This window comes from Anoxybacillus sp. ST70 (assembly GCF_019553625.1).
In the GTDB taxonomy this organism is placed as follows: Bacteria; Bacillota; Bacilli; order Bacillales; family Anoxybacillaceae; genus Anoxybacillus; species Anoxybacillus gonensis.
The window spans coordinates 1-57,671 of sequence record NZ_JAHZOF010000005.1 but is presented as its reverse complement, the minus strand read 5'-3'; the positions used below and the strand labels follow the sequence as shown (position 1 = coordinate 57,671).

The following is a 57,671-nucleotide window of genomic DNA, read 5'->3' as shown; positions in this document are numbered from 1 at the left end:
TTGTGAGGAAAAATCAGTAAATCAATGATTTTTGCACATCTTTGTACAGGAAAATTACATATTGTGGTGATGAACTAATAAAATAGAAAATCCAAAAAACTGATGTTTTATCCCGGTTTGTAGAGTATAAATTTCACCAAATCAAAAAGCAACACACTCACATTGAATGCGTTGCTTCTATCCAGCCTTGCGCTTATATCCTATTCCTCAATTATGCTGTTTAGCTTCTTATCAAAAGTATATACTTGGTACCCCTTCACTTTATTATAGGCGTATAAAAGAGCATCAACAAAGTCCATCCGTCTTTTTACAAACAAAATGAGCGCTTCTTCTAGTATGTCGATATCATCGACATCAATATTATCGTATTTAAACAGTTCTAAAAGAGTATCACATATCTCGTCGTTTTTTACTTTGTACACTTTTTCCAGAACATAAACGACTTCAACTACTACCTCATTCAGCAATAATACCTTGTTATTTTCGATAATCGTTGCAGCTTTCGCTGACAAATCATCATGATCATTAAGCAAATATCTTAGGATAATGTTTGTATCAACGATTTTCATATTTATCCACCACGGCTTTAGACCAAGCATCGCTTTCTCGAGCTCGCAAAAACTCATTTTTATATTTTGACAACGCCCCCCTCAAGCTTTTTTTTCCCACTTGTTCTACCTCTTCTTTATCTGTATAGGGAAGGACAATGACTTCTACTTTCCTGTTTCTTAATTTCTCAGGTATATCTATAATTTTTTCTAAATCATTGCTGTTTTTTATGACTCTCACGAAATCCATGACTTTCGCTCCTTTCAACGAAAATGGAACTTCTTAAACATATTATACCATTTAACTGTACACGATAGCACGAAAATTCCTTTTGACATATTATATGTTTCATCAATGTTTGATTGCCGAGTTCACTTCTCGCTACATATAGGAACGGTTCCAACAACAGCGGATTCTTCAGCTTCTTGATGTGCTCGGAGAAATAAGCAACGCATCGACCTTCTTGTAGTCAAATGACGCTTCATACCCAACATCCTCCTGCCTGACTTCCACACCAAATTAGCGTTTCATTTTCACAATAAACCAGTCGAGCATCGTCTTCTCCTCTTACACATACCCTTTTTCCTTCAACGACACGAATCTCTCCACGACAAACAATGACATGATCCAACAATTCAATTCCGACAATTCTCCCTGCCTCAAAAAGCCTTCTCGTCACGTCAATGTCTTCCCTTGACAGCGTCGGGTCGGTCGAAAGACGCGAAACGTTGAAAAAACAAATCAAAAAGATTCACACCGAGTCCAGAGAAACGTATGGCAGTCCAAGAATCACAAAAATCCTTCAGAAACAAGGAGTGAAGGTCTCTCAGAAAACCGTCGCAAGAATCATGAAAGACGATGACATTCGTTCCAAAACGAAGAAAAAATATAAGGCCAACACGAATTCGAAGCATCATTTGCCTGTGTATCCCAACTTATTACATCAGCAGTTTGAAGTGGATAAGCCGAACAAAGTATGGGTGGCGGATATCACCTATATTTGGACGAAAGAAGGCTGGCTGTATTTCGCTTCGGTCATGAATTTGTTTTCTCGTAAAATCGTTGGCTAGTAGCGAATGACAAAAGAGTTAGTGATCAAAGCATTAAACCGAGCCATCAACCAGAGAAAGCCTCAACCAGGTCTGATTCACCATTCGGATCAAGGGAGCCAATATGCATCGAACGAGTATCAAGCTATTTTACGACAGCATGGAATGCAAACCAGCATGAGTCGAAAAGGAAACGGTTATGATAACGCATGTGCGGAATCGTTTCACAGCATCATCAAAAAGGAACTGATTTTCCACGAGACCTTTACAACAAGGGAAGAGGCCAAACATCGGATTTTTGAATATATTGAGTGTTTTTATAACTCTCAGCGAATTCATTCCGCTAACAAGTACATGTCTCCGATAGCATATGAGAAGCTGCATCAACACGGCAAAAAACAATCCTTCTCTGAATGAAGTCGCGATATGGCGGTTTCTTAATCCTCTTGATAAGGGGAAGGGTTTACCAACCATTCTCCTTATCAAGAGGCCACCAAACGAAGTGCGGTAGTAGGAGTTAAAATGTTTCTCCATTCTATGTGTCTATTTTCTTGACATAATACCATTCGCTATTATAACCATCAACATATACAAGGTGTTCTTCATTATCAAATACCGACTCAATATGCAAAGGCTAGTTAAAAACGAGCGCAGGTGGGCTGCATTTCCTCCTTCTCGTCTTACCTACCTCTCCTCAGAACTCCGTGGATCTGTCAAGTGCTTTCCTTGACAGTTTCACAGGGTTCTGAGACACTGAAAAAAGACGAGAAAAGGAAAGGAACCAGAGTTCTATCACTCTGATTCCTTCACATTAACTGAATTTATATCGCAGTGCACTAGCACCGTTCCTTTAACTCCTCAATCTCCTCTACAGGAAGTTCCGTTAATTCGTGAATGGTGTGCACATCATATCCTTTGTCTAACATTCTTTTCGCAATATTTCGTTTCTCTTTCTTCTCATACGAAATCATTAATTCCAACACTTGTTCTTTTTCTTTTGTTTCCATTTCATTCACCTCGTTTCGCAACTGTTGTTCTTCCGCATCCGACAGCTTCACATATGTTTCAAAAAAGCCGATTAATAATCGCTGCTTTGCTTCGTCTAATTCCATGCGCACAATCATTCGTAAAAACTGCTTTTTTAACTCTACCCGTTCATTTTCAGTATACCCCATTTTGCTTAACAACGCAGCGGCGATTGGGTTGTCATGGCGAATGTAATCACGCCAGTTTTGGTTGCGCAACTCCACCGTTAAAAATCGAAAATGAAGCACATCGAAAAAAGGAAATTGGAGCGTAAACGATGAAGGTTCATGTCGGAGAGAATCATAGCTAAATACGGCAATTGGCAACATTCGCTTTCGGTATTTCTCAAACAAGCGGCTAAAGTAAATAAACATCCGATCAGGAAACGATGGCTGCACATAGCTTTGATTTTCGATATGGACGATAATGAGGCTATCCTCCCCTTTCAACTTCGTCTCAACAAGCAAATCCACGCGATACTTTTCCCCTGCCGTCACATCGGTAAACAGTTCCTCCGATAAAAACGCCACATGCTGAAAGTCGATATACTCATGCACATCCGGGAAAAAGAGAAGAAGAAACTCTTCAAAAAACGTCATAATCAACTCTTTAAACAACCGATCATGATCAATGGCCATATATGCACCTCGCTTTCAGTTTTGTTGTGTATTTTCGATAAAAACGAGGAGATTCCTGCTTTAGGAATGAAAAACAGAGAGCCAATCAACGACTCTCTGTATCTGTCAACCTTCGGGATGTGACTGGCACGTATCCCATTTTGTTTTTCTAATGTGATGTCAATCAAACGAGCCATTTCTTCTCTTTTCTCCGCTCGATATAAGTCGTCCAATAAATGATGTAACAAATATAGATCCGTAATAAGGTCTATTTTATTTTGCATCGGTTTACTTTCCAAACCTAATCGTGCGCCTAAGTATTTTTTTATCGCCTGCTGGCTTTCGCTAATTCTTGCGCGTTCTTCCGCCATTCGAATGACTCTCGCCATACTTAGACCTCCATCAATTTTTCCACATACTCCTTATCAATGAACTTGTCGGACACCGCAATAATCGTCGCCAGTAAGCGTACTTGTTTTTCCTCGTCTTTTATTCGTTTAGCGAGTTCGACTGTCTCGATGGCTCGTTCTGAACGATTCACCGAGCTCTGCATTAATGGGAGGAAAATAAGATGCAACTCATCTAGATCTGTAAGCTCTTCTTCGTTCTCTATTTTTGTCCATAAATCTTGAATGATGGCATCACCGTCATAGTTTCTCATCAATGCTGCTTGTATATTATATTGGACAGAGCCATAGCTTTTTTGCTCTAACACCTTTTCGACATTAGAACCATAAATGACTACTGTTTTAATCGGCTTTTTGTACCTTTCATAAGCGCTCACATCGTATTGAAGGAACCGATCCAAATCCTTCTCATCAAACGTTGTCTGAAACTCAAGATGTAAGTACGTATCGTCCGCTAGCAAAAACAGAAAGTCCATTCTTCTGTCATTTACTGCAATAGTCGGCAAATCCACCGCTTCTACACGAACAATTGGAGCAGTCTGAATACCATAAAAGTCAAGAACCTTTTCTTTAAATTGAGCGGTCATATTGTGGAATATGATGTCATAATTATTATACGCAATATCGGTTTGCCCGCTCATCATCACACTTCCTTTCTTTTTATTTTACTACAATAAACAAAACGAAACTGAGGAGTTTGAAGGTGTGATTACTTTTGAAATGGATTCATGCTGTGAGCGAAGTTGGAGATGGAAATGATTCGTCATAAGACAATACGAAGCGAGCTCAAATGGTATTTTTTCATGAAGCTGTTCGAGGATATGCAAAAACGCACGAAAATCATTCGTTTCTTTAAACAACGAATCACGCCGATTTCCACGGCACACAATTTCACCTCACATGAACTTCCTTGCACATCCTTTCGACAAAAACGGGAAAAATCCTGCGAAAAATTTTTTGATACTCTGCACGCAAAACTAGTGACAGGCACGCTACCAACGGGTAACACTCATCCCACTTGTCAAACTAGCTATATCATTTGTATAATATAAGCAGATACTTCATAAAATAAAAAAGCTGAGTGCGGTGAACACTCAGCAGGCAACTACATGCCGCAAGAAGAGCGGCTGACCTTTAGATGTGTAACAGATAAAAAAGAAATAACCGTTTCACACCTTTGGTCGAGGGGGGGACGGTTATTTCTTTTTGTTTATATAGACGACGATGGTAACAGTCAATGTTAGCATTCCGATGAACACTAAGCTGAATTGCGCAATAAGACTCAATGCTTCATACGTCGTCATATTCCCACCTCCCTTCATCGGGGAAGTGGTCAACCGCCCACCCTGCTTATGTAGTTGCTACGGAGATTGTAACATTTTTCTATTCCTCTCGCAATTTCAACAACAGCTGCCGCAAAAAATGCCACAGCACATCAACAAAAATACAGAAAAAGAAACAGAGAGCCACTCAATGGCTCTCTGTTTCTATCAATCTTCGGGGCGTGATAGACATGCTCCCCAATTTATTTTACTTCAACAGTCACCGCAGTAGCAGCAATTGAAGTAGTTTCATCAGAACCTGTTACATCAGTCAATACTTTAAATAACAATGTTCCTTTCTTACCTTTATCACCATTAACTGTTGTGTAACCAACTACTGCATCTGTAGGAACTGTACCCACTAATGTTGAGTCAGCAGTTAATTTAAGTTTCAACATACCTAAACCAATGTCTGTACCCGATGTATAAGATGCATCACCATCCACATCTAGGTAAAGTAATCCTTCAGTTCCTGTATCTTCAGAAATACGCACTTTATGAAGTGTACTCTTAGATAGAGTAATGCCGTTCACGATATCATCTTCGTTACTGTAAGTCACATCAAGTACGTCTTCATAGTTGATTTTCGCGCCAACATAATCAACAGTAGGTACTGTTTTGAAATTAACCGTATTGATTTTAATTGGGTTATTAACAACTGTGATTGTAATTTTTTCAACTTTTCCACTTGCCGTATCTTTTAGTAAAACATCTGTCGTACCAGCTTTTAGCCCTGTGATTACGAAACCATAATCTCCTGACGTACCAACAATTTTAGCATTAAGAGTTGCACTTGTTGAACTACCAGTAGTGCTGCCATTAACATCTACAAATTGTGCCTTGGCAACAGTACCATCTACAACTTCAATTTCATAATTTTGCAACTCAATCGGATCCATATAAATTCCTTCAGTATTGTAACGGGACAGCTGGTATGTCACAGTTTTATCAGATTGTAAATCTAAAGTATTATCAGTCGACGCAGGTGCCTTAGAAATAACCTCTAATTTCTTACTACCTGTATTATCCACTGCAGAAACATTAACATAGAACGAACCAATCACATTACCATCTTTGTCTTTGAAGTAGAACGTACCACTTCCTGCTGCGTTACCTGTTAAGCTTACGGATACCTTTCCAATAGAGTTTGGTGTATCAGTTGTAAAGTCAGTAAATGTGACAATATCGTTTGATCCTGCAATTGGTACTACTTCAACGAGATCAGCAACTTGATTAACTCGGTACGGATCGCCATACTGATCTAAAGTCTTTACTGTAACAGTTTTTTGATAACCTTTGACAATACTTACACTTGCTGGATCTACGGTCACCTTCGAAAGCTTACGGGCAACATTCGTTACTGTAAAGTTAAACGTTTTTGTTACTTCACCGACTTTGATAGTAATTGTTGCAGTACCTGCCGATTCAGCAGTTAAAACACCGTTAGACACAGATACAACAGCTGGATTAGAAGTTTTCACTTCAAAAGCATTCGAAGAAACAACAACTTTCTCCCCAGCTACAGTTGCTTCCACTTTATATACTTTTGCTTTCTCGCCAGCAACTAATGTTGTGCTGTTCATGACATAGTCGTCATCTGATAATGAAACATTATATGCACTAGAAGAGTCATCAGTTTTGTCAATTCCAAAGTTATAGAATGTTACTGAATTAACTTCCGTAGCTTCAGTATCAAGGTTAACAACTTTAATGTTTGCAGTGTCAGTCACTAACGCTTCTCCAGCTCTCGTCACTTGAACTTCAACAGTATAGTCCCCTTTAGTAACAGGATGAGCGACTACACCAGTTGAAGAAGTATTGGTAGAAGATCCATCAAAGAAACCATTTGCAGCCGTACCATCAGCTTTTTTAGCGACGAAAGCCACTGAATAACCCGCCAACTTGAGATAATCCACATCTGCATCTTCGCCATTCACTTTAAACTTAACTCTTTGACCCGCACGATCGTCATCAAATGTTTGCGGTTCGATAGACACAGAAGTTACTTTGTACTCAAACTTAGTCGTAAAGTCTTTCTTTTCACCTTTAATTTTCACAGAAACTGTAGTATTAGCGTTAGGAGCAAGTTTATTTTCTAAAGATACCGTTGCCGCCTTTCCATCAGTATCTGGAACAACAGATAGAACTTTGTTACCTGCCACAGTTACATCTTCAGACTTCAAGAACTGTAAACCTGTACCTGTAATTTTTAAAGTTTTGGCACTAGGAGCACTTACAGCTTCAACTTTTAGTACAGGCACATCAACTTTTGTTTTGTCAGTTGTTTGACCTTTGTAAGATACGCTGTAAGATTTGCCTTCTTCTAACGCTGTTTTTGTTTTGATAACAACAACTGTTGTTTTTGCTTCAGCTGCTGCAGCGGCTTTGATTGATACAGATTCGATTTCAACGCCTTGGATAGCGAAGTCTTCTTTTTTCACTTCTTTCAATTCGCCGTTGAATGTTACTTCTAATGTGTTGAGGTCAACAACAGTTACACCAGTGATGTGTGCTGCTGTTACACCAACGTTCATCGCACGAACGACGAATGAAGCGAATTGACCGCGTGTTACGCTTTGTTTTGGCATGAATTCTGTGTTTTTCGTTACGCCGTTTGCTTCTAATGTTTGGATGTATTCACGCGCCCATGCGCCTGCTTTGTCAAGGTCAGTTACTTTTGTTGTGTGGTTTGCAGGTTTTGTTAATTTGAACGCTTCAACAACAACTTTCGCCATTTGTTCGCGAGTGATTGTTGCGTTCGGGTTGAAGTTACCCTTCTCGTCTCCGCTCATCACACCTGCTGCTTTCACGATCGCAACAGCTTCTGCTAATTCAGCGTTGCTTGCAGGAACGTCTGGGAAGCCCGCACCTTGCTCAGGAGCTTTTACGCCCGCATCTTTTAAAATGCGTGAGAAGATGATTGCAGCTTCACCGCGTGTTAATGATTTGTTTGGTTTGAATGTGTTGTCACCGTATCCTTTAATGTACCCTTTTGCTACTAATGTAGCGATGTCATCTGCATGCACGCTTCCTGCTACGTCTGTGAAAGAAGCTGCGCTTGCTACTGGTGCGATCGCTGAAGCAACAACTGCTGCAGAGACTGTACCAGCTAAAAATTTGCGATAAGACTTTGGTTGGTAAGCCATCGACATATTTCCTCCTTTTGTTTCTCTTTCTATTTAAGTTTAGCTAAATTTAAGAGATATGTATGTTTTCTCTATAAAACTCTTAAACTTAGCGAGTGAATGACTACAAACTACATTATAATTTTTTCCATGCATCGTGTCAACCATTTTTTGAACAGTTTTTCTTTGTTGGAATAACAAAACTTTTTCACATGTAGTCTTCCACCTATTCACCATTTTACCGAATGTTCGACTTTTTTCAATACCTATAAGCGTAAATTTTGTCAAAAACTTTTGTTACATAACTGTAAAATTACCATTCTCCTATTTATGATACACTTGGAATAGTGTGAAAATGTCGAAATTGCAAGAACAATAGCGAAGTGAGGTGTATCATGTGAGGCGGTTTGTTTCAGCATTGCTTTTGTTTTTTCTCTTCCCTTCCTTCGCTTATGCAAGCGATAGTTATGATCGGCTCGTTCCACTTGCGAAAAAATACGTCGGGGTGCCGTATCAATTCGGGGGAAGTTCAGAAAAAGGATTTGACTGTTCCGGGTTTACACGCCATGTGATGAGTGGGCTAGGGGTCACATTAGCGCGGACGACAGCGGAGCAGTATAAGCAAGGAAACGCAGTGAAGAAAGAAGATTTACGCGTTGGGGATCTCGTCTTTTTTGAAACGTATAAAAAAGGGCCGTCGCATGCAGGGATTTATATCGGCGACAATCGGTTTATTCATGCGAGTTCATCCAAAGGAATTATCGTCACGTCGTTAGATGATTCCTACTATAAAAAACGATACATAGGAGCAAGACGCGTGCTTGCGTATGCACAGGACGCGGGAAAATTTCAAGACGTTGAAAAAGATTTTTGGGCAAATCAAGAAATTGAAACGTTAGGTAAAAAAGAAATTGTGCTCGGATATGCAAAAAGCTACTTTAAGCCAGATGCAATGATGACGCGAGCAGAAGCGGCAGGACTAATTGCCACGTATTTCAATTTCGATATGAACAATCGAAAAGAAACGTTTACAGACGTGTCGAGCGATCATTGGGCCGTTGGTGCGATTAACGCGCTTGTCAAAGAAAATATCATCAGTAAAAACGATAAGCCATTCCAACCGGATGAACCGTTGACGCGTGAACAGCTTGCCATGTGGTTTGCAGAGGCATGGAAGTTAAAGCGTGGGGCGGATGTGCCGTTTACTGACGTCAAAGAAACGGATGCGGCGTACGATGCGATTGAAAAACTCGTTGCAACAGGTATTGCGAACGGATATGAAGACGGAACATTTCGTCCGAAAGAAACGGTCACACGTGCGGAGTTTGCGGTGTTTTTCTACCGTGCGATCAACGCAAAATAGCGAGGAAGGACAAGCCTTCCTCGCTATTTTTTATCGAGCGTCCGTTTTAAAAAGAGGGCAAACTGTCCGCGTGTCACGAAATCGTTCGGGCGATACGGATTGTTGATCGTAATGCCGTTGTAAAAAAGCGTATCGATCGCCTGATACGCCCAATGAGAAGCGGGCACATCAAAAAACGATGCATTTGTCGTCGGCTGTTCGTACACATCGGCATACACCCTCGTTAAAATGGTTGCCATTTGGGCACGGGTAATGTAGTCGTTCGGATATAGCTTCCCGTTATATCCGGTAAGCAATCCATACGCCTCAGCAATCGCCATCTCTTTATACCACGGATCCGTCGGTTTTACATCTTGCGCCTTGACGACATATCCTTCAGGGAGCGTCAACTGTAAATCACGAATAAGCATAAGGGCGGCATGACGGCGAAGGAGCCGTTCGTTCGGACGATACGTTCCGTCTGGGAATCCTGAGATCATCCCTCGTTCATACAACAGCCGCGCAGCTTCCTGCAGCTCCTCTCGGACGACGTCTGGAAAAAGCGGAGGAGTAGAAACAAGCGTATCGATCGCTCCATACGAGACACGCAACGTCGCTGAACCGCGATTAAATCCTTTCGTTGTTGGCTGAACGACACGAAATAATGCCGTATCGACAATCGTTGAGCGAAATAGCCAAGAAACTTGACTATTCAGCTTCGTCCCATCATATGCCGTTTCGTTTACCCCTTTTGGCACACTTCCGATATACACGGAAGCATAGCGCCCTTGTCCATCTTGCGCGTTTAAATATGCGGTTGTATCGGCATATGTGTAAAGCTTTAGCGAATACACGTTATTTTTTACCGTATAGTTTGTCAGCAGTAATGAAAGCGGAGGCATCGGTTCATACGTAGCGCCAAGTTGATTTTTCCAATACGTTTGTAGCGCTTGAAGCTCAAACGGCGTCGGAAGATGGGCGTTCATTTGCATATGCCCTTTTAGCGCATGCGGCGACCCGAATAGTTGCACATAGTCTTCAGCTAATATTTCCGGCATATACCATTCATATTCTCCACTCCCATCCGCATGGACGGTCGGGTAGCGAAACAACTCGCGCGCAGCGGCATACTGCGACTGCAGCCATTCGTTCGGACGGCGCTGTTCTTTATTTAATAAATAATAATAAGTGAAATGATGCCCGTACTCGTGCGCTAACGTCGTCGCCATCTCTTCCACCGTCGTCCATTCATTTCCTCCATACAAATGAATATATCGATTTGGAAGAAGAGACAGCTTCGGACTGACTTGATATTGCGCAAAATATTGTCCAAGCACGTTTTGTCCTGCGGGGTAATCAGGAAAAATTTTTACACTTCCTAACAAGGAAAGTTCGGCACCGTGTTTGTTTTTTAATAACTCTTGCTCAAGTTGGGCAAGCTTCGTTTCGTTCCAATATGTGCTGTAACTTTCAAACGTCACCCCACTCGTTCCTTTATAGCGCGCAATAAGCGGATAGTAATCTTCGTACGCTTGCGCTTTTGCTTTATTTGTTAAATCAACGACATGAGCATGAGCTGGATGTTGAAACAACAATAAAAAAAAGAACGTAAGCCATATGAATCGCATATGATTCACCTCGTTGTCTATGAATCTTATATTTATTTTAACACGATCGGCGACACGATGCGTCTGGAAAAAGAGAAAGGCTGCCTACATGTGCAGGCAACCTTCGTTTCATCTATTTCTTTGTTATAGAGAGCGTGTATGGCTTAGCATTTGGACGAGCGAGCGATTCCTCTACGACGACATAGTACGTTCCTTTTTTCAACGAAAGCGTACCGATTTCTGCGTCGCCGTCACCGTAATGGTCATACGTTTGCACGAGGCGTCCTTTCGCATCGAAAATGGACATGACGCCGTCCATCGTGCCCGGTACATCGAGCTTGAATGTAAATGTGCCGTCTTTTTCAACGACAAATTTGTACGCGTCTTTATCTCCGTAGTCAACGATGTTCATATACCCCGTTGCTTCATACGTATTTCCTTTTTTATAAAGAGAAAGCGGCTTCGATGGTACGTTGTTTTTCAAGACAGACGATGCGTCTTCATCTTTTTTGTTGAACGATTGAATGCCAAAGTTGTACGACTGAAGCGATAGTCCATCAAACATAAACGAGTTGACGACGAAGAAATACCCAACGTTTTTCTTCGCTCGGAACGATCCGTGCACGTCGTATAATGGGCTCCAGCCATTCGGGAAAAACGTAACAGCTTTGCCGTATTCGTCTTCGTCAATCGTCATATTGCCGTTCGTATCTTCGACAACCGAGATGATTGGAACTAATGTGCCGCGCAATGATTTTGGCAGCGATGCATTCGGTTTGCTTGGCTGTGCAAAAAGCGTCAACAGCTCGTTCGCTTGACGATGTTTATAGTAGTAGTAATCGACATCGTTCGGAAGCACGAAGTTTCCTGTTTTCGTTTCATTGACGTTTACAACTGTTGCTTGCATTGGTTCGTTATTTTTCTCATTTTTATCTTTTGGTGCATCGATTAATTTTTTCGACGTCATGCTGTACGGTTCAGCGACCGGTTGATAATTGTCGTTTTGTACTAACATGTAGTACGTTTTTCCTTCTTCCAAAATGAGCGTCCAGTCTGTTTGTTTTTTGCCTGTCATCCAATCAAATGGCCAAAAGTTGTTTACTGGTACGAGATCGTCTTTTTTCTCATCATATTCGAATAATGTAGCTGACGGCATCATATCGTCAGGTGTCGCAAACGAAAACTCGTACACAGCCGTTGTTGGGACAGTGAAGCGATAAAAATCTTGGTCGCCACTAAACTGGATAAATGCTTCTGTTTTTTCTCCAATGTTGTAAGGTCGAGCATTTGCTTTAATTTGTTGCACTTGTTCTTGATCGAAACTGTTCCAACTTCCATCGTCAATAATGACAACAACATCGTTTGGTTTACGCATTTGTTGTTGTGTTTTTTCAGTTTGTTCCACAGCCCCTTCTTCCGACGGCATCGGCTCGCGTGCTGGGAAGTTGTCTTCGTCAGCTGGAAGCGTGACGACTTCTGCGCGAAGTTGATATGGGATTGCTGAACCGGTTAACTGTTTTACTTGATTGCTTGACATCGCCAGCTCAAACATCATTGGATAAAATCCGCCCATCGGTTCGCTAGAAGCTTCAACGACATATGGCACGCCCGGTTGCGCTTCAAACGTGAGCGTCTCTCCTTTGCTTATGCCGTTATTGTTTCCAGATGCAATCGGGAATGTGATTTCTTTATATTTCGCATCTGGATCCACAGGACGATATAGCTCATCAGCCAAATAAATGTTTAACGATGAATCAATCCCTGGAACAGGAGACAATTGAAACTTCACTGTCGTCGGTTCTGTTACAGTAAATTGAAAATAGTCACGGTCGCTTTCCGTTGCATCTTTTTCTGGGACAAACGTTAAGTTCTCTGCAACAAACGGCAATTGTTCAATGACAGCTGGATTTTCTTTTGTCAAACCATCGTCTGCAAGCTCTGTAAACGATTGTACAGCTAACGTATATGTTGACTTTCCTTGCAAGCTGTAGTTGCCGTTCGCATCTGTGACGCCGATTGCAAGCACACCTGATTGTTTTGCCGTAAATAGTTTCGCTTCCATTTCGCCTGCGCGACCATTATTGACTTGAATCGGTTTTTCAGACGCCGTTTTTCCTTCCGGGTAGAAACGGAATACGAGCTTATAGTCGTATGATTGTGCTCCTTCGAGCAACACTTGGACGCTTTCGCCTTGTTGAACGTTCACTTTCACCCAATGCATTTCCTCTGGTTTTGTGAACGAACCTGTTTTCACGTACGGTTCTTTCGCATCAATGACTGGCGCTTTCGCTAAAATCGTTTCATCGTTCCATTTTTCTTTTTGCGGCACATTTTTGATGTTATATTGCAGCGCTGCCACTGGATTGACTAAACCATTGCCGTACGTTAAATCGTATCCTTTTTCCCCTAAATCCGTTGCCGTACGTTCTAAAATCCATTCAACTTGATAAGGTTTTAAATTCGGGTACTTCGATAAAAGAAGCGACGCCACACCCGCCACAACTGGCGACGCCATCGACGTTCCACTTAACTCGGCAAACGAAGAGCCTTTCGTGTAGTCATAAATCGGGCTGTACACGTCCACACCCGGTGCCACAATGTCTACAGACGGACCGTAGTTTGAAAACTCAGCAAGTTTATTTTTGCTGTCGGTCGCTCCGACGCTAATGACGCCTTCGTACGAAGCTGGGATAGAGTACATATCTGTCGCTTCGTTTCCTGCTGCCGCAACGACTGTAATCCCTGCGTCGATCGCTTTTTGAACAGCTTCTTCTAAAATCGGCGAGCTAAAATAGCCGCCAAGGCTCATATTAATGACTTTTGCTCCTTTTTCAATCGCATACAAAATGCCTTGGGCGATCGTATAATCGCTTGCTCCTAACCCGCCCCCGAATACGTCAATCGGCAAAATTTTGACGTTCGGGTTGACACCATGCGCCCCAACACCGTTGTTGGCGTTCGCACCGATAATGCCGGCAACGTGCGTTCCGTGCACATCTTTGATCGGCGCCCCCGCCGGATTGATCGCGTTGTAGGCTGGGAGGAGACGCCCTTTCAACTCAGGATGTTTCGTATCCATTCCTGTGTCGATGACGGCAACTGTGACATTAGACTTTCCAGCCAGTTTTAACGCCTTTTCCATATTTAAAAGCGATAATAAATACATATGATCTGCTTTCGGATCAGCCGAACCGAGCCGTTTGTATGTAAAACTTGGTGTCACACGTTTGACGGCTTTTAATTTTGCGTAATTTTTTACCACTTGCTGCATATCTTTCCCTTTTTGCACGGTGACGACGTCATATCCTAGTTGCGGAAAGGATTGCTTCAATGTCGCTCCGAAACTGCGATGAACGGCAGCTGGAATTTTCTCGCTGTACTTCACAATCAGCGTGTCGGCGCTCACTTGATCTTGCGCCTCTTCAAACCGTTTGTAAGCAAGAGACGTTTGCCCTTTTGTCACTTGTTTTTTCCATTGGGCAATTGGCAGTTCTGTCGACGCTTGAGCGACCGTCGGCACGATGAGTGCGGAAGCTAAACTAACGGATAATGCGGCCTTCTTCCATTTTTTCATAAAAGTCCTCCTTCAAAAAAATGTAACATATGTATTCGCCTAAAAAAGCAAATACACCTACTAAAACGAAAAAAAAGAAAAAAAGTTTCATATTTTGATAATTTTTTCTAATAATCTTACAATATCACCCAAGCACAAAAAAGTAAAGAAATATTTTCCGGGTCGTGAAACATTTTGGGAACAATGGTATACTGTACGTTGAAACGATTCGATTTACAACGAAGGAGAAGGTTCCGATGCTATCTTACATAAAAAAGTTAGTCAACAGCGATGAACGGAAATTAAAAAACTATTATAAAACGGTTTCGCGTATCAATGAGCTGGAGTTAGAGTTTGAAAAAATGACGGATGAACAATTGAAAGCAAAAACAGAGGAGTTCAAACGTCGTTTACAAAATGGCGAAACGGTATTTGATATACAAGTCGAAGCGTTTGCGACTGTTCGCGAAGCGTCGAAACGCGTGCTTGGCATGCGTCATTTTGACGTGCAACTCATCGGCGGGCTTGTGCTTGCGGAAGGAAATATTGCAGAGATGGCAACAGGGGAAGGGAAAACACTTGTCGCTTCCGCCCCAAGTTATTTGCGCGCCCTTGAAGGAAAAGGGGTGCATGTCATTACAGTAAACGACTACTTAGCTCGCCGCGACCGTGAACTAATCGGAAAAATTCACGAGTTTTTAGGGCTCACGGTCGGTCTAAACTTGCCACACATGTCGCCAGAAGAAAAACAAGCCGCATATCAAGCCGATATTACATACGGTGTCGGCAATGAGTTTGGCTTCGACTATTTACGCGATCATATGGCATACAGTGTCGCTGATCGTGTCCAACGCCCATTTCATTATGCGATTATCGATGAAGTCGATAGCGTATTAATTGATGAAGCGAAAACCCCTCTCATTATCGCAGGGAAAACAGGGGTCAGCTCGGAGTTAAGCTATTTATGCGCACGCATCGTGAAACATTTCGTCCGCGATGAAGATTACGAATACGACGAAGAAACGAAAACAGTGAATTTAACAGAACGAGGCATTGAAAAAATTGAAAAAGGATTCGGCATCGACAACTTATATGATCTTGAACATCAAGTGTTGTACCATTACGTCATTCAAGCGTTGCGCGCATATGTGATGTTTACGCGCGATGTCGACTATATCGTGAAAGACGGGAAAGTGTTGTTAATCGACATGTTCACTGGTCGTCCAATGGAAGGGCGCAGTTTAAGTAACGGGCTTCATCAAGCGATTGAAGCAAAAGAAGGATTGGAGTTAACGGAAGAAAATAAAATTCAAGCATCCATTACGATTCAAAACTATTTCCGCCTTTATCCGATTTTATCAGGGATGACAGGAACAGCGAAAACAGAAGAAAAAGAGTTTCAAACGTTGTATGGAATGGATGTCATCCAAATTCCAACAAACCGCCCTGTCATTCGTCAAGACTTTCCAGATCGTGTCTTTGCGACAGTCGAAGCGAAATATAAAGCGGTCGCCAAAGAAGCGAAACGCGTTCATGCAACAGGACAACCGATGCTGATCGGAACGACATCCATTTTACAGTCGGAAAAAGTGGCGCAATATTTAGCAGAAGAAGGGTTGCCGTTTCAATTGTTAAACGCCAAAAGCGTCGAACAAGAAGTTGAACTCATTTCTCGCGCCGGTCAAAAAGGACAAATTACAATTGCGACAAATATGGCGGGACGCGGAACAGATATTATGCTCGGCGAAGGAGTGGCAGAGCTTGGCGGATTGTACGTCCTCGGTACCGAACGCCATGAAAGCCGACGCATTGATAATCAATTAAAAGGACGCGCAGGCCGCCAAGGTGATCCGGGACGCTCGCAATTTTTCATTTCGCTTGAAGACGACATGTTCCGTCGCTTCGCAAAAGAAGAGCTAGAAAAAATGAAAAAATCATTGCAAGTCAACGAAGACGGCGAAGTATTAAACAAAGACGTGCATGAATTTGTCAACCGTGTTCAGCGCATTTGTGAAGGAAGCAATTTCTCTGTGCGAGAATATAACTTAAAGCTGGACGATGTACTAAACGAGCAACGTCGAACGATTTATGCCCTCCGCAATCGCGTGCTCGAACAAGAGGATATCGTCGCTATTGTCGCAAGTATGGTTCCTGCATTTCTTGAAAGAGAAATCGCTTATACTTGCCCAGAAGATACAATTCCAGAACAATGGGATCTCGCTCGTCTCGCTGAAACGATTCACCTTGTGACAAATGAACAAGTGACGTTCACAGGAATAGTGGAACGAAAAGAAGTAGAAGTGATCGTACAACAAGCGATTTCGGCATGGAAAAGACGCCTCGAAACGTTACAATATACAGAAGAACATCAACAGGCGTTAAAACGTGCCATGCTTTCACTCATCGATTTCCACTGGACAAAACATTTAGAAGCAATGGAGTTATTAAAAGAAGGAATTGGGTTGCGCTATTACGGACAAGAAGATCCGATGCGCCAATATGCAAAAGAAGGGTTGGAGCTCTTTACAGCTATGTATCACCGATTAGAAAAAGATGTTTCCCAACAACTTGCCCAGCTCATCTCACAATAAGAAAGGAGATGGAACAATGTTTCCATTTTTCAAAAAGAAAAAACAAGGGGAAGATAGTACCGTTCAAGCTGGTCAGTTATTTGACGGAGCAGATGAACAACAAGATGAAGACGTGCATACGACATTATCCATTCACCCAATGATGTCGTTAACGACCGAACAAAAATATTATTTCCAATACATCAATAACGAATTGCCGCCGTTGAAAAAAAATCAAGTGTCGTTATCCGGTGTAGAATGGAAAAAGGAAGACGACCATTACGTTGTTACGGCGTTTGTCCGCAACAGTTTAGATCAACCTATTCGTTTTGACCATATGCCGTTATTGCTCATTGGGCCAGACGGAAAAGTGCTTGGAAAAAAAGTATTTCCAATGAATGAGCTCGGCGATATTCCACCAAAAAGTAGCCGTCCGTGGCGATTTGTATTTACAACAAGTGACTTATATACAGAAAACATTCCTGAAACGGGATGGAAATTAGCGTTTGAGTTAAAGAAGCCACACCAATTAGATTTAGAAGAAAGTTGGCAGCAGCATTTAAAAGAAGAAGACAAGCAAAAACTTGAGCAACTCGTGCGCTCCCTTACTCCACCAAAGCAAGGAGAGGTAAACGTCATGGGGTTACAAGCACTTATCAACAACGAAGGGAATTTAGTCGTAACCCTACTCATTCGTAACGGTAGTGATAAAAACATTACGTTTGAGCAAATACCTTTAATCGTCGAAGATGCATCGGGCGATGTGGTCGCACGCGGAGCGTTTACGTTACAGTTAGAAGTAAAAGCAAACACAGGTAAGCCATGGACATTTATCTTTCCAAAATCACTTTTACAAAAAGACGAATTTGACTTTTCCACATGGCGTGCCTACATTCCACAGTAAAAGAAAAAGAGCTGATGTTGTTCATCAGCTCTTTTTCTTTGCCTCTGGCCACCAACCGCTCTCTATCGTAAACAGAAGGAAATAGTACTACAGTTATATTTTAGCATCATTTTTTATGTTTCACAAATATATTTTTCGTTTTTTTGGTATAAATTTTTCCCCCTCTTTCATTTTTTACATGAAATTAAAATAAACAATAGCGAATTTTCTGCCCAGAACGAATGGAAACTGAGCGGACTGTACATAAGATCGCTCGTTCTTCAGCAGCTGTGAGGTCATTCATCGATGCGGGGATGTAACGCTTCTCGAGGTCATTCCAACGTTTGACGCATATTTGCAGTTTCCCTTTTCCAAACAAAAACGTCATGACAATCATTAATTGATCATCTATCGTTTTAAAAAACAAAAACAAGTCGTCTTTTGTTGTACATGTAATCATGCGGTAACGAATCGGTTCAAGCGGCAACTTTTCAATCGGTGAAATAAACTGAAGTGAATCAGAAAAGTGAATGGGTTCAATTGTTCGCGACTCGTGAAAAGGAGGATACGGTTTCTCTTTAATGAGTACCTCACACATTTTCCCTCCTCTTTTTGTTTGATGAACAATGAAATTTGAAAAATAAATATTCACAATTCATCCTCTCCTTCAAGTTTTTCCAATGTATATTTTTACATTTTATGAATATTCAATCAACTTTTTTCGACAAAGATCCTGTCGATTTTTGTTCTATTTTAGAACATTTTGTTATTTTGTTCATAAAAAGAACAAAACATCCCCTATTCTTCTTCTATTGTAAAAAGAAAAAGGGAATTTGGTGGAAGATGATGCTACAACATATGAGCGAACAAATTAAACGTTTGCGTAAAGCGAACCATTGGACGCAAGAGCAACTGGCGCAACGGTTAAACGTATCTCGTTCAAAAGTGAGCAAATGGGAAAACGGTGAAGTGCTTCCTGATTTGAAATCGATCATTGACATGAGCGATTTGTTTCGTGTGAGCGTCGATTTTTTACTTGGCAAACATCCGACAGATGAACAACGATTGCAAGAAGTCAAACTCGCATACGGAACGAATGAGATGGATGAAGAACGACTTGCGCTTATTCGTTATATGAATGAACAGCGTGAGCTCGCAAAGCGGCTATATGCATTGCAGTCATTGCCTTCCCATAAGCGAAAACGAGTAGAAGAAGTAGTCATAAAAATCATTGATGAAATGATTGAAGCATTGAAATAAAAAAAGGGGCGTTTTTTGCCCTTTATTCAATGCCAATTAATTTTTTTAACCGATACACGTCAGCTTCTGTTTGCCATTGTTTTTGCGCATGCAATTCAAATTTATCGTGCAGCTTGTCCACTTTTGTTTCTAACTTTCCGATGCGCACATGCAGCTCTTTTATTTCTTCTCGTATTTCTTGTTTGAAACTTTCCATTTCTGCACGCATTTCTTGTTTGAAGCTCTCCATCTCTGCGCGCATCTCTTGTTTCAAACTTTCCATTTCTGTTCGCATTTCACGCACTTCATGCAGCAATTCTTTTACAGCTTGTAAAATTTGGCCCTCCACTTTTTATTCACCCCTTTCTGTTCGTTTCACCCTCTAGCATATCACTCCCCTCATAGACGGTCAATTGAAAAAAAGAGGCTAGCAAGGGGGCTAGCCAAACTGTGAGGGAGCAGATAGAGGATGCATTTTGGAAGGAAATGAGAGGAATCTTTCTATCACCTCCTCGATTCATATCATACGAGATGACAAAAAAGATGTAAAATTTCGATTTTTTAATTTTCAACCTGTTTTTTTCGTTTTTTGCCACTTTTTTCGGCTTTTTTCGCGAAAAAAGTGCTTGAAAATTCAATTTTCACTTTTTCTTTTCTTTTTTTGTTGTCTGTTGTTCATATGATATAATGGAAATAACTACTGTTGCGAGGTGGTTTTGTGAAAACATTTAAGCTCGTTTCCCTCACATTATTACATGAGCAAAAACAAAACATTCCGCTCATTGACGGTTTAATGATTAATAAAGAAGATGAAAATAAAAGGTGGCTTGTCGAAGCATATATGGATCAAACATATCGTGAGCTATTTACATCGTTAAAAGAAAGCGGAACGACGTTTGATGCACTCGTCACCATTTCGAGAACAACAAACGATCCCGCCCATATTCACGCCACCGTTCGTTCGGTGACGATGATGGGAGAGCGAATGAGCGTATTAATGGATGCGACGATTGTCAAACGATCCAATTTAGCTGAAGTCGTGTTAGAAGATTTAGTCCAACGCGGCTTGCACGGTGAAACGCTTCTGCAACAATTTAAACAACAAATGCATACAAAAAGAGGCTAGCGCTTTTGTTTTGCCACGACGACATATCGGTTCGGAGCATCCCCGATCCAGCGAAACGGGTAACATGTAATTAACGTCAACGTCGGATGCGCTTTTGGAACGAGCACCGTTTGATCGTCAGGACGAACGATGCGAATATGTTGCACGACATATGTCCACGTTTTGTCGTTCGTCCGTACGATCAGTTCATCACCTAATTGAATGTCACCGAGCTGACGAAATACCGTATCCCGATGCCCTGCCAAAATGGTATGATTCCCCTCTCCCGGAAGCGCGCTTCGCTCATCGTATGCGACGCCCTTGTCCAATTGTTTCATGCCTTCATAAATCGGCATATATATGTTTAGTTTCGGAATGAAAAGCGTTCCAATCGCACCTTCTTGTTGGACGGGCGGTTGCTCGCTTTGTTGCACCGCTTCATACGCCTGATGCCAACCGAGCGCATTGGCCCAAATGAAAGATGCCCCAAAAAGAAAAAAGGCAATGGCAATAACCCGCATCACAATCCTTTCCTCCATAGTACGAAACTTGCTAACAAGAAACCGAGGCCAATGATCATGTTCATTCCGTACGAAGAAGCTGTTTTTGGCATGCGCGCAACGAGCAAGCCGCTTTCTAAATCGAGCGCCATCTTTCCGATATGCGCCAGTTGCTCGCTTACATCAATCCATGCACTTTCATTCATTCGTTCGCGCGGAATGTACACATCCGCAACAAAATTTCCTTTTTTATCATACCATTCCATGACAACAGGGGCAGCGACCGTCTGAAACTGTTCAAACGAAATCGGTGTTCGTCCTCGTTCGTTTACTTCATATACTTTCGCTTGAAGCTGATAAAGTGAGAGCCATTCATTCCAGAAGTTGAGAACCGTTTCCCGCTCTTGTTTTGTTAGCGGCATAGACGGGTCGCGCAGCACGAGCGTTTGCATTTGTTCATCGAGACGTTCAAGCGCTTGTTTCGCAGACGGAGGGGTGCGTTCAAATAAACGGCGAATTTCTTCTTCTGTCAACCCAACCGTCGCTAACAGATCGGTCATCGCTTGCATCGTATCGTAACGGTCGCGGTAAAACGATAACGCATAATCTAAATGTTCAACAAACGTATAATGTTGTATTTGTTCACCGAACTGTCCGAGAAGTGCTTCCGCTTCTTCTTTCGTCATGTTATGCCGCAAAAGCAACGCATCGAGACGTTCAGGCGTGATTGGGGTGCCTAGCTGTTTTTTTAACGCATGAAGCGAAGAAAAATCGTAAATCGTCATATTCCATTTCGCTAAGTAACGCGTCAAATCTTCCATCGTCCATCCGATGTCTTGTACATACTGTTTTACTTCTTCTTCATATGTTGCTGCTTGCACAGGTGTGGCGAATAAAAAAAGAAATAACCATAGCACGCGCATCTTTTTTCCTCCCTTATATGTGCTATGGTTATTTTGTTCGATTATTCCATTTTTATACGATTAGAAATATACTTCATATAGTGCACGCACCGCTTTTTCTACTGCATCGGCTTTCACGCCAAACATCATGCTCACTTCCGATGAACCTTGGTTAATCATTTCGATGTTGACGTTGGCACGGGCAAAAGCAGCTGTTGCTTTTGCGGCAATACCGACGCTGCGCTCCATTCCTTCCCCGACGACCATAATGAGCGCTAAATCCCGTTCGATCGACACTTCATCGACACGCAATTCGTTTACAATGCGATCTAATACGCGTCGCTCGACGTCGCCAGCGAGTTGTTCTTCGCGTAAAATGACAGACATGTTATCAATGCCTGATGGCGTATGTTCATATGAAATGCCTTCGTCTTCTAAAATTTGCAACAAACGGCGTCCAAATCCGATTTCGCGGTTCATTAAATATTTGCTGACGTTAATGCTGCAAAATCCTTTATCGCTAGCGATGCCTGCGACAGGGCGGTCACGATGGTCTCTCGTTGCGACGATCATCGTTCCTGGCGCTTCCGGATTGTTTGTATTTTTCACACATACTGGAATGCCACGGCGATACACAGGTTCAAGCGCTTCATCGTGAAAGACGGAAAATCCAGCGTACGACAATTCGCGCATTTCACGATACGTCAACTCTTTTAGCTGGCATGGATGTTCCACAATCGACGGATTGACGCAATAAATGGAATCAACGTCTGTAAAGTTTTCATACAGCTCCGCTCCAACACCCGCCGCCACGATCGAACCTGTAATATCCGAACCGCCGCGCGGGAATGTGACGATATGACCTGAGCGAGAATAGCCGAAAAAGCCTGGAATAATTAAAATGCCGCTTCTTTCATTTAATTTCGCGAGTTGTTCGTATGACTCAGGCAGCACTTGAGCATTGCCTGGTTCGTCTGTGACGAAAATGCCCGCTTCTTTCGGACTGACGTAATGCGCCTCATATCCGAGCTGGCGGAGATAATGCGCCATCAGTTTTGCGTTGTTATCTTCCCCACTCGCTTTTAACGCATCGAGTAAACGTTCAGGCTGATGATGATACGTATCAATCAATTGTTGTAAATGGGCAGAAATGACATCTAAAATGTCGCGCGACAACTGTAAATCCGTTACAATTTCATCATAGCGCGCAACGACTTGGGCGAGCACCCCTTCGTATATGTCATTTTCTATTACTTTTTTAGCAAGTGTAATTAACAAATCTGTCATTTTTGTGTCGTCTTTAAACCGTTTCCCCGGCGCAGAGACGACGACAAATTTGCGCGCTTCATCTGATGTGACGATGTTTGCTACTTTTTGAAATTGCGCTGCATTTGCAACAGAACTTCCTCCGAATTTTGCGACTTTCATATGCAATAACCCTTTCTTTCTATATTTATTTCATAATCATAGCACATCTTTATTTGTTTTTGTCAGAAAAATTTTTCAATTTACGAATTCCGTCTTTACAAACGCCATACGATAGCCATGAACATCCTGCACAAAGCATGTCTAAATCGTCTGGTTCAACCATTTGTTTCGTCCGTTCGATGAGCTCAGATTTCATATATACAGCTCCTTCTTCAAGTTGCAAATGATGAATGACACGCCGATCCATCGCCAACACATGATCGTTCGACGCTTCATCTGCTTCACAGCGGTTTCCCCCGTGATGCGGGCATGCATCACATGCTTCATCGAGAGCAGCGATGACGCGAATCGGAAAATCGTATTCATCATTTCGTATGTCGGAAACGATTTCGCTCATTTTTTTGACGAACGACTCACTATAGCCCATTCCTTGAAACCCGTGTACACATAATAAATGATGTCCTCGTAACGTCCTCATCATTTCCCCCTTTTCTCTCTCGAAATATTATACACTACTTTTCATAGTTATTCACTATTCTTTGTTGTAAAATGAAAATCAACATCGCGGTTTTATGCATTTTTCCTTCCATCGTCCCTTTTTGTATATCAACAATTAATTCTTTTTTATTTTTTAAAATGACTTTCGTTTTCTTTTTCTCGTGTGGTTGTATCATCTTGATGTGAGATTGGGCGATCCATATGCATCGATCGCTGTCAGGAGAACATGTTGGAAAGAAGTACAGTCGAAGCGCTTCACAAACGGAGACGGGAGCCATTTGCCGAATGCCGAGAATATGTTTTGCGGCTTCTACTTTTCCTTCATACGTGCTTCCATAGTAACGGCAGCTTTGTTGCATAATTTGTTTCGGCGACTGGTCCACTTTGTACGTGTTATACAGCTCATAAACGATTGTGCCGAGCCGGCCGTATTCATCATATTGCGGCACGAGCGCAGCTGTTTCTTCCATAATAATATACTCTTCCATCCGTTCCATCCGAAATCCCCCTCACAAATATACGTTCGCCTTTATTATAATGAATTTTCATAATTTTAACAATAAAAAATCCCGGAGAAACGTCCGGGACTAAACGGTAAATTGCTTTCCTTTTTCGGCTAAATGTTGCGCCTTGTCGCTTAACGTTTGCACGTTTGCGGCAATTTCTTGAACGGCAGAAAGCAATTGTTCATGAGCAGCTGCCACTGTTTGTGTTTGCTGTTCTGCTTCTTGAGCGATCGTTTCTGTCTCTTTCATCGTCATCGCCAGTTCATCAAACGCGTTCGTCATGACGGCAATTTTTTGGGCGACATCGTCCATTTGTGTCATGACATGATTTGTCGTTTGTTGAATGCGGTTAAACGTTTCGTCCGCTTCGTGTGCGATCGCCATGCTTTTTTCGGACTGTTGTTGCACATGTTGCATCGCTTCCACCGATTGTGACGTATCTGTTTGCACTTCTTGCAATAGTTCGCGTATTTGCTTCGCTGATAAAGACGATTGTTCCGCAAGCTTTCTTACTTCGTCGGCGACAACGGCAAAGCCACGCCCATGCTCGCCTGCACGCGCTGCTTCAATCGCAGCATTTAACGCAAGTAAATTCGTTTGTTCAGCAATGTTCGTAATCATCGTCGCCATTTGAGCAATGTCAGCAGAGCGTTGATGCAACGCTTGAATCCATTCGCTCGATTGCGTAATAAAATGGCTCATCGTCTTCATTTGATCAATCATTTTATCCATGGCCGCTGTTCCTTTTTCGGCTTCGCGCGTCATCGCCCGTGCCGCTTCAGCCGCCTGTTGTGAACGAGATAAAATGTAGTTTGTATCGTCGACAAGCGTATGAACGGCTTCGACATTTTGTTGCGCCCATACCCGCTGCTTGCTCGATCCAACAGCGACTTCTTCCATCGTCGCACCGACTTGTTCCATCGCTTGTGCCGCTTCTTCAGTAATCGCGGTCAGCTCATGGGCGGATGCCGATACGTCATACGTCAATTGTTGGTTTGCACTAATCATCGAACGGAATGAAGCAACGAGCGATTGAAACGATTGGGCAATATGAGCAAATTCGTCGTTTGACGAGACGGACATTTGCACCGTTAAATCCCCACTTGCTGCTTGTTTGCTTGCCTGCTCAATCGCTGCAATTTGTTCACGCACCGCCATGTAAAAAGCGATAAACAAGTATATAACGACCGATACAGCGAACGCCCCTAAGCCGATCGTCAGCCATTTTTCAACGGTCACCGCCCGATACTCACCATCTAAATGCGTTTGAAACGCATGTAGTGAAAAGCGAGCCAACTTATATAGCTGTTCATGCGCATGATTCGTTTTTTCATATAATTCAACCGATGTTAACGAAATGCGATTCGTTTGCAAAAATTCGCGTTGAAATAAGCTGGAAATGCTTAATAAATCCGTTGAAATGATGTCGTTATATTGTTGTACTTTTTTGCGCATCTTTTCATCGTCAACGAAAAGAGGAGTCGTTGCACGGCTGATCGTTTGCATCGCCGTTTCTAATCCGTTTACCCAATACGTCATTTTTGAACGTTCGATTTCATACAATTCGCTTTTTAACGTCAACTCCGCCGCAAACGACTGCGCCCCTCCGATCGTTTCCGTAAGAAATGGCACATGCTCAACAAATAAACGGGCTAAATAATGATTGTTCATATCGTTATCAAGCGATACGTGCGAACGGCTAGCTACATGAAGCAACAATTGATGCAAATCGTAGACAAGGGCGTTATGACGCTTCACCGCCTCGCTTGCCGTGTACATTTTCCATTTGTCTTGCACATCTTGCATTTGCTGCAATAGCTGCTTCCATTTCTCGTCCTCAATAAAGTTCGCTTTTTGCTCTTTATGTACACTTTGTAATGTTTGTATTGATTTTTTCAACATCGCTTGCGCCTCTGCTACTTTGTCCTCTTTTCCATGTCCAAGAAGAACGGTCGTCGTATATTCGCGATGTTTTTGTATGCCGTACATCGCATCAATCATCGGCGCAATATATGCCACTCCTTGCTTTTCTTTTTCAAGTAGCGTTGCCTTATCAGTCAATAACCGAACGTACAAGACGCTAATTGAAAAAAGAGTAAACATAAAAATTGTCGCAAGCAACATAAATTTTTTACTAAAAGGCAAGCGATTCAATAGCTTTTTTCCTAACGTAAACATCGGCGCATCCACGCTCCTTACGAAAACAATCTGTACATATTGTTTTCTATTTTATCAGACGATTCATAAAAATTATATAACAAAAATAAAAAATAGGTCATTAGACCTATTTTTTCTTTCGGAACAAAGCGAGCGCCTCTCCTGCCGTTTGCTCGGCCGTTTGTTGAAGCGGTGCAACGGCGCGAATCATCGCTTCTTTTCGCTCTTCTCGTTTATTCATACATTGTTGAATATAAGAAAATAGTGCTTCGCCGTCCCAGCTATCATCTTCCACGTGAGCGAACACCGGTTGATTCGCTTGGTTTGCAAACGCATCAATTTTCGGATCGTACGATAAAGCGATAAACGGCGTATGACCGACCGCGGCAAAAATTAATGCGTGCAAGCGCATCCCAACAAGCAAGTGCGCGCTTGCAATCATCGCCATTTTTTCTTCAATGCTTGCGTCATAAGGAGCAACCACCGCATGCTCTTTCATCATTGCTAACACACGTCGCGACGTTTCATCATCGTGATGTCCGTGCATCGGGATAAATACAACATCAAAACCTGCTTGAACGGAACGGTCGAGCGCCGTTGCCAATTTTCTTTCGAAATAACGACCGCGCGCCCAATCGCGAACGGAAACAGCAATGACAGGACGTGTAAACGATTGTTGTTGCCACCAAACGGTTGGTGTTGTCGACGGCTTCAGCGCCATGACCGGATCAGGCACGACGGTGATCGGCTTTTTGATACCTAACGTTTTTAATAGTTGTGCCGACGGCTCATCGCGCACCGTTAGACGATCAACTTGATTGAGCGTCCATTTCATGAGCCATTGGTTTTGCTTTTTGTTGACAGGACCCATTCCTTGCGCATAAACTATGACTGGTTTACCTAACCATTTGGCGATTTGCATAATGGCTGTATAGTACGGAATGCTACGCCATCCTGTTTGATCTTGAAGCAAACTTCCCCCGCCGCTAATTAAGCCGTCACTATGGCGAAGGGCTTGAACGATGTCACCGATTCGCCAACGATTCACAGCCTGAACACCATACGTTTTTTCTGTAAAAGCCGGATCGTTAGAAAGCACAGTCACTTGCACGTTCGGATCATGCGCACGAAGCGCTTGAATGATCGCATATAAAATCGCTTCATCACCGACGTTATGAAAACCGTAATATCCAGATAACACTATGTTCATCGTATCACCTTTTTCCATGCCCACTCATATGCGTAAATCAGCACGATACCGACGATGAATCCAAGCCCAAGACTATATATCGTGCGAATAAACGAAATAAATAGTGGAATATGCAAATGTGTAAATGTATTGATCATCGATAGCCATCCGATCGTTCCGACGACAAGGAGAATCGCTCCTAGCTTCTTTTGCTTATTTATGACAAATAACGCAAGCAAGTACGCTGGAAAACCGAGCAAAAACTCTTTTGTGCGCGGACGTACGTATAACCACTCTTCAAGTTTTTGTCTAAACATAAGTTCAAACGTGCTTGCCGTTCCGGTATTACCAGAGCGTAAAACGTAATATGCCAGCAGAGCAAGAATGAACATGCTAAGCACGACGTGTCCAATCGTAATCGGTTGCTTCCATAGCTTTTTCAAAAACGCCAAAAGTGGCTGTTGGATGAGTGAAGGCAATACAAGTAACATCATCGCCGCTAGCGGTACGACGTAAACGAGTTTTACCCCGCGAAATCCTTCACCGACATAAGCCATATACTCATTTCCGTACAGCATCGTCACAATCCAGCTTATTCCGATAAATGAAATAGCTATCGCACGTCCGTATGCGATAAACGTTCCACGCCACCCTTCTCGGACAGAAGAAGGCTTCGCTGCATATATTGGAGTGACGATGGCGATAAGCAAAGCGAGTGCTTTCAATGCAAAATCAATGGCTAACACCGTACCGGCAATACCTAAAACGAACACTCCTCCTGCCGCAAGCCGTGCAATGATCGGTGACACGAGAGAGTGAACGGCGAGAAACACGAAAGCAGCTGCTCCGACAATAAATCCGATCGTCGCCATCTGTGAACGTTCAATCGGTGCGAACGGTTCACTTTTGCCGAGCATATAGTGATTTGGCATATGTTGAACAATTTGTTTCATCACCGCCACCGTTTTTTCCATATTTTCCTTCTCATCAGATGATGTGTACGGACGAACAAATAAGGCGCGAATATTTCGTTCTTTTACTGCGCGAACCGCCACATCTACTGCTTCATTTGGTTTACGTTGTTCTAAATTTAAACTATGCAAACGAACGACATGCACATTCATCGCTTTCGCTAATGTCGTCAATCCTTTCGCCTCATAAAACTCCGTTGACAACAACGCATATCCTGCTTCGTTCCATCTTTTTCCCCATTTTTCAACATCAGACGGATAACCGGCAACTTCTTCACCTGTCGGTAACAGTTTCGATATATGTTCGTTTTTTAACGTGTTGACTTGTTGAAGGACACGTACACTCGCTTCATTCATATCGCGCGCATCTGGAATACGAAGCACGACCATGAAACCACGTGTGATTAGGTCAGAAATTTTCGTTTCATCATATCCAAGTGGAACGCGCTCGATTTTTTTCGCATTCCCTTCAATCATATAGTACGTTTTTCCATTCACTTGAATTGCTTTAACGTCATCGGCAAATGTCGCTTGTAAAGATGTAACAGTCGGAAACGTATCGTCGAGTGGATAAACGACGATGCCACGCGCTGGCGTCACAACGTGTTCATTTGCTAATGCAAGCGCTTGTTTCCATTCCCCCATTCTGAATAACAACACACGCCCTGATTTTTCAAGTGAATCAAGCGTTTCTGCCTCAACGCTGACCGTTGTTAGCCCCGCTTCTTTTAGTTTCTTCCATACTTGTTGTTCGTCTTCTTGTAGCCACGCTTCCACTTCATCGTATGGCATGATCATTTCATACGTTCGATTGTTCCACTCTGTTTCATGCCTTTTTCCAATCGCTGGAGCAACAAGGAGAAGCGAAATGGCCATCATGAATAACAACCACTTTTTCACATCATTCATCCCTTCTTCGTTTGATTCAACCATTGGCGAAACTGTTGAAGCGTCACACCACCGAGCGCTAACACAACCCCAAGGTAAAATAAACCGCCTGCGACAGTCGCAGCTGTCACATAACCGAAAGAGGCAAGTCGTCCCCATGTTGGAGAAATGAAAAATAAACCGACTCCCATCATCACAGAAGCAGCAACATATACGACGACTTTTCGGCTCCAAAACGGAAGCGATATGCGCCGACGAATAGCAACATGATTCGCCCATGTAATAAACACATACGTAAATACGGTCGATATCCCTGCACCAATTAAGCCGTATATCGAAACAAATAAGATGTTTGTTCCCCATTTCACGATACAGCCGATTAAAATGATGACCGCCGCACGTTTTGACTCGCCAATCCCTTGCAAAATGCCTGTTCCAAGCAAAGCAAGCGACGTAAACACCGAACTTGCTAGCACGACTGCCATCGTGAGGCTTCCTTCATGATTTGTAAATAAAGCGATGTTTAAAGGAACGGTTAAGCCAGCTAAACCGGCTGCCATAGGCCACGATAAAAAATGGGATAGTTCAAACGATTTTTGAACTGTTTGCTGCGCTTGTGTCGTTTCCCCTTTGGCCATTTGTTTACTTAATAGAGGAATAAGCGGCAGCACAAGCGATGATGAAAACACCGTCGCAATTTGGACGAGCGCTGTCCCGCGGCTATACAATCCAAATAAATAGCTCGTTTCGCCCTCAGCTGCTCCGTACCAACGAAGAGCGATCGGAACAGAAAGCGAATCAACTAAATTTAAAAATGGCATCGCAAGTGCCCCAAGCGCAATCGGGATAGATAGCTTTAAAATCGTTTTGCTTGTCTGTACCCATTGCGTGCGCGAAAGTTTCACGCGCTTCGGGCGATGAGGAGAACGAGCATACAATACACGTAAATAGATGAGACTTGCTAGGGCACCAAGCGGCGAGCCGATCATAATCCCCCCCGCAACGATATCATCGCGATATGCAGCTTGGACCATATAAAAAGCAACAAGTAAAATGAACGCCACCCGGACAAACTGTTCGAGCACTTGTGAAGCAGCCGTCGGCTTCATATTTTCGAGACCTTGGAAAAACCCGCGATATACCGCCATATACGGTGAGATGAGAAGCGTCGTGGAAACGACAACGATCGCAAATCGCGCTTCTGGGCCACCAAGCGCCTTCGCAATCCAAGACGAACCGCCTGCAAGTAGTGAAAAACTAAGCACGCCGAAACTAAACGCCAATAAGCTTGCGGTTTGGACAAGTCGCGCCACCTCGTCTTCTTTTTGCCGAGCGCGCGCTTCTGAAATGAGCTTCGATACGGCAATCGGAATTCCAGCAACAGATAAAATTAACGCAACCATATAGAGTGGATAAACGAGACTAAAAATGCCAAGCACTTTATCTCCTGCAATATTTTGCAATGGAATGCGAAAAATGCTGCCAAGCACTTTTGAAATGATCGTCCCAACCGTTAAAATGATCGTCCCTTTAACAAATGACTGGCTCATTTTCCGACAACCTTTTGCTTTAAAATTGTCCACGCAAACCGCGGCAACGCTAACATTCGTTTCGCCCGCGTCGGCTGCTTCAATAAACGATATAGCCACTCTAAATGAAGACGAATCCATAGTTCAGGGGCGCGCTTGACCACCCCAGCAAGCACATCAAAACTTCCGCCAACTCCCATCCATACACCTCGTCCTACCGTTTCTATATGTTCCGCAATCCATTGCTCTTGTTTCCCCATTCCTAATGCAACGAAAACGAAGTCGGGCTCTGCTTGTTTCACTTCTTCGACAATCGTCTTGTCATTCCAATCAAAGTAGCCGTTGCGTACCCCGACTAAACGAACGTTTGGATAATGGTGACGAATATGTTGCGCAGCTGCTTGTACAACTTCCTCTTTTGCGCCAATCATATATACGCGATATGCGTATTCATTTGCAAGCTGCAAGCATCGACATAATAAATCGTAACCAGCGACACGCTCAGGCAAAGGTGTGCCGAGCAGCTCGGCCGCTTTGACAACTCCAATCCCATCGGCAACGACATAATCTGCTTGTTGAATCGTTGCCATATATGACGCTTCTTCTTTCGCTTTCATTACAATTTCAGGATTGGCCGTGACGATAAAGCACGGCTTTTGTTGTTTGACGCGCTCATGAACGACGGCAACCATGTCATCCATCGTTGCGCGCACAAACGGAACTCCAAGTATATGAATCGTTTGAAACGACATACAAAACGCTCCTTCAACTCAATTGTTCGACAACATTATTAATGATATCACATGACTATGCCATTGACTATTTCTTCTTCGACATAACATTGGTAAACTAATGGTATACATACACGCAAAAGAAAGGATTGTGTACACGATGGAACAATGGACAAATGACACAGTCAATCGGACAGTCATGGCACTTGTACAACAACTGACAAAAGACTGGACAAAAACGAAAGTACACTCGGAAATATTAGAAATTTTAATGAACATGCGTTTAGAAACGAAAAATGAAGAAGAATATGTGAATTTGCTGTTAACGAATGTCGCCTTTGCTACGGAATCGAGTTTTGCCCTGCAAAAAATATTTGAACTGATTTTATTAAATAAAAAATTTCCACCTGCAGAAGCTGTACAAGCTTGGCTAACGGATGCGCATAAAAAAATTCAAGAACAATTGCCAACATTGCGTGACGTGTATTGGAAACATTTTAACAACGCACAAGGCGAAGAAAATATAAAAAGAAAGCTAGAACTAAGCTATTGTCCGCTGTTACTAAGCAATCGCATCAAAACGGATTTCATTTTCGCCTTCATTCATGAACAAAATCAACCGATGATGAAAGACTTTTTTCACGCCGATCCGAAAGCCGTACTTGAAGCGCTTCATCATATCAGCGGCTTTTTCGCTAGCATGATTTTAGAAGGCATTGAGCTCATATAAAAAAGGGAGCCTGCGCGCTCCCTTTATTCTTCATCGCAATCTTCACATACTTCGAATATATCATCGTCCCAATCCTCATCATCCCACTCGTCCCAGTCTTCATCTCCCTCAACCGCTTCGGCTAGTTCGTCGATCTCTTCTTCCAAAATGAAATCTAAATCTTCAAGAGCGTGATACAAATCATCAATGCGCCTAGAAAGCGTGCTTGTGGATATGCCGTACATTTGTGCAAGTTGTTTTTGCGACATCCATTCTTCCTGAAAAATGGTTTCGATAAGAAGGTAATGCAACGCAGCCGCATACACTTCCGGTTTCCGAATGTTCGGGTTTTTCGCACGACAATATTGGCGCCATATGATACGTGCGGTATCAAGAACGCTTCGATCGCCAATGTTTGCTTTTTGTTCAAGTATTGTTAATACTTCTTGATGTTTCGGTGACAACTCGTTCGTATCAATCAGCGGAATCGTTAACGACTGTTGAAAAATATATGGATATTGCTCTATCCATTGTCTACGGTCTTTGTTGCATTGCTCCCAATGCTCTTGCACTACATGTTTTACAGCGTCCGATAACACAAGAGGCATCGGGAAAAATGTTGAAAAACAAGCAGTATATTGCCCATGTGGAACAAAAATGCCTGTTATCACTTGTCCAACTTCCAGATCGTAATCGATATGTTGATCTAAACATTTGATTTGCTTCGTTTCACCTGTGACAAGATCTATTCCGAATGCAAACGAACCGTCTATATGATCGATTTGCACAAATGACGGAAACGCTTCTTTCCAAGACGTCAAAATAGACAATACAGACGGACGGACGTGATGTTTACGAATCGTGCTTAAGTAGTAATCGAGAATGGTCATGCCGCGCATATCTTTTTTAAAAAACATCACCCACGTGCTAATAAAAAATCGGAAAATCATCAGAGCGTCTTCATCTCGTTCTTTTGGATGGATATATGCTTTTGTATGTTGATATAAAAATGACTCATGTTCAAAAGCAGCATAGCGAATGAAATCGTGCATATGCTGCTCTATTTCTTGATCGACAAGTTTATGAATGGAAATGACATTATTCCCGCAGCAATGTTTATACTTTTTCCCACTTCCGCACGGACATACCGCATTTCGCGCGACTTTATTCATCATTTTCACCTCAATCTGTTTTTCTTTCCTTATATTGTACCACGGATACATCCTTTGTTTCCTGCATGTAAATCGTGTAGAATAAAAAAATAAACAATTTATGCAAAAAGGAAGAGATACATGATTGGACAAATCGTTACATGGAAAGTAAAAGAACAAAAACCGTTCGGCTACATCGTCACAAACGGAAAAGAAACGGCGTTGCTTCACGAAAGCCAATGTGAAGGCGAACTGCAAATCGGAGAGGACGTTTGTATATTTTTATATCACGATCACGACGGACGCATGCGCGCGACGATGAAAAAACCGCTCATTACGACATCGTCATACGGTTGGGTGGAAGTGGTCGATGTTGTGCCACAATTAGGCGTTTTCGTTCATATCGGTATTGAAAAAGATATATTATTGTCGATCGATGACTTACCGTCGCTTCCGACGCTTTGGCCTGAAAAAGGAGATCAACTGTACTGTTCACTCCAAGTAGATAAACGTGGGCGACTGCTCGCCAAATTGGCTGATGAAGAGACGATGAAACAAATAAGCGTTCCAGCACCCACTTCTGCATTTAATACAAACGTGCGCGGGCGCATTTATCGTCTCATTAAAGCAGGCTCTTTCCTCATCACAGACGTTGGCTATCTCGGATTTATTCACGAATCGCAAAGAAGACGGGAACCGCGCCTTGGGGAACTAGTGGAAGGACGCGTCATCGCTGTAAAAGAAGACGGAACGATAAACGTCTCACTCCTTCCTCGTAAACAAGAAAGCTTACAAACGGATGCTGAAACGATTTATCGTTATTTGGAAAGTCGCGGTGGGGCGATGCCGTATGGCGACAAAAGCGATGCCGAAGATATACAAGCGCGCTTTCATATGAGTAAAGCTGCCTTTAAACGAGCGCTCGGACGATTAATGAAAGAAAATAAAGTGTACCAACAAGATGGTTGGACATATATCAAAGGGAGAGAAAATGAATGATTCGCTTTGCGACAATCGGAACAAACTGGATTACAGAGGCGTTTATTCGCGCCGCCAAACAAGTCCCTTCATTTCATTTACAAGCTGTATATTCTCGTCAAAAAGAAACGGCGGATGCTTTCGCCGAAAAAACAGGCGCTACGCAAACGTTCACTGATTTACACGAACTTGCCGCAAGCGACGATATTGATGCCGTATATATCGCAAGCCCAAACGCTTTTCATGCTGAACAAGCGATGATACTGATGAATCACGGCAAACATGTCATATGTGAAAAGCCGCTCGCTTCTAACGTCAAAGAAGTAGAAGCGATGATCGAAACAGCAAGAAAAAACGATGTCGTGCTAATGGAAGCGATGAAAACAACGTGCTTACCGAACTTTCAAGCGATTCAACATCATTTGCCGAAAATCGGGCGCATCCGTCGTTACGTCGCAAGTTATTGCCAATACTCTTCGCGCTACGATGCGTTTAAACAAGGAACGATCGCCAACGCCTTTCATCCTGCCTTTTCAAGTGGCGCATTAATGGATCTTGGCGTGTATTGTTTATACCCGCTCGTTGTGTTATTTGGTGAACCGAAGTCGATTCAAGCGCATAGCATTCGCTTATCGTCCGGCGTGGATGGTGAAGGAAGCATCATACTCGATTACGGTGATATGGATGCGGTTGTCATGTATTCTAAAATCGCAAACTCTTATACTCCTGCCGAAATTCAAGGGGAAGAAGGAACGATCGTCATTGACACGATCCATACGCCAACGCGCGTACATATTCATTACCGCAACGGACAAAGCGAAGAAATAAGCGTTCCGCAACCGCATGAGCCAATGTACTACGAGGCACTTGAATTTATGACGCTCATCGAACGAGGAGAAAAAGAATCAACAATCAATTCACACGCTCACTCGCTTGTGACGATGAAAATTATGGAAGAAGCAAGAAAACAAACAGGCATCGTCTTTCCTGCGGACGAACGTTTCGTTTAAAACGAAACGTTCTCTTTTTTTATGTAATGAGTATATTTTTATAAAAATGAGTTCATTATGTTATAATTAAACGTAATCATTTATAAAAGAGGTGATATGATGCGCATATACAATTACGAGCTATTGAAACATCTCCCATACTCCATGGAAACGATTCAACTACTTACAAAAATTGATGAATACAAAGGGAAACAAGACTTATACAAAAAGCAATCTCCTCAAATACTCGAAACGCTGAAAAATGTAGCAATCATTCAATCCACAAAATCATCAAATGCGATTGAAGGAATCATCATTACAGATAAACGACTTAAAAGCATTATGGCTGAACAAACGTTACCGATGGATCGATCGGAAGGGGAGATTGCCGGATACCGAAATGTGTTAAAACTGATCCACGCATCATACGACGCCATTCCGCTATCCCCTTCTATCATTAAACAACTGCATCGTAATTTATACGAGTATGTTCCTTCGCAAGGTGGAGAGTGGAAAAATCAAGATAACTATATAAGTGAAACGCTCCCGAATGGTGAAAAGTTTATCCGTTTTATTCCTGTACCAGCTTTCCAAACCGATGAACATATGCGCCTTCTTTGCATGACTTTTCAACATACAGTTCAAAAAAGTGACGTACATCCATTAATTGCAATTGCCACCTTCATTTTAGATTTCCTTTGCATTCATCCATTTCACGACGGCAATGGACGGATGTCACGTTTATTAACTCTTCTTTTACTATACAAATCCGGATATGAAGTCGGTCGTTATATTAGTATGGAGACACTCATTGAGGAAAGTAAAGAAACATATTACGACGTGCTAAAGCGCTCATCAATCCATTGGCATGAAGGGAAAAACGACATTTTCCCTTGGCTGCATTATTTCTTATCGATCATTGTTGCCGCATATAAAAAACTTGAAGAACGTGTTGGCTATATAGAGACAAGTCGCGGAAACAAACGAAAACGCATTCAAGATTTTATTGAAGGAAAAGTTGGGTATTTTACAAAGGAAGAGATTCGCCACGCTTGTCCTGATATTAGCGAAGCAACGATTAATCGCGTCTTAAATGAATTAAAGGAAGCGAAGAAAATTACACCAATCGGTAAAGGGAGAGGTGCGAAGTGGAAAAAAATGAACGAATAAGCGAGCGACTATGCTCGCTTATTCGCTTTCCAAACGATCCATAAAACAACCGTTGCCCCAATCATATCGATGATGACGTCAGAGAATAAGGCCGTTCGTTTCGGCTGAAACGATTGATGCCATTCGTCAAAGATGGCACAAAAAAGTGTGAATAACCATGCGAAACGATAAGACGCTGTTGCTCTCCATACAAGAAACGCAAACGTTCCAAACACTGTCATATGCGCACATTTGCGAACGATAAAATTCCACGAAAACACCCCATCGCTCACAGGACGGTTCGTTTCAATTCCAAAATAATTCAACCAATGGCGAATCCATTGCGCCGTTTGCTCTCCAGTAAATAGCGGAGACTCTGTAAAATAGTAAATAAGCCCACACCATATAAACACAAGTCCCCACCATATGAAGCGATTTGTTTGTGTCATTGTTCAAACCCTTTCTACATATCAACATCTACACACCATTTTACTATTTTCATCCCTTTTGTACGATTGATTTGCTTCATTTGTAAACAACAAACACACATGCTAAAATAAGGGCAAATTGATATGAAAAAGGGGCTTTCGTATGTTACAGACGATGTTATCGCAAGAAGTGATGACAAAAGCAGCTCAACGTCTCATGAAACTTTTACCCTACAACAAACATAGCGACGTCATTAAACGAGCATGGCAACTGTATCGCACAGGACATGTATATAACGTAACAGTTGAGGAGGATATATTAAAAGGGAAGGTGACAGACCGCGGTCAAACGTATGAACCTTCTTTTCAACTGAAACAAGCAGCCAGCTCGTCTTGTTCTTGCACAACAGTCGGGTTATGTCCGCACAATATTGCGTTATTTTTATATGCGTACAATCAAATTGATGTAGTCGGAAATTTCATTCGGCAATGGAAAGAGCCAAATACAAAACAAAAACTGACAGGAAGCACGGAAAAACAGGCGGTAAGCGAGGAAAAACAAAAGGTCACAAACACTCCATCAAATATAGAACATATGACGAAAACGAATATCGTTGATGCGTGGTGGCAATCGTTTGAAGAACGATATGATCGCATGTTTCTTTACGATCTCACAGAGGAAGAACATATGCGCAAGCTCGTTCAATCTTTTTTTCCGACATTCGAACGTCCAAAATCAAAAGCACCGTTTTTAGATCATTTTTATTATGTCCATGCCGCCTTATTTACATTTGTGAAACTTGTTCATATTCCACAACAGGAGTGGGGCTACTCCGCCATCATGCAAGAGCGACATGTCACTCAGTTTGTCCCAAAAGTACAACAAGCGATCAAAGATTTAGCGAAAAAAACGAGTACAGCGATGCACGAACAACTCATATATGCTTCGATTCCGTACGTTCGAAACATATTGTCGGGCGAATTAACGTACTTTAGACAAATATTAGATGTATACGAAACGATAGGGAATGATGTATTGACCGATCCGACATATCGCGAAGAAGAATGCAACTGGGCGATAAAACAATTAAATGAGAAAGGAAGCGTCGAACAACAAATCCCATTTATCGCTGCCGCTTCATATGTATCGTTTTTGCTTGAAAACGATCAGCAAGCTTTTGAACTCATTGAACCGTTTCCATACTTAGCGACGGAACAGATCGTCAATTTTATGCATATATCGTTTGCGAAAAAGCAAATGCATCGTGGGGCGGAGTGGTTTTATCGGCTTGAAAAAAATATGGAATCATACTTACATTCACTTCGTATGAACGATCGCGATTGGTTTGTTCGCACCGTATTATCTGCTTATCATCAATACAGCATCGCAACAAAAAGCGACGAAACAGAACGATATGAACAGCTTCTTCAAAAGCTTCTTCCGTATAGTTTTTATATGTACATCGACTACTTATTCGATGAACAAAAATGGAAAGAGCTCATCGAATTATATATGCTTGAAAAAGCAACCGTCGATATGATTCCAACATATCATTTAAAATCCGTTGAACAAGCGGATCGTTCGCTCGTTCTCACGCTTTATCATCAAACGATTATGTACTACATCGAACAAAAAAATCGGAGCGCATACGAACAAGCGATCAAACATGTACGAAAACTACGGGCTCATTACCGTGCCTTAAAACAAATGCCTCGCTGGGAAGCATATATTACAAAACTCGCTGAGCAAACAAAGCGATTGCGTGCCTTTCAAGATTTATTACGGAAAGGGAAATTCATATGATGCAACTGGAACTGCAAAGCCGTTGGCTTGATGAACAAAAACAATTTTTCATTTATAGCGACGATGCGCATCCAAGCAATTGGAGAGACTTCGTCTTTTGTTGGCACGAAGAAACGTTTTATGGCACATTTGCTCCAATCGAAACGATTGGAACACATATCGGCGTTCTCCTTTCCCCGTGGGAAGCGCTCACGTTTTTCGCTTATCCATCCACAAACGGGCTGATCGAAATCATATGGGATGAACAAAGTAAACAATTTCAAGCGTGGGCCAAACAAATCATTACACATATCGAACAAAAACAGTTTATGCCTGATTTTGAAGCATGGAAAAAAGGACAGTTCGGCTGGAAAGGAACAGAAGAAAACCATCCGTTCGTTGCCATGTGGCGCTCAGAAGCGATAAACGGCTGGATTCAATCTGACATCGAACTAAAAGAAACGTGGGAACAAATCGTAAAAACGTATCCGCTTCTGACAAGCGACGCTGCGCCATTGATGGACGAGCACGATTGGTTAACGGAAATCGGTTGGGATCAAAACCGTCCACCTTTTGTCGTTGCGATTCGTTTACGTGAACCAAACGAAGACGATGAAGCGTGGCCGCTCGACACCGTCTTCATCGATACGAAAACAGACAAAATAACCGTTTATGACGGAACGATGCCGCGCGCTTGGCAAGCGTACGCTAGTCACGTCGAACGGGCACAACAACGGTGGCAAACGATCGTTCCGTGGCTGAGCAAAAACGGGGAGTTGCGCAACGAACTAAACGAAGAAGAAGCGTGGCGCTTTTTAGTCGAAGCCACCATTGAACTCGCCGAAGCAGGCGTCCGCGTCATTGTGCCGTCATGGTGGGAAGTTGTCAAACAAACAAAGCTTCGGGTAAAAGCTCGCGTGAAATCATCCTCGACATCGATATTTGGATTAAATGCGCTCCTCGATTTCGATTGGCGCATCGCCACAAACGATGTCGAATTGACAGAACAGCAATTTGCAGAGCTCGTGGCTCAAAAACGTCGCCTTGTGCGCATTCGCGATCAATGGGTACAGCTCGACCCTGCGCTTATTCAACGCGTTCAAACGCTAATGAAACAAGCAAAAAAAGAAGGGCTATCCATTCGCGACGTACTCGCGCAAACACTTGCCAACCAACAAATAAAACAAGAGGACGATGAAGATCCAATTGACATTGAACTGAACCTTTCGTTTACATCGCTTATTCAAAAATTAAAACATATCGACCATATCCCGACCGTCCCCGTGCCAAAAACGTTTCACGGCACGTTGCGCCCATATCAACAACGCGGGGTCGATTGGCTCGTCTTTTTGCGCCAGTTCGGCTTTGGCGGCTGTTTAGCTGATGATATGGGGCTTGGGAAAACGATACAAATGCTCGCCTATTTTGCATATGTGAAAGAAAATGAGAAACGACATGCGCCTGCCTTGCTCATTTGTCCGACGAGCGTCATCGGCAACTGGCAAAAAGAATGTAAGCAATTCGTTCCGTCTTTAAACGTTTACGTCCATCACGGGTCAAATCGCGAACACGGCGATGCGTTTGCCGAAAAAGTAAAAAGCTACGACCTCGTCATTACATCATATAGCTTGGCGCATTTAGATTTTGATGACTTAGCCGTCATCGACTGGGACGTCATTTGTTTAGATGAAGCACAAAACATAAAAAACGCCCAAACGAAGCAAGCGCGCGCCATTCGCAAGCTGAAAGGGCGCCATAAAATCGCGCTTACCGGGACACCGATTGAAAACCGGTTAAACGAGCTTTGGAGCATTTTCCACTTTTTAAATCCGGGCTACTTAGGCTCACAAACAGAATTTCAACGCCGTTTTGCGACGCCGATTGAAAAAAATGGCGATCAGCAAGCAACAGAAAAACTACAAAACTTGATTCGCCCGTTTTTACTGCGCCGAACAAAAACAGACGAACGCATTGCGCTTGATTTGCCAGATAAACTAGAACAAAAAGAATATTGTCCGCTAACCGTCGAGCAAGCTTCATTATATGAACAAATTGTGCAACAGTCGCTCGAAAAACTCGAACAAGTGGACGGCTTTGCGCGGCGCGGGATTATTTTACAAATGTTAAACAATTTAAAACAACTATGCGATCACCCTGCGCTTTATTTAAAAGAAGAGCATCCAAAACAAGTCGTTGAACGGTCACATAAACTAGAAAAATTGCTTGAACTTGTCGAACAAATTCGCGAAAACGGAGAAAGCTGTTTAATTTTCACCCAATATATTCAAATGGGTGAAATGATCCAACAGGTGTTATCGACACATTTGAAACAAACGGTCGTCTTTTTAAACGGAAGCACACCGAAACAGACGCGCGACAAAATGATTGAGCAGTTTCAAAATGGACAGTTTCATATATTCATTTTATCGCTCAAAGCAGGCGGCACAGGGCTAAACTTAACGGCCGCAAATCACGTCATCCATTTCGACCGTTGGTGGAACCCAGCCGTTGAAAATCAAGCGACAGACCGCGCCTATCGGATCGGGCAAACGAAATTCGTCCACGTGCATAAATTCATTACAACCGGAACAGTCGAAGAAAAAATTGACGAAATGATTGAAATGAAACAAGCACTCAACGAACAGCTCATCCAAAGCGACACGTGGATTACCGAACTGTCCAACGAACAACTGCGCGAACTATTTACGCTTTCATGAGGTGAAACATGGCAAAGAAAAAAGAAAGTTGGGAAAAGCTCATTGAACAAATGTTAAAAAAACTAGCAGAGCGAAAAAAATAAACAGCCGGCACGATCGGCTGTTTATTTTTGAATGTAAAACTTTCTCGGTAACGTAAAACTATATACAATCGGAATAATAAATAAAGTTAAAAAGGTGCTGCTTATTAGTCCGCCAATGACCGTAATCGCCATCGGTTGATTCAGTTCCGCTCCGTCACCGATGCCAAAAGCAAGCGGCAACAACCCTAAAATCGTCGTTAACGCCGTCATTAAAATCGGACGAAGACGAAGTTTTACCGCTGTAACAATAATATCTCGCTCTCCGCGCGCACGCATCTGGTTCATATAGTCAACAAGCACGATCGCGTTGTTCACGACAATCCCCGCAAGGACAATGCCACCGATAATGACCATGACGCTCATCGGCGTATGGGTTAGCCATAATCCAGCTGTAATGCCGATGATCATAAGCGGAATAGTAAACATAATAATAAACGGATGTTTAAACGATTCAAACTGCGCTGCCATCACAAGATAGACGAACGTCACCGCCAATGCAAACGCTAACGCTAAATCGTCAATCGACGATTCTAATAGCTCCCGATCGCCACCGAAGACGATTTCTGTTTCAGACGGAAGATCGAGCTTGGCAATTTCTCGATCGACAAGCGCAGATATGTCACTCAGCGTCACCGAACTTTTATATTTCACCGTAAACTGCACCGCGCTCTGTTCATTTACGCGCTGAATTTGGACGCGGCTTTTTCCAACGGTGACAGAGGCGATATCGCCAAGTTTCACAAACGAACCGTCCGGCTTTTTCACAAGCAACTGCTTTAAGTCAGATACAGAATTTTTCACGTTTTCATCGTATTCGACCGTCACATCATATACGTTCGCAGAGGCGTCAATGATGCGCGTCGCTGTCATTCCGCGCGTCATTTGTTGGGCAACGACCGCCACTTGCGCTGGCGTCAGCCCATGTTGTAACGCTTTATCGCGATCGATCTGTACTTGAATTTCATCGACTGTTTCCGATAAATCTGTCGATACTTCTTTCACTTCTTTTAACGCTTTTACTCGTTTTTCAATTTGGCTGACGACTTGCTTTAAGCGCTGTTCGTCCGTATCTTTCACACTAAATGTTAACGTATTTGGCGCACTTCCTGTCGACGCTTGCAAGTTAAACGATACTTCCGCTGTTTGATTCACGTTTTTTACCGCTTTTTGCACAGGCGACTTTAATTTATCAACGATGACAAACACAGACCGTTTCCGCTCATCTTTCGGTTTCATTTTCACATATATTTCCGCGACGTTGCTTTGTGTCGTTCCGCGAAACGACTGTTCTTGCGTTGAACCGATGAGACTCACATACGTTTCAATCCCATCGACTTTCTTTAACTCATGTTCAATAGCCGCAACGACGCGCTCTGTCGCTTCTAAAGCATACCCGTCACCTGTTTGCACGCGAATCGAGAAAAATCCTTCATCTGTATTGGGCAAAAACTGCATCCCTACTTTCGTTAACCCGACAACCCCGACGCCAAGCAAGCCAAGTGCGAACAATAACACGATCAAACGATGACGCAACGCCCAACGCACACTTTTTTCTAGCGCGCGCATCGATGCGGAAGATAATCGCGCTTCTTCCCGATAACGTCTGCGCGGACGTAACCAACGGCTCGCAAGCATCGGCACAACCGTTAACGCGACAAACAACGAAGCAAGTAAACTAAACGCAATCGTTAATGCAAATTCGGTAAACAAATCTCCAATTAATCCGGTAATAAACAATACAGGAATAAATACCGCCACGCTCGTCAACGTCGATGCGACAATGGCGCTTCCGACTTCGCTCACCCCATCTTTTGCGGCTTCTTTCGGCTCTTTCCCCATCGCTAAATGGCGCGAAATATTTTCAATGACGACGATCGAGTTGTCGACAAGCATACCGATTCCGAGCGCTAATCCGCCAAGCGTCATAATGTTTAACGTAAAGTCGGAAAAATACATTAAAACGAACGTCACAATGACCGAATACGGAATAGCGATGCCGATAATGATCGGACTTTTCATATTGCGTAAAAATAAAAACAATACAGCCATCGCAAATGCGCCACCTAAAATGAGCGACTGGGCAATATTGCGAATCGTCCGTTCAATAAACTCCCCTTGGTCAAATAATATATCGACATGTACGTTTTTAAACTGTTCTTTTTTCAACAGCTTATTTAGTTGCTTTTGAAACGATTGTGACACTTCCGCCGTATTCGCATCCGCCTTTTGCAGCACGCTCATCAGCACAGATGGCCGTTCATTCGTGCGAGTAATCGTTTGTTGTTGTGGGGAAATAAGCTCGACTTTCGCCACGTCTTGTAGACGAATGCGTTCATTCGTCAACGGATTGATCGCAATAACAAGCTTTTTTAAATCATCAACCGATTGCACCGTACTTAAAATGCGCGTCGACAATTGCCGCTCATCAATGACAACCGTTTCACCCGGCAGCGACACGTTATTGGCTGAAATCAAGTTAGCGATATCTTGTTGAGAAAGGCGATATGTACGAAGCTTATTCGGATCAACGAGCACGCGCACCCGTTTCGTTAACGTGCCCGATACGTTCACGCTCGCCACACCTTCCGTTTTGGCAAGCTCCGCTTTTAACTGTTGCGCTAATGCGTTCAACTCACCCGTTCCGTCTTTGCTCGTTAACGTCATTTGAATGACCGGAAACTGCGACGGGTCAAACTTTAAAAATCGCGGCTTTTGCACATCATCGGGAAGCGGGGCTTGATCGATGCGCTGCATCACATCATTTTGCATCTCATCAATAACTGTCGCCCATGAAAACTGCAATAAAATGAGCGCTGAGCCTTCTTGAGATGTTGACGTCATCGACTTTAACCCCGGTAACGTCGCTAAACTGCTTTCTAACGGCTTCGTCACTTTTTCAAGCACTTCCGTTGGCCCTGCCCCCGAATACGTTGCCACCACAACCCCAACAGGCGGCTGAATATCTGGGATTAACTTCATCGGAATATTTAACAACGATACCGCCCCTAAAAGAATGACGATAATCATCGACACAAACGTCAGCACAGGGCGCCGAATCGAAAAATGGCTAATGCCCATCATATCCCCCCCCATATTTGTTCTAATGATAGGGTAGCGAACAGAAAAACAATTGTCAAATTTTAGACTATAAAAATAACCGACACAATGGCCGGTTATTTCTTCTTCACAATCATTTCTTTTTTAAACGAATGTAATAGCGATATGACCATAAAGATCATGATGATTGTAAATGGGAATGCTGCGATAATCGACGCTGTTTGGAGCGCCTGCAATCCACCTGTCCAAAGCAAAATAGCTGCTGTTGCTGCTTGAATGATTCCCCAAGTAATTTTTACCGAGTTCGACGGATTTAAACTTCCGTTTGTCGTCTGCATCCCAAGCACAAACGTAGCTGAATCTGCTGACGTAACAAAGAATGTACAAATCAGTAGAATCGCGAGCCCTGACAAAATCGTACTAAGCGGAAAATGGTTAAAGACAGAAAAGAGCGCCATTTCAATGCCTAATTCGTTCATTGTATTCATAATGTCCGCTTGTTCAAACATTTCTAAATAAAGAGCAGAGCCACCAAATACAGAGAACCATAGAGCACTAAAAATGGTTGGAACGAGCAATACGCCAATCATAAACTCTCGTACCGTCCGTCCACGCGACACGCGCGCGATGAATGATCCAACAAACGGCGCCCAAGCAATCCACCATGCCCAGTAAAAAATTGTCCAAACACGCGGCCATTCACTTTGTTCGAACGGACTTAACCGTAAACTCATCGACGGCAAGTTTTGAACGTAAGAACCGAGCGTTGCTGTAAATACATCCATAATAAAGTTTGTCGGACCTGCAAACAGTAAGAAAACCATTAATAGTACCGCAAGCATCACATTCGTATCACTTAATGTTTTAATTCCTTTATTGAGTCCTGTTTGTGCAGAGAGCATAAATAAAATGGTAACTACTAAAATGACAATCATTTGGGTAGTTAAATTATTTTGTATATTCGGAGAAAGGTGAGACAGCCCTCCACTAATTTGAATAGCTCCTAATCCGAGCGATGTCGCTACACCAAAAATAGTCGCATATACCGCTAACGTATCGACCGCTATTCCTGTTAAACCGTTCACGCGTTCGCCAAATAACGGATACAATACACGACTCATGACCCCTGGCTCTTTTTTTCGAAACTGAAAATAAGCTAATGCTAAAGCGACAACGGCATAAATGGCCCAAGGATGAAGCCCCCAATGGAAAAACGCATATCGCACCGCTACACGACCAGCTTCTGCTGTTTCTGCTTCACCAACAGGTGGACTGTAAAAATGATACATCGGTTCCGCCACACCCCAAAACACTAACCCGATTCCCATTCCTGCACTAAACAACATACCAAACCATGTTCGGTAACTATACTCTGGCTTTTCATCATCTGCCCCAAGTCGAATGTTTCCATATTTCGAAAAAATCATCGTGATGCAGAAGATGAGGAAAAAGGTTGCTGCTAATAAGTAAAACCAACCAAACTTATGGACTAAAAAGTCTTGTATTCCCGCACTCACTTGTGCTAAATGAAATTGTGGCCATACACTTTCAGGGATGACTCCCCATCCAATAAATAAAATCGCAATAACAATGGAAATGTAAAACACGGGTGTTGTTTTTCGCATCAAATCCCCCCTCTATTTTATCGTGCTTATGGGGATCGTGTTAGCGTCTTCGGGAGTTGATGAGGCATGTGTAGCTATAATCATGGTAACAAAATGGAAAAGGGAAGTCAAATGAGACGACTTCCCCTTTTTTACATATGACTTTTATGCCAATTCCAAGCAGTTGTAATGATTTCCTCTAACGAACGGGTCGCTTGCCAACCGAGTTCGCGGGAAATTTTTTCGGATGAAGCAACAAGGCGGGCCGGATCTCCCGGACGGCGCGCTGTGTATTCAATCGTCGCTTTTTTCCCTGTCACGCGCTCACACATGTCGATCACTTCTTTCACCGAATAGCCGAGACCGTTGCCAAGGTTGTATACAACCGTCTTTTTCTGATCAGCAAGAAGGGCATGCAAAGCGAGAATGTGCGCCTCCGCTAAATCCATCACATGAATGTAATCGCGAATACATGTGCCATCTGGTGTATCGTAATCTGTGCCAAACACTGAAATTTTATCGCGCAATCCAAGCAAATGTTGCAAAATAAGCGGAATTAAGTGCGTTTCTGGGTGATGGTCTTCCCCAATGTCGCCACTTACATGCGCACCTGCCGCATTAAAATAGCGCAACACTACATAACGTAAATCGTACGCTGAGGCAAAATCGGAAAGCATATGCTCAATCATTAACTTCGAGCGACCGTACGGGTTAATCGGAAGCGTCGGACATTGTTCTGTAATGATATCAACGTTCGGAATCCCATACACCGCAGCTGTCGACGAAAAAATAAACCGTTTGACGCCATATTCCATCATCGTTTCTAATAACGTTAACGTCGCTGCCACATTATTTTTATAATATTTCATCGGCTCGACAACCGACTCGCCAACTAAACTATTTGCCGCAAAATGCATGACTGCATCGATCGGATATTTTTCAAAAATGCGCACGAGCGTTGCCCGATCCCCTAAATCGCCATGCACAAACACCGCTCGTTTATCGACTAAATAACGATGCCCTGTCGATAAATGATCAAGCACAACGACCGAGTTTGTTTCCACTAACTGTTTGACGACGTGGCTGCCGATATATCCTGCCCCACCAACGACTAAAATCATACAGAAACTCCTTTCAGGCGAATATACGACCATATTAACATATATGGAAAAATCGAGCATCATTTCTTCCTTATTTGATCGCTCTTCTTCCAATCGAATAATATTCGATGGCATATTTTTTGACGTCTTCAAGCGCATAACAATTACGGCCATCAAAAATAATTGGTGTTTTCATTTGCTTGACGTATACAGATAAGTCGAGTTGTCGAAACTCATCCCATTCTGTTAAAATCATCGCCGCATCCGCATCTTTGAGCGCTTCTTCGACATGGCTTGCATATATCACTTCTTTCGGCAATACCGCTCTTGCTTTATTCATCGCAATCGGATCGTAAGCAACAACGATCGCCTGTTCAGCAACGAGTTCACGCGCGATAACAAGCGATGCCGCTTCTCGCATATCGTCTGTATTTGGCTTAAACGACAAACCGAGAAGGGCGATTTTTTTACCTTGAATATGTCCGAAACGTTTTTTTGCTTTTTCAATGAGCTTTCGTTGTTGTTTATTGTTTACTTCAATGACTGCCTTCAACAACTCGAAATCATGATCTATATTTGCTGCAATTTTCGCTAACGCTTTCGTATCTTTCGGAAAACACGAACCGCCATATCCAATGCCTGCACGTAAAAACGATGAGCCGATGCGTTCATCCATTCCCATTCCCGCTGCCACTTGTTCAATATCTGCGCCAACTTTTTCACATATGTTCGCAATTTCGTTAATAAAACTAATTTTCGTTGCTAAAAATGCGTTAGAGGCGTATTTAATCATTTCTGCGCTCCGAATATCTGTTTGAAAAATCGGAATGCCAAATGGACGATGAATGTCCGCGACCACAGCTGCCGCTCGTTCATCATCCGCCCCGATCACAATGCGATCGCCATGAAACGTATCATAAAGCGCTGACCCTTCACGTAAAAATTCCGGATTCGACACGACATCGATGCGCACATGCGGAGCGAGCTGTTGAAACATGCGCTGCATCTCATGATTCGTCCCGACGGGCACCGTGCTTTTCGTCACAACAATGACATCTTTCATCACCGATGAGGCGATGTCTTTCACCGCTTGATCAATATATGTCAAATTCGCTGAACCGTCTTCGTTTTCAGGCGTGCCGACCGCGATGTAAATCACATCTGCTTCGCGATACGCACTCGCACCGTCTGTTGTAAAAAACAACCGATTCTCTTCCATATTTTCTTTCATAAACTGCTCAATCCCCGGCTCATAAATCGGAGAAATGCCTTGTCGCATGCGATTTACTTTTTCTTCATCAACATCAACACACGTCACCCGATGCCCCACATGAGCAAGCGCTACCCCTGTTACTAATCCAACATACCCTGTTCCAACGACGACAATGTTCATTGCTACCCTCCGTGCCTGTTTTTTTTTTCAGTTTACACAAATACGAACACTTTTGCACGGTACAACTATTCTGAAAAATATTTTAGAAAGTAAGTCATTTTACTTATAAGAAAGTGAACATTTGTCTATGATTATAGTAAAAGGACAGAGGAGGAATAGCATATGCCAACTGCATGGGAAACATTAAAAAAGATTACAAAGTTATCAGATTACGAAACATTACCCGCTTCGCTTCGCCATGAGATTGAACGAACTTTAGAACAAGTAAAGAAAGCCGAAACAATTTATCAATTAAAAATCCAGTTGCGCGGTATTCGTCCACCGATTTGGCGACGTGTGCTCGTCCCAAGCGACATAACATTCGATCAGCTCCATCTCATTATTCAAGAGGCGATGGGATGGGGAAATTACCATTTGTATCAGTTCGAAACAAGTGATGCGATCATTGACGTCCCACATCCAGATGATCGCTTTATGACTCTTTGGAAGGACAAGCTCGATTCACAAAAAACACCGATTAAAAAATACTTAAGTAAAGAGAAACAAAAAGTGTTGTATACGTACGACTTCGGGGATAACTGGGATCATATCATTACATTGGAGAAAATCGAAAAACGAATCGAACCGTTAACACATCCGATTTGCATCAAAGGATCACGAGCATGCCCTCCCGAAGATGTTGGTGGGGTTTGGGGCTACCAAGATGCGATCGATATGATGAAAGACGATACGCGAAAACAAGAGCGTCAAGAGTTTTTGGAATGGTATGACGAATGGTACGGAGACGACTTTGATCCAGAGCGCTTTGACATCGAAGAAGTAAACCAACGACTTGCGACCATTCGCTTCAAGTAGTGTGAAAATGCGAGAGGACTGCTGAAGAAGGACAGTCCTCTCTCGCGTATGAACGTCTGTTAGGAAACGATTTTGATATGTTTTAATTAAGCTTCCCGCAAAAAATGTGTTAGCACCTGTAAAGAAGGATGGCTAAAATTGAAGTGGCCCTTTTCTTATCCGATCATACAAACCAACTAATAATAAAAACAACGGAAAAACCGACGAAAGCGATGATTGTTTCCATCACTGTCCATGATTTTAGCGTATCTTTCACCTCTAAACCAAAGTAGCGATTGACGAGCCAAAATCCTGAGTCGTTGACATGTGAAAGAATTGTCGCTCCCGCTGCAATCGCAATTGTAATTAAACCTAAAATCGGACCCGTTAAGTTAAGCGTCTCAATAAATGGAGCCATTAATCCAGCGGATGTGACCATTGCTACTGTTGCTGAGCCTTGCGAAATACGAACGAGCGCAGCGATAATAAAAGCTAACACAATTGGAGGTAACGTAGATGTCGCCATCATATCTGCAAGCACTTTACCGACACCTGAATCGACTAAAATTTGCTTGAACACTCCACCAGCTCCTGTGACAAGAATAATAATTCCAGCCGGTTCAAGCGCTTTTGTCGCAATATCTTGTACTTGTTGCTTTGAAAAACCGCGCTTTCGTCCTAAGAAATAGAAAGCTAATAATGTGGCGATCGTTAAGGCAACAAACGGATGTCCTAAAAACGTAAAGAACGATCGAAACATATTTTTCTCTGGCAAAACAACCCCTGAAACGGTATTCATTAAAATAAGGAGCAAAGGAATGAGAATAATCACCGCAATTAATCCAAAGCTAGGTAAATCCCGTTCGTTATCATGCTCTTTCCATTCCATATAAGAAGGGATAGAAGCATGGATTTTTTTAGCAATATACTTCCCAAACAAAGGTCCTGCTACCATCATTGCAGGTACACCAGCAATAAAACCAAATAAAATGACCCAACCTAAATCTGCGCCAATCAAATTCGCAACCGCAATAGGCCCTGGTGTTGGCGGGATAAAACTATGCGTCACCGCTAGACCAGCAAGCAAAGGAATGCCGTAATATAAAAGAGAGCGCCCTGTCTTTTTCGCTAAACCGTAAACAATGGGTACAAGAATAATAAAACCAACGTCGAAAAATACGGGGATCGCAACTAAAAACCCAGTAATTCCAAGCGCCCACTGTGCTTTATCTTCGCCAAACTTTTTCATTAACGTTTGGGCTAGTCGTTCAGCCCCTCCCGACGCCTCGAGCATCTGTCCAAACATCGCGCCTAATCCGACAACAACTGCGACAAATCCAAGTGTCCCACCCATTCCGTTTTGGATGGACTCAATGACGCTTTTCAAAGGCATGCCAGCCGCCACTCCGACGAGTAAACTAACTAACAATAAAGCGACAAATGCATGCAATTTTGAACGAATAATAAGAAATAACAATAAACTAATTCCTGCGATAACGATGAAAATTAATGAAGATGATGTCATTGCACTCCGCTCCCCTTGTTTTAAAGTAAACGCTTACAATTACTAAATCGGTTTAGTTATACAGTGAATCACCCCCTTTGTTTATACATATTTACTTTGAAAAGAAGAAATGATTTGAAATTCATCTTTTAATCGCATATATAGACGTGTATACAAGTCAAACAATTCCGCATAAATCGCTGTATGTTGTTCATTTGGTGTATGAGACGAAGAAATGCGTAGCCACGATTTCACCTCTTGTAGCGACGAAATATCTCCTTGAGCGTAAAGAGCTAATGCTGCTGCTCCTAGCGCCGATGCCTCATGCGTTTCAGGGACGATTAGCTCTTTTCCCATCATATCGCACAACATTTGACGCCAAAACGGCGACTTCGCAAATCCACCCGATACTCGAATTTCCGATAACGGCCCAACGACATCGCGGACCGCAAGTGCTACCGAAAATACGCTCATACAAACGCCTTCCATGACTGAACGAATAAAATGCTCGCGCTTATGCTGCAAACGAATACCAAAAAATGTTCCACGCGCATGCGCATCCCAATACGGGGCTCGCTCCCCTGATAAAAACGGCAAAAATAACAATCCTTCCGATCCAGCAGGCACACGAGCGGCATATTGTGTCAATAAATCATATGGGTCTACTCCAAGCCGCTTTGCTACTTCTTTTTCTTGTGCCCCAAATTCATCACGCAACCAACGTAATAAAATCCCCCCATTATTTGTCGGTCCACCAACAACCCATTCATTTTCTGTCAACACATAACAAAACGTCCGCCCTCGTTCATCTGTTTTTGGAAAAGGGGAAATCGTTCGCACCGCCCCGCTTGTTCCAATCGTAATAGCAGCCTCATGGGGTAATACGGCACCTACCCCGACATTCGCAAGCACGCCATCGCTCGCTCCAATGACAACAGGGGTGCGAGAAGAAATACCGAGCTGTTCAGCCCATTTTTTATCCATTCCTTGTAGCGTATATGTCGTAGGAACGAGAGAAGACAACTGACTACGCTCGATGCCGAGAAACGTTAAAATTTCTTCATCCCAATCAAATGTTTGCAAGGAAAACAAACCGGTGGCCGAAGCAATCGAATAATCAACAACATACTGATGAAACCATTGATATAACACATACTCCTTAATGGAAATAAACTTATATGCTCGTTTGAATACATCTGGCGCACATTCTTTAAACCACATCAATTTCACAAGCGGTGACATCGGATGAATCGGCGTCCCCGTTTTTTTATACATCGCCACCCCTTGTTCACTCGCTCGAAGCCGTTCAGCTTGTTCGCTACTTCTGTTGTCTGTCCAAATGATGCAGTTCGTCAAAGGTCGGTGGTGTTCATCTACTAACATAATTGAATGCATGGCGACACTAAATCCAATCGCCTTTACTTGCTTTGCGGAAACATGTCCTTTGTATATCGCTCCTTGTATACTTTGCATCACCGCGGAAAAAAGAACGTGCGGGTCTTGTTCCGCCCATCCCGGTTGCGGATGAAGCATCGGATATTCGACCGCATGCATGGAGCGAATGCTTCCATCTTCGTCAAAAATGACAGCCTTTGTACTCGTTGTACCAATATCAACTCCGATGACAACTTGACTCATTTTTTTCTCCTCTTTTCTTTGCTGAATCCCTTTCTATGAACATTGGAGCAAGCCGAAACATTTGTGGAGACGTCTCACCATTCATTTGCATAAACAACCGTTCTGCCGCTATTTTTCCCATTTCAAACGTCGGCTGTGCAATCGTTGTTAACGAAGGGGTATAAATCGATGCAAATGGAACGTCATCAATACTTATGACTGCTAGATCATTCGGAATGGCGAGTTGGTGTTTTTTCACGAACGCTAATACTTCCATTAACGTTAAGTCATTTATCGCAAATATCGCCTCAGGCAGTTTATTACTGTTAAAAAGAGCCTCTAATCGCTCCGGGATGCGCTTCACATGCTCGGTAATAACCCACTCTTTTTCCACTGAAACACCGTGATCACGCAACGCATGATGAAAAGCTTTGATACGCTCTGTACGTGGAATGACGTGTGGAGCAAATGGCGGTGCAACAAGCCCAATATGTTTATACCCTTGTTCAATGAGATACTGTACACCTAACTGAACAGCACGCTCATTATGCAACAAAACCGAATCCGCATCGATCCCCGCAACTGTACGATCCACAAACACAAGTGGTAAGCGCGCTTCTTGCATTTTTTTATACAACTCTACATTTTTTCCTGTCGGGAAAATGATAAACCCATCCACTTGTTTCGCCCATAACATATCAATATATTTTCTTTCTTTTTCAGGATCGTCATCTGTATTACAAACGATGACATGGAAATCATGTTGTTGACACATATCCTCAATTGCACGGAGCACTTGCGTCGTTAACATATGCAAAATGTTGAAAACAATGACGCCAATCGTCGCTGTTGATTTTTGTTTTAAACTACGGGCGAGAACATTTGGGCGATATTGTAATTCCTCAATTGCCTCCGCAATGCGCCTTTTCGTTTCTTCGCTCATATATTCATATCTTTTATTTAAATATTGCGATACTGTACTTTTTGAAACATTCGCCAGTTTTGCTACGTCCGCCATCGTCACTTTCCGCACCGTATTCATTCCCCTTTACTAAATCGATTTAGTAAATAAACCGGTTTAGTTGTATTATATATGAAATTGAAAGCGTTTTACAACCGAAATATTTCGACACATTCTATTTTTTACGATCAGCCATACGTTTGGTAGATTCGAGGTGTGATAGGTACCGCGTTCTTCATACATTCCTCCATATAAAATAACTGTACAGCCTTCAAATTTGTTCAAATGTATGAAAATAAAAAATTGTATTGTAAGCGTTATCAAACGTCATTATAATAACTTCAAACGCGTTTATGTTTTAATGCAAACGTTTGCATCCTTATTTTATTTTAAAGAAAGGATGTGTGTGTATGAGTTATTTGAAAAAAGTGTGGTTGTATTACACCATCATCGCTACCTTAATCATTTCCTTTTTCACACCCTTCTCAACTGCACAAGCGAACACCGCACCAGTCAACGGAACGATGATGCAATATTTCGAATGGGATTTACCGAATGATGGCACACTTTGGACGAAAGTACAAAATGAAGCTAGTAGCCTTTCATCTCTAGGTATTACTGCGTTATGGTTACCACCTGCATACAAAGGAACGAGCCAAGGGGATGTCGGGTATGGCGTGTACGATTTGTATGACTTAGGAGAATTTAATCAAAAAGGGACGATTCGAACGAAATACGGAACAAAAACACAATATATACAAGCTATTCAGGCGGCAAAAAGCGCTGGTATGCAAGTATACGCCGATGTCGTATTTAACCATAAGGCAGGGGCAGATAGTACAGAATGGGTTGACGCAGTCGAAGTGAATCCTTCTAATCGAAACCAAGAAACATCTGGCACATATCAAATTCAAGCATGGACAAAATTTGATTTCCCTGGCCGTGGGAACACATACTCAAGCTTTAAATGGCGCTGGTATCATTTTGACGGTACGGATTGGGATGAAAGCCGAAAACTAAATCGCATTTACAAATTTCGTGGCACAGGAAAAGCATGGGATTGGGAAGTAGACACAGAGAACGGAAACTATGACTACTTAATGTTTGCTGATTTGGATATGGATCACCCGGAAGTTGTAGCCGAGTTGAAAAACTGGGGAAAATGGTATGTGAACACAACGAACGTAGACGGATTTCGCTTAGATGCGGTGAAACATATCAAATATAGCTTTTTCCCTGACTGGCTGTCATATGTACGTAATCAAACAGGGAAAAATTTATTTGCCGTCGGTGAATTTTGGAGCTATGACGTCAATAAACTGCATAACTACATTACAAAAACGAATGGGGCTATGTCATTATTCGATGCCCCGTTGCATAACAACTTTTATATTGCTTCAAAATCAAGTGGTTACTTTGACATGCGTTATTTGTTGAATAACACGCTAATGAAAGACCAACCGGCACTAGCAGTCACACTTGTTGACAACCATGACACACAGCCTGGTCAATCTTTGCAATCTTGGGTAGAGCCTTGGTTTAAACCACTTGCTTACGCCTTTATTTTAACGAGACAAGAAGGGTATCCATGTGTATTTTACGGCGACTACTACGGCATTCCAAAATACAATATTCCAGGCTTAAAAAGCAAAATCGATCCACTTCTTATTGCACGTAGAGACTACGCATACGGAACGCAGCGCGATTATATCGATCACCAAGATATTATCGGCTGGACGCGCGAAGGAATAGACGCAAAACCAAACTCTGGACTCGCAGCTTTAATCACTGACGGCCCTGGTGGAAGCAAGTGGATGTATGTAGGCAAAAAACATGCCGGTAAAGTTTTTTATGATTTAACTGGAAACAGAAGTGATACGGTAACGATCAATGCAGACGGCTGGGGAGAGTTCAAAGTCAACGGAGGCTCCGTCTCAATTTGGGTTGCGAAAACTTCAAACGTAACATTTACCGTCAACAACGCAACGACAGTATATGGACAAAACGTATATGTTGTTGGAAATATTCCAGAGCTAGGGAACTGGAACATAGCGAATGCTATTCAAATGACGCCATCTTCTTATCCGACATGGAAAACAACTGTTTCCTTGCCTCAAGGAAAAGCAATTGAGTTTAAGTTTATTAAGAAAGACAGTGCAGGAAACGTTATATGGGAAAACATAGCCAATCGAACGTATACGGTTCCGTTCTCATCAACAGGATCATATACCGCAAACTGGAACGTGCCATAACATGCTTAAGTCAGCTTGCCGATAAAAACGGCAAGCTGTACTCATGTACACGTTACGCTCTTTAGCACGGATCATCGCTTTCTTGTCTCTTTCCAATTCCAAATGGTAGAGATCGAAACACGGACGTTACAATCTGATATTTAAATGTTTCTTTAATTGGTTGGATATCATTTCCCTTTCTTCCTCAGGGACAATGAAGTAGTAAATGCCATTCATTTTTTGACCTTTTCCTTGCAAGTGGAGTTGTTCTATATGATGGCGAGCCTCTTTGTAATTCGCTTGAATTTGCTTCATTTCGTCAAACGTCATATTCGTCTTTACATTTTTCCCAATGGCTTCAAGTATATCGCTATAGTTGACTAGAGAAGAAAGGCTCGCCCCTTTTTTAATAATAGCCGCAATCACTTGCTTTTGGCGATCTTGTCTTCCGAAATCACCGCGCGGATCATCATAGCGCATGCGCGTATATTTTAAAGCACGATCCCCATCTAAAGTAATTTCACCTTTTGGGAAAGATTCTCCTTCATAATTAAAGGCAAAAGGATTACTTACCGTCACACCGCCAACCGCATCAACGATATCCTTGAAACCTTCCATATTGACTTTTATATAGTAGTCAATTGGAATATGTAAAAACTGCTCAACCGTTGCAATCGTCATTTCCACCCCGCCAAAAGCGTAAGAGTGGTTAATTTTATCCTCTTTTCCTTTTCCGACAATCGCTGTGCGAGTATCGCGCGGAATGCTCAACATTTTAATCGATTGCTCTGTCGGATTTAACGTGACGACAATTAACGAATCTGCTCGTCCACGATCGTTTTTACGTTCATCTACCCCGATAAGCAAAAAGGATATCGGCTCACCTTTTCCGAGCGATAACTCATTCTCTCGCTGTTCCGAACGTTCTCGCTCAATCGGCTCATGCATCTCATTTATTGTTTCCTTGAACTTACCGTACATCGAAAAAGCATACGCTCCCGCTATGATAAAAAGTAGCACAACAATAGCTATAATCTTATAACGTATTTTTCCACCTTTGTTTGCTTCCATTTTTATCTTCCCTTTATGTATGCTGAGATATCATTCAAGTGAAGCGTACCATATGGAAACAAAAAGGACAAGGGGAATAGCGTCAAAAAGTCGCTGAAACACATTATTCAGCAACCGTCAGACGCTTCCTCGCCTCATCAGTGAGCACTAAATATGAACGGGATTTACCGTCCTCATCACGCTCCACTTTCTCTGTCCACGGATGAAGTAAAAGCAAACCTAGCTTTAGTCGAGCGTTTGGATCAACCATTTTTTGACGCACACCGTCTTTATGAACGATCAACTTTTCCATGACACGAAACATCACTTCCTTACTTAAAGGCACTTCTTTTTCTTTGGACGTTAAGCTTACAGTTATTCCATCATCAAAGAGTGCCACGATATGAAATGCTTCCTTCCCCTTAAATGTTGGTACTGTTTTCCCTTCGTAAAGATTATGTAACAATGACTGCCACATTTCCTCCATAAACGCTGCTTATCGTAACTATTCACCCCAGTGCTAGTGTATAAAAAAGCCCAGCACAAATAGGGCATTTCGGTCATAGAAAATGCCCTAGGTAGCGGAAAGAACTCGATCGATCGTTTCGCCTGCCAACAGAAGACACAACGAGTCCCACAC

At 42.6% G+C, this 57,671-nt stretch carries 46 protein-coding genes and 2 pseudogenes; 14 read left to right on the top strand and 34 right to left on the bottom strand.

The genetic code is table 11. The features are described from left to right. Positions 1-200: 200 nt before the first annotated feature. The 3 genes and pseudogenes from K1I43_RS08390 to K1I43_RS08380 all read right to left on the bottom strand — a co-directional run. Positions 201-569: a PIN domain-containing protein gene (locus K1I43_RS08390; protein ID WP_012576114.1), complete on the bottom strand. Its 369-nt coding sequence runs from the start codon at positions 567-569 to the stop codon at positions 201-203. Beyond that, on the bottom strand, positions 556-798 hold the full coding sequence (locus K1I43_RS08385) for a hypothetical protein (protein WP_035067544.1): 243 nt from the start codon (positions 796-798) through the stop codon (positions 556-558). The genes K1I43_RS08390 and K1I43_RS08385 overlap by 14 nt, the downstream gene beginning before the upstream one ends. Positions 799-1,116: 318 nt before the next feature. Further along, positions 1,117-1,294, bottom strand: a pseudogene (locus K1I43_RS08380) (JAB domain-containing protein); the annotation flags it as partial. On the opposite strand from K1I43_RS08380, the pseudogene K1I43_RS15935 reads away from it, so the two are divergent. After that, a pseudogene (locus K1I43_RS15935) lies at positions 1,263-2,015 on the top strand (IS3 family transposase); the annotation flags it as partial. The pseudogenes K1I43_RS08380 and K1I43_RS15935 sit on opposite strands and share 32 nt — an antisense overlap. Before the next feature lie 419 nt (positions 2,016-2,434). Here K1I43_RS15935 and K1I43_RS08365 read toward each other — a convergent pair. From K1I43_RS08365 to K1I43_RS08345, 6 genes are all read right to left on the bottom strand, one after another. Next, positions 2,435-3,262 carry an RpnC/YadD family protein gene (locus tag K1I43_RS08365; protein ID WP_012576116.1) on the bottom strand — a complete coding sequence of 276 codons (828 nt, stop codon included), beginning with the start codon at positions 3,260-3,262 and terminating at the stop codon, positions 2,435-2,437. Then, the gene (locus tag K1I43_RS15670; protein WP_255571990.1) at positions 3,226-3,630 is read right to left on the bottom strand and encodes a hypothetical protein; all 405 of its coding nucleotides are present in this window, start codon (positions 3,628-3,630) and stop codon (positions 3,226-3,228) included. The genes K1I43_RS08365 and K1I43_RS15670 overlap by 37 nt, the downstream gene beginning before the upstream one ends. A gap of 2 nt (positions 3,631-3,632) precedes the next feature. Further along, a complete protein-coding gene (locus K1I43_RS08360; RefSeq protein ID WP_240483479.1) occupies positions 3,633-4,292 on the bottom strand; it encodes an RpnC/YadD family protein in 660 nt (219 codons plus the stop codon). A gap of 24 nt (positions 4,293-4,316) precedes the next feature. Beyond that, complete coding sequence (locus K1I43_RS08355) at positions 4,317-4,538, bottom strand: transposase (RefSeq protein ID WP_049720912.1); 222 nt, start codon at positions 4,536-4,538, stop codon at positions 4,317-4,319. Positions 4,539-4,844: 306 nt separating this feature from the next. Continuing rightward, entirely contained in the window at positions 4,845-4,952 is a 108-nt protein-coding gene (locus K1I43_RS08350; protein WP_019418134.1) for a putative holin-like toxin, read from the bottom strand. Positions 4,953-5,173: 221 nt separating this feature from the next. Beyond that, the gene (locus K1I43_RS08345) at positions 5,174-8,116 is read right to left on the bottom strand and encodes an S-layer homology domain-containing protein (RefSeq protein ID WP_165569766.1); all 2,943 of its coding nucleotides are present in this window, start codon (positions 8,114-8,116) and stop codon (positions 5,174-5,176) included. A 376-nt stretch (positions 8,117-8,492) separates the two neighbouring features. Here K1I43_RS08345 and K1I43_RS08340 point away from each other — a divergent pair, with 376 nt between their 5' ends. Beyond that, a complete protein-coding gene (locus K1I43_RS08340) occupies positions 8,493-9,458 on the top strand; it encodes a C40 family peptidase (RefSeq protein ID WP_019418154.1) in 966 nt (321 codons plus the stop codon). 23 nt (positions 9,459-9,481) lie between these two features. On the opposite strand, the gene K1I43_RS08335 is transcribed toward K1I43_RS08340, so the two are convergent. Further along, on the bottom strand, positions 9,482-11,065 hold the full coding sequence (locus tag K1I43_RS08335; protein ID WP_240483478.1) for an S-layer homology domain-containing protein: 1,584 nt from the start codon (positions 11,063-11,065) through the stop codon (positions 9,482-9,484). A 112-nt stretch (positions 11,066-11,177) separates the two neighbouring features. Continuing rightward, on the bottom strand, positions 11,178-14,618 hold the full coding sequence (locus tag K1I43_RS08330) for a S8 family peptidase (protein WP_035067533.1): 3,441 nt from the start codon (positions 14,616-14,618) through the stop codon (positions 11,178-11,180). 236 nt (positions 14,619-14,854) lie between these two features. On the opposite strand from K1I43_RS08330, the gene secA2 reads away from it, so the two are divergent. Further along, a complete protein-coding gene (gene secA2 / locus K1I43_RS08325) occupies positions 14,855-17,188 on the top strand; it encodes an accessory Sec system translocase SecA2 (protein ID WP_220382643.1) in 2,334 nt (777 codons plus the stop codon). Positions 17,189-17,204: 16 nt separating this feature from the next. Continuing rightward, positions 17,205-18,071 (top strand): accessory Sec system S-layer assembly protein, encoded by an 867-nt coding sequence (locus tag K1I43_RS08320; RefSeq protein WP_220382642.1) that lies wholly within the window; start codon positions 17,205-17,207, stop codon positions 18,069-18,071. Positions 18,072-18,255: 184 nt separating this feature from the next. On the opposite strand, the gene K1I43_RS08315 is transcribed toward K1I43_RS08320, so the two are convergent. Beyond that, positions 18,256-18,705, bottom strand: coding sequence for a hypothetical protein (locus tag K1I43_RS08315; RefSeq protein WP_035067530.1), 450 nt, complete (start codon positions 18,703-18,705; stop codon positions 18,256-18,258). 188 nt (positions 18,706-18,893) lie between these two features. On the opposite strand from K1I43_RS08315, the gene K1I43_RS08310 reads away from it, so the two are divergent. After that, complete coding sequence (locus K1I43_RS08310; RefSeq protein WP_238148389.1) at positions 18,894-19,310, top strand: helix-turn-helix domain-containing protein; 417 nt, start codon at positions 18,894-18,896, stop codon at positions 19,308-19,310. 22 nt (positions 19,311-19,332) lie between these two features. Here K1I43_RS08310 and K1I43_RS08305 read toward each other — a convergent pair whose 3' ends face one another. After that, complete coding sequence (locus K1I43_RS08305; RefSeq protein WP_035067528.1) at positions 19,333-19,638, bottom strand: coiled-coil domain-containing protein; 306 nt, start codon at positions 19,636-19,638, stop codon at positions 19,333-19,335. Positions 19,639-20,007: 369 nt separating this feature from the next. On the opposite strand from K1I43_RS08305, the gene K1I43_RS08300 reads away from it, so the two are divergent. Beyond that, positions 20,008-20,415, top strand: coding sequence for a YwpF-like family protein (locus K1I43_RS08300; RefSeq protein ID WP_009361871.1), 408 nt, complete (start codon positions 20,008-20,010; stop codon positions 20,413-20,415). On the opposite strand, the gene K1I43_RS08295 is transcribed toward K1I43_RS08300, so the two are convergent. The 10 genes from K1I43_RS08295 to K1I43_RS08250 all read right to left on the bottom strand — a co-directional run bounded on the left by K1I43_RS08295 (position 20,412) and on the right by K1I43_RS08250 (position 31,714). After that, a complete protein-coding gene (locus K1I43_RS08295; RefSeq protein WP_019418162.1) occupies positions 20,412-20,915 on the bottom strand; it encodes a class D sortase in 504 nt (167 codons plus the stop codon). The genes K1I43_RS08300 and K1I43_RS08295 overlap by 4 nt on opposite strands. Continuing rightward, positions 20,915-21,817, bottom strand: a complete 903-nt coding sequence (locus K1I43_RS08290; protein ID WP_019418163.1) for a processed acidic surface protein — start codon at positions 21,815-21,817, stop codon at positions 20,915-20,917. Before K1I43_RS08290 ends, K1I43_RS08295 begins: the two co-directional genes overlap by 1 nt. A 60-nt stretch (positions 21,818-21,877) precedes the next feature. Continuing rightward, positions 21,878-23,224, bottom strand: a complete 1,347-nt coding sequence (locus K1I43_RS08285) for an aspartate kinase (protein ID WP_009361874.1) — start codon at positions 23,222-23,224, stop codon at positions 21,878-21,880. Positions 23,225-23,273: 49 nt separating this feature from the next. Next, positions 23,274-23,702 (bottom strand): DUF1284 domain-containing protein, encoded by a 429-nt coding sequence (locus K1I43_RS08280; RefSeq protein WP_026011771.1) that lies wholly within the window; start codon positions 23,700-23,702, stop codon positions 23,274-23,276. 34 nt (positions 23,703-23,736) lie between these two features. Continuing rightward, on the bottom strand, positions 23,737-24,219 hold the full coding sequence (locus tag K1I43_RS08275) for a competence protein ComK (RefSeq protein WP_009361876.1): 483 nt from the start codon (positions 24,217-24,219) through the stop codon (positions 23,737-23,739). A 90-nt stretch (positions 24,220-24,309) separates the two neighbouring features. Beyond that, positions 24,310-26,418: a methyl-accepting chemotaxis protein gene (locus K1I43_RS08270; RefSeq protein WP_136260160.1), complete on the bottom strand. Its 2,109-nt coding sequence runs from the start codon at positions 26,416-26,418 to the stop codon at positions 24,310-24,312. 94 nt (positions 26,419-26,512) lie between these two features. Next, on the bottom strand, positions 26,513-27,595 hold the full coding sequence (gene csaB / locus K1I43_RS08265; protein WP_240688405.1) for a polysaccharide pyruvyl transferase CsaB: 1,083 nt from the start codon (positions 27,593-27,595) through the stop codon (positions 26,513-26,515). Next, complete coding sequence (locus K1I43_RS08260; protein WP_240688409.1) at positions 27,592-29,454, bottom strand: DUF5693 family protein; 1,863 nt, start codon at positions 29,452-29,454, stop codon at positions 27,592-27,594. Before K1I43_RS08260 ends, csaB begins: the two co-directional genes overlap by 4 nt. Then, complete coding sequence (locus K1I43_RS08255) at positions 29,451-30,983, bottom strand: putative polysaccharide biosynthesis protein (protein ID WP_136260157.1); 1,533 nt, start codon at positions 30,981-30,983, stop codon at positions 29,451-29,453. The genes K1I43_RS08260 and K1I43_RS08255 overlap by 4 nt, the downstream gene beginning before the upstream one ends. Beyond that, positions 30,980-31,714 carry a WecB/TagA/CpsF family glycosyltransferase gene (locus K1I43_RS08250; RefSeq protein ID WP_019418168.1) on the bottom strand — a complete coding sequence of 245 codons (735 nt, stop codon included), beginning with the start codon at positions 31,712-31,714 and terminating at the stop codon, positions 30,980-30,982. The genes K1I43_RS08255 and K1I43_RS08250 overlap by 4 nt, the downstream gene beginning before the upstream one ends. A gap of 139 nt (positions 31,715-31,853) precedes the next feature. Between K1I43_RS08250 and K1I43_RS08245 the strand changes: the two genes are divergently transcribed. Further along, positions 31,854-32,423 carry a hypothetical protein gene (locus K1I43_RS08245; protein WP_019418169.1) on the top strand — a complete coding sequence of 190 codons (570 nt, stop codon included), beginning with the start codon at positions 31,854-31,856 and terminating at the stop codon, positions 32,421-32,423. Between the two features lie 23 nt (positions 32,424-32,446). Here the strand turns inward: K1I43_RS08245 and K1I43_RS08240 are convergent, their stop codons facing one another. Next, complete coding sequence (locus tag K1I43_RS08240) at positions 32,447-33,577, bottom strand: SEC-C metal-binding domain-containing protein (protein ID WP_304511229.1); 1,131 nt, start codon at positions 33,575-33,577, stop codon at positions 32,447-32,449. Between the two features lie 117 nt (positions 33,578-33,694). On the opposite strand from K1I43_RS08240, the gene K1I43_RS08235 reads away from it, so the two are divergent. The 3 genes from K1I43_RS08235 to K1I43_RS08225 all read left to right on the top strand — a co-directional run bounded on the left by K1I43_RS08235 (position 33,695) and on the right by K1I43_RS08225 (position 36,690). Beyond that, on the top strand, positions 33,695-34,552 hold the full coding sequence (locus tag K1I43_RS08235; protein ID WP_136260155.1) for a CvfB family protein: 858 nt from the start codon (positions 33,695-33,697) through the stop codon (positions 34,550-34,552). Next, entirely contained in the window at positions 34,549-35,541 is a 993-nt protein-coding gene (locus tag K1I43_RS08230) for a Gfo/Idh/MocA family protein (protein WP_136260154.1), read from the top strand. The genes K1I43_RS08235 and K1I43_RS08230 overlap by 4 nt, the downstream gene beginning before the upstream one ends. A 96-nt stretch (positions 35,542-35,637) precedes the next feature. Continuing rightward, positions 35,638-36,690, top strand: coding sequence for a Fic family protein (locus tag K1I43_RS08225; protein WP_136260153.1), 1,053 nt, complete (start codon positions 35,638-35,640; stop codon positions 36,688-36,690). Between the two features lie 8 nt (positions 36,691-36,698). On the opposite strand, the gene K1I43_RS08220 is transcribed toward K1I43_RS08225, so the two are convergent. Continuing rightward, entirely contained in the window at positions 36,699-37,118 is a 420-nt protein-coding gene (locus K1I43_RS08220; RefSeq protein WP_220382641.1) for a VanZ family protein, read from the bottom strand. Positions 37,119-37,260: 142 nt separating this feature from the next. Between K1I43_RS08220 and K1I43_RS08215 the strand changes: the two genes are divergently transcribed. Together K1I43_RS08215 and K1I43_RS08210 are read left to right on the top strand one after the other, a co-directional pair. Beyond that, positions 37,261-38,901 carry a hypothetical protein gene (locus K1I43_RS08215; RefSeq protein WP_220382640.1) on the top strand — a complete coding sequence of 547 codons (1,641 nt, stop codon included), beginning with the start codon at positions 37,261-37,263 and terminating at the stop codon, positions 38,899-38,901. Next, positions 38,901-41,597 (top strand): DEAD/DEAH box helicase, encoded by a 2,697-nt coding sequence (locus tag K1I43_RS08210; RefSeq protein ID WP_193551715.1) that lies wholly within the window; start codon positions 38,901-38,903, stop codon positions 41,595-41,597. The genes K1I43_RS08215 and K1I43_RS08210 overlap by 1 nt, the downstream gene beginning before the upstream one ends. Before the next feature lie 104 nt (positions 41,598-41,701). On the opposite strand, the gene K1I43_RS08205 is transcribed toward K1I43_RS08210, so the two are convergent. From K1I43_RS08205 to K1I43_RS08190, 4 genes are all read right to left on the bottom strand, one after another. Next, a complete protein-coding gene (locus tag K1I43_RS08205) occupies positions 41,702-44,758 on the bottom strand; it encodes an efflux RND transporter permease subunit (protein WP_136260152.1) in 3,057 nt (1,018 codons plus the stop codon). 95 nt (positions 44,759-44,853) lie between these two features. Further along, positions 44,854-46,362, bottom strand: a complete 1,509-nt coding sequence (locus tag K1I43_RS08200) for a glycine betaine uptake BCCT transporter (RefSeq protein WP_220382639.1) — start codon at positions 46,360-46,362, stop codon at positions 44,854-44,856. A gap of 131 nt (positions 46,363-46,493) precedes the next feature. Continuing rightward, entirely contained in the window at positions 46,494-47,462 is a 969-nt protein-coding gene (gene galE, locus K1I43_RS08195; protein WP_136260150.1) for a UDP-glucose 4-epimerase GalE, read from the bottom strand. 70 nt (positions 47,463-47,532) lie between these two features. After that, entirely contained in the window at positions 47,533-48,834 is a 1,302-nt protein-coding gene (locus K1I43_RS08190; RefSeq protein WP_136260149.1) for a UDP-glucose dehydrogenase family protein, read from the bottom strand. Between the two features lie 162 nt (positions 48,835-48,996). Between K1I43_RS08190 and K1I43_RS08185 the strand changes: the two genes are divergently transcribed. Then, positions 48,997-49,689 (top strand): plasmid pRiA4b ORF-3 family protein, encoded by a 693-nt coding sequence (locus K1I43_RS08185; protein ID WP_240468880.1) that lies wholly within the window; start codon positions 48,997-48,999, stop codon positions 49,687-49,689. Positions 49,690-49,852: 163 nt separating this feature from the next. On the opposite strand, the gene K1I43_RS08180 is transcribed toward K1I43_RS08185, so the two are convergent. The 3 genes from K1I43_RS08180 to K1I43_RS08170 all read right to left on the bottom strand — a co-directional run bounded on the left by K1I43_RS08180 (position 49,853) and on the right by K1I43_RS08170 (position 53,822). Next, positions 49,853-51,193, bottom strand: coding sequence for a GntT/GntP/DsdX family permease (locus tag K1I43_RS08180; RefSeq protein ID WP_019418180.1), 1,341 nt, complete (start codon positions 51,191-51,193; stop codon positions 49,853-49,855). An 81-nt stretch (positions 51,194-51,274) separates the two neighbouring features. Then, positions 51,275-52,810, bottom strand: coding sequence for a gluconokinase (locus tag K1I43_RS08175; protein ID WP_019418181.1), 1,536 nt, complete (start codon positions 52,808-52,810; stop codon positions 51,275-51,277). Further along, complete coding sequence (locus tag K1I43_RS08170; protein WP_136260148.1) at positions 52,785-53,822, bottom strand: LacI family DNA-binding transcriptional regulator; 1,038 nt, start codon at positions 53,820-53,822, stop codon at positions 52,785-52,787. Before K1I43_RS08170 ends, K1I43_RS08175 begins: the two co-directional genes overlap by 26 nt. A 338-nt stretch (positions 53,823-54,160) precedes the next feature. Here K1I43_RS08170 and amyS point away from each other — a divergent pair, with 338 nt between their 5' ends. Further along, positions 54,161-56,002: an alpha-amylase gene (gene amyS, locus K1I43_RS08165; protein WP_019418183.1), complete on the top strand. Its 1,842-nt coding sequence runs from the start codon at positions 54,161-54,163 to the stop codon at positions 56,000-56,002. 126 nt (positions 56,003-56,128) lie between these two features. Here the strand turns inward: amyS and tagU are convergent, their stop codons facing one another. Together tagU and K1I43_RS08155 are read right to left on the bottom strand one after the other, a co-directional pair. Further along, positions 56,129-57,052 carry a polyisoprenyl-teichoic acid--peptidoglycan teichoic acid transferase TagU gene (gene tagU, locus K1I43_RS08160; RefSeq protein ID WP_019418184.1) on the bottom strand — a complete coding sequence of 308 codons (924 nt, stop codon included), beginning with the start codon at positions 57,050-57,052 and terminating at the stop codon, positions 56,129-56,131. A 103-nt stretch (positions 57,053-57,155) separates the two neighbouring features. Continuing rightward, the gene (locus K1I43_RS08155; RefSeq protein ID WP_050982333.1) at positions 57,156-57,509 is read right to left on the bottom strand and encodes a hypothetical protein; all 354 of its coding nucleotides are present in this window, start codon (positions 57,507-57,509) and stop codon (positions 57,156-57,158) included. Between the last annotated feature and the right edge of the window lie 162 nt (positions 57,510-57,671).

Coding starts and splice junctions, on each gene's coding strand:
- K1I43_RS08390 (WP_012576114.1), bottom strand. CDS start 569: ATGAAAATCGTTGATACAAACATTATCCTAAGATATTTGCTTAATGAT.
- K1I43_RS08385 (WP_035067544.1), bottom strand. CDS start 798: ATGGATTTCGTGAGAGTCATAAAAAACAGCAATGATTTAGAAAAAATT.
- K1I43_RS08365 (WP_012576116.1), bottom strand. CDS start 3,262: ATGGCCATTGATCATGATCGGTTGTTTAAAGAGTTGATTATGACGTTT.
- K1I43_RS15670 (WP_255571990.1), bottom strand. CDS start 3,630: ATGGCGAGAGTCATTCGAATGGCGGAAGAACGCGCAAGAATTAGCGAA.
- K1I43_RS08360 (WP_240483479.1), bottom strand. CDS start 4,292: ATGATGAGCGGGCAAACCGATATTGCGTATAATAATTATGACATCATA.
- K1I43_RS08350 (WP_019418134.1), bottom strand. CDS start 4,952: ATGACGACGTATGAAGCATTGAGTCTTATTGCGCAATTCAGCTTAGTG.
- K1I43_RS08345 (WP_165569766.1), bottom strand. CDS start 8,116: ATGGCTTACCAACCAAAGTCTTATCGCAAATTTTTAGCTGGTACAGTC.
- K1I43_RS08335 (WP_240483478.1), bottom strand. CDS start 11,065: ATGCGATTCATATGGCTTACGTTCTTTTTTTTATTGTTGTTTCAACAT.
- K1I43_RS08330 (WP_035067533.1), bottom strand. CDS start 14,618: ATGAAAAAATGGAAGAAGGCCGCATTATCCGTTAGTTTAGCTTCCGCA.
- secA2 (WP_220382643.1), top strand. CDS start 14,855: ATGCTATCTTACATAAAAAAGTTAGTCAACAGCGATGAACGGAAATTA.
- K1I43_RS08320 (WP_220382642.1), top strand. CDS start 17,205: ATGTTTCCATTTTTCAAAAAGAAAAAACAAGGGGAAGATAGTACCGTT.
- K1I43_RS08310 (WP_238148389.1), top strand. CDS start 18,894: ATGATGCTACAACATATGAGCGAACAAATTAAACGTTTGCGTAAAGCG.
- K1I43_RS08295 (WP_019418162.1), bottom strand. CDS start 20,915: ATGCGGGTTATTGCCATTGCCTTTTTTCTTTTTGGGGCATCTTTCATT.
- K1I43_RS08290 (WP_019418163.1), bottom strand. CDS start 21,817: ATGCGCGTGCTATGGTTATTTCTTTTTTTATTCGCCACACCTGTGCAA.
- K1I43_RS08285 (WP_009361874.1), bottom strand. CDS start 23,224: ATGAAAGTCGCAAAATTCGGAGGAAGTTCTGTTGCAAATGCAGCGCAA.
- K1I43_RS08280 (WP_026011771.1), bottom strand. CDS start 23,702: ATGAGGACGTTACGAGGACATCATTTATTATGTGTACACGGGTTTCAA.
- K1I43_RS08275 (WP_009361876.1), bottom strand. CDS start 24,219: ATGGAACGGATGGAAGAGTATATTATTATGGAAGAAACAGCTGCGCTC.
- csaB (WP_240688405.1), bottom strand. CDS start 27,595: ATGAACATAGTGTTATCTGGATATTACGGTTTTCATAACGTCGGTGAT.
- K1I43_RS08260 (WP_240688409.1), bottom strand. CDS start 29,454: ATGAATGATGTGAAAAAGTGGTTGTTATTCATGATGGCCATTTCGCTT.
- K1I43_RS08255 (WP_136260157.1), bottom strand. CDS start 30,983: ATGAGCCAGTCATTTGTTAAAGGGACGATCATTTTAACGGTTGGGACG.
- K1I43_RS08250 (WP_019418168.1), bottom strand. CDS start 31,714: ATGTCGTTTCAAACGATTCATATACTTGGAGTTCCGTTTGTGCGCGCA.
- K1I43_RS08245 (WP_019418169.1), top strand. CDS start 31,854: ATGGAACAATGGACAAATGACACAGTCAATCGGACAGTCATGGCACTT.
- K1I43_RS08240 (WP_304511229.1), bottom strand. CDS start 33,577: ATGATGAATAAAGTCGCGCGAAATGCGGTATGTCCGTGCGGAAGTGGG.
- K1I43_RS08235 (WP_136260155.1), top strand. CDS start 33,695: ATGATTGGACAAATCGTTACATGGAAAGTAAAAGAACAAAAACCGTTC.
- K1I43_RS08230 (WP_136260154.1), top strand. CDS start 34,549: ATGATTCGCTTTGCGACAATCGGAACAAACTGGATTACAGAGGCGTTT.
- K1I43_RS08225 (WP_136260153.1), top strand. CDS start 35,638: ATGATGCGCATATACAATTACGAGCTATTGAAACATCTCCCATACTCC.
- K1I43_RS08220 (WP_220382641.1), bottom strand. CDS start 37,118: ATGACACAAACAAATCGCTTCATATGGTGGGGACTTGTGTTTATATGG.
- K1I43_RS08215 (WP_220382640.1), top strand. CDS start 37,261: ATGTTACAGACGATGTTATCGCAAGAAGTGATGACAAAAGCAGCTCAA.
- K1I43_RS08210 (WP_193551715.1), top strand. CDS start 38,901: ATGCAACTGGAACTGCAAAGCCGTTGGCTTGATGAACAAAAACAATTT.
- K1I43_RS08205 (WP_136260152.1), bottom strand. CDS start 44,758: ATGGGCATTAGCCATTTTTCGATTCGGCGCCCTGTGCTGACGTTTGTG.
- K1I43_RS08200 (WP_220382639.1), bottom strand. CDS start 46,362: ATGCGAAAAACAACACCCGTGTTTTACATTTCCATTGTTATTGCGATT.
- galE (WP_136260150.1), bottom strand. CDS start 47,462: ATGATTTTAGTCGTTGGTGGGGCAGGATATATCGGCAGCCACGTCGTC.
- K1I43_RS08190 (WP_136260149.1), bottom strand. CDS start 48,834: ATGAACATTGTCGTCGTTGGAACAGGGTATGTTGGATTAGTAACAGGG.
- K1I43_RS08185 (WP_240468880.1), top strand. CDS start 48,997: ATGCCAACTGCATGGGAAACATTAAAAAAGATTACAAAGTTATCAGAT.
- K1I43_RS08180 (WP_019418180.1), bottom strand. CDS start 51,193: ATGACATCATCTTCATTAATTTTCATCGTTATCGCAGGAATTAGTTTA.
- K1I43_RS08175 (WP_019418181.1), bottom strand. CDS start 52,810: ATGAGTCAAGTTGTCATCGGAGTTGATATTGGTACAACGAGTACAAAG.
- amyS (WP_019418183.1), top strand. CDS start 54,161: ATGAGTTATTTGAAAAAAGTGTGGTTGTATTACACCATCATCGCTACC.
- tagU (WP_019418184.1), bottom strand. CDS start 57,052: ATGGAAGCAAACAAAGGTGGAAAAATACGTTATAAGATTATAGCTATT.
- K1I43_RS08155 (WP_050982333.1), bottom strand. CDS start 57,509: ATGTGGCAGTCATTGTTACATAATCTTTACGAAGGGAAAACAGTACCA.